The following is a 56053-nucleotide window of genomic DNA, read 5'->3' on the forward strand; positions in this document are numbered from 1 at the left end:
TCACGGGGATCTGAGCCTGCAACTGTGCGCGTCCGACACCGACATCGTGCTGCACGCGCTGCGCGACATCGCCCGGCACACCCGCGGTGCGATGCAACTGCGCTGGCGGGTCGACGGGTTCCAGAGCCCGCCGCGGCCGGCCGGTGCGCCGCGCAACCTGATGGGCTTCAAGGACGGCATCGTCAAGCCGGCGGCCGGCGACCAGGACAAGCTCGTGTGGGTCGGTCAGGGGAACGGCGAACCGGCCTGGACCGAGGGCGGCAGCTACCAGGTACTGCGCCAGATCCGGATGCTCGTCGAGTTCTGGGACCGGGTGTCGCTCGGCGAGCAGGAGAACATGTTCGGCCGCCGCCGGGACACCGGTGCGCCGCTGGACGGCAACAGCGAGACCGACGTACCGAACTACGCGGCTGACCCGACCGGCGGGGCGATCCCGCTGACCAGCCACATCCGCAAGGCGAACCCGCGGACCCCGGCGACGGCGGCCAGCCAGTTCCTGCGGCGGGGCTACAACTACGACAAGGGCACCGACGCCGTCGGTGACCTGGACCTGGGGCTGCTGTTCTGCGCTTATCAGCAGGACATCGCCCGGCAGTTCGAGGCTGTCCAGACCCGGCTGACCGACGAGCCGCTCGTCGACTACATCCGGCCGGTCGGTGGCGGCTATTTCTTCACGCTTCCCGGTGTACGGGACGGCAACGACCACTTCGGGCGGTCGTTGCTCGCATGAGGTATTCATCAGGAGGAGAAGGCATGCGCGCAAGACTCCCTGTCGCCGCCACGGCCGTTGCGGCCGCGACGGGCTTGTTGCTGGCCGCCTGTGGCGCGCCCGGCGGCACCCAGCAGGTGACCAACGCAGGCGCGGCGTTCACGGCGGCGGACGCCGCGTCGTACCACCCGGCGGGGACGACCACGCCGATCAAGCACGTGGTGGTGATCTTCGGCGAGAACATCTCGTTCGACCACTACTTCGGCACCTACCCGAAGGCGGCCAACACCGACGGTACGCCGTTCACGGCCGCCCGGCACACGCCCAAGGTCGATGGCCTGACCAACAAGCTGCTGACGAACAACCCGAACGCGTACAACCCGAAGCGGCTCGCGTCGTCGCAGGCGCTGACCTGCGACCAGAACCACGGCTACTCCGCGGAGCAGAAGGCCGTCAACGGCGGCAAGGCCGACAAGTTCGTCGAGTTCACCGAGACGTCCAAGTGCACCGGTCAGCCCGTCCTGTTCGGCGAGCCGGGCCTGGTGATGGACTACTACGACGGCAACACCGTCACCGCGATGTGGAACTACGCGCAGCACTACTCGATGAGCGACAACTCGTTCAACACCGTGTACGGCCCGTCCACCCCGGGCGCGCTGAACCTGATCTCCGGCCAGACCCACGGCGGCCAGGCGTACGACCCGAAGACGGGTCAGCCGACCACCGACGCGTACGCCGTACAGTCGCCGGACAAGAACGGCATCGGGACGATCACCAACGACCCCGACCCGTACTACGACGACTGCTCGAACAACAACGGCAAGGCCTCGAACAACCTGGCCGTGATGCACGGGCAGAACGTCGGTGACCTGCTGAACAAGCAGAACGTCACCTGGGGCTGGTTCCAGGGCGGCTTCAAGCCGACCGGTGCGGCGAACGGCAAGGCCGTCTGCGGCGCGTCGCACGCCAACATCGGCGGCAACACGGCGAACGACTACAGCCCGCACCACTCGCCGTTCCAGTACTACAAGTCGACGTCGAACCCGAAGCACCTGGCGCCGTCGTCGGTGGCCGCGATCGGTCACACCGACCAGGCCAACCACCAGTACGACACGTCGGACTTCGACGCGGCGCTGGCGGCGAACAACCTGCCGGCGGTCAGCTTCCTGAAGGCCGGCGAGTACCAGGACGGCCACGCCGGGTACTCCGACCCGCTGGACGAGCAGGCGTTCGTCGTCAAGGAGATCAACGCGCTGCAGAAGTCGCCGGAGTGGAAGTCCACCGCGATCGTCCTGGCCTACGACGACTCCGACGGCTGGTACGACCACGTCACGCCGCCGAGCGTCAACGGCTCGAACGACGCGGCGCTCGACCAGGCGGCGCTGTGCGGCAAGAAGCACGTCGCCGGCGGGTACGCCGACCGCTGCGGCTACGGTCCGCGGCTGCCGCTGCTGGTGGTCTCGCCGTACGCGAAGACCAACCACGTCGACCACTCGCTGACCGACCAGTCCTCGATCCTGAAGTTCATCGAGGACAACTGGCGGACCGGCCGGATCGGCGACCACTCGTTCGACCAGCGGGCCGGCAGCCTGAACAGCATGTTCAACTGGTGGTCGCGCCCGAACACCAAACAGCTGATCCTCGACCCGAAGACCGGGGCCGTCGTCAGCTGATCGTCCTACCGAATGCCCTGGTCGGCGAGGAAGTCGTCGATCAGGGCATTCACCTGTTCCGGGGACTCCAGCGCCGCCAGGTGGGCGGACTGCTCGAGTACGACGAAACGTGCGCCGGGGATGGAATCCGCCATCTCCTCGGTCTCGGCGACCGGGAACGTCTTGTCCTCGGCACCCGCGACGACCAGAACCGGCGTCCGGATCCGGCCGAAGAGCGCGCGCTGGTCGGGGCGGTTCGGGACCACGCTGGTGACCGCGTGCATTCCGGAGCGGACGTTCACCTTGCCGGTCAGTTCGTTGACCTTGGCAACGACCTCGGGTTTGTCGCGTTTCGCCGTCGGGCCGAGGAACGCGTCCCGGACCGGGCCTTTCAGCGGTCCGCGGATGCCGCCCAGTAGCTGCGCGGTCCTGGTGAGTACGCCGTACTCGAAGCGCTGCCGTCTTTTCGCCGGCGAGGCGGTGGCGTTCATCAGGACGGCGATGCCGGTCCGGTCCGGGTGCAGGGCGGCGAACGTGCCGCCGATCATCCCGCCCCAGCTGTTGCCGACCAGATGTAGTTTGTCGACCTTCAGATTGTCGGCAATCGACACTACGACGTCGGCGCACTGCGCGAAGTTGAACGGCTGCGTGAGCAGCTCGCTGCCGCCGTGCCCGGGCGGGTCGACCAGGACCACCTGGAAGCGGGCCGCGAAATGCGCGGCCTGGGCCGACCAGAGCGTGCCGTCCATGAGCAGGCTCGGCCAGAACAGCATCACCTGCCCCGACCCGTCGACGCGCAGACGGATCCGGCCCAGCACGGTCTCGACGTACCGATCCTGCATGCCTGAACGGTAACGGTCAGCGGGACGGAATCGCGGCTGCCAGGCGCGTCGTCAGCGCGCGGATCGCGTCGATCAGCTCCGGCGGGTCCTGGACCTCGAAGGGCAGACCGAGGATGCCGAGGTACAGCGCGATCTGGTCGAGCGAGTTCGCACCGGTCTCCACGAGCGTCGTCGAGTCGTCGATCGGGGTCACCGACGCGACGTTGGGCCCGTAGCGGTCGGCGACCTCCGCGGCGGAGGCGTGCACCAGGATCCGCGCGCGGTAGCGGTAGCCGCCGTACGCGACGCCGCGGTTCGTGGACGCCAGCTCGGGTACCTCGCGCGGCGTGAACCGCGGGCCGGTCGGGATCCGCGGCTCCAGCCGGTCGACGCGGAACGTGCGCCAGTCGTCGCGGTCGAGGTCCCACGCGACCAGGTACCACCGCCGCCCGGTGTGCACGAGCCGGTGCGGCTCGGTCGTCCGCGTGGTCGCCGTACCGTCGTGGTTGCGGTAGTCGAAGCGCAGCCGGTGATGGTCGCGGCAGGCGGCGGCGACGGCCAGCAGTACGTCGGGTTGGACGGACGGGCCGCCCGCGGGCGTGACGGTGACCTGCTGGAGCAGCTCGATGCGGTACCGCAGCCGGGACGGCAGGACCTGTTCGAGCTTGGTGAGTGCGCGTACCGACGCCTCCTCGGTGCCCGCGACGGTCCCGTTGGCCGCAGCGCGCAGGCCGACCGCGACGGCGACTGCTTCCTCGTCGTCGAGCAGCAGCGGCGGGAGCGCGGCACCGGCGCCCAGGCGGTAGCCGGCCACCCCCGGTACGGCGTCCACCGGGTAGCCGAGGTTGCGCAGCTTGTCGACGTCCCGCCGTACCGTCCGGACGCCGACCCCCAGCTCACCGGCCAGGGCGGTGCCGCTCCACTCCTTGGGTTGCTGCAGGAGGCTCAGCAGCCTGAGCAGTCGTGCGGACGTTTCGATCATTTCTTCAGTCTGGCAGGTAGCTAGGACCGAAGCTGTCCTAATCAGGTGTGAAACTGGAGCCATGATCAAGGAATTCAGCATCGACATCCCGCAGAGCACGCTCGACGACCTCGCCGCCAAGCTGGCGAGCACCCGCTTCCCCGCCGCGCTGCCGGGCGACGACTGGACCACCGGCGTCCCGGTGTCCTGGCTCTCGTCGCTCGCCGAGTACTGGCGCACCTCGTACGACTGGCGCGCGGCGGAGAAGGAGCTGAACGCGTACCCGCAGTTCACCACCGAGATCGACGGGCAGCGGATCCACTTCATCCACGTCCGCTCGGCGGAGCCGGACGCGCTGCCGCTGCTGCTCACGCACGGCTGGCCGGGGTCGATCGTCGAGTTCCTGGACCTGATCGGCCCGCTGACCGACCCGGTCGCTTTCGGTGGGCAGGCCGCGGACGCGTTCGACGTGGTGATCCCGGCGCTGCCCGGGTTCGGGTTCTCCGGGCCGACTTCGGACGACAACTGGACTTCTCTGCGGATCGGGCGGGCCTGGGCTTCGCTGATGAGCGAGCTCGGGTACGAGCGGTACGGCGTACAGGGTGGTGACCTCGGCGGGTCGGTGTCGCCCGAGGTGGGGCGGGTCGATCCTTCGCGGGTCGTCGGCGTGCACACGAACGGCGGGACGAACCTGCCGCCGTTGCAGATCTCCGACGAGGAGCTGCAGACGCTGACCCCGCTGGAGCAGGACAAGATGGCGCGGATCGCGCAGTTCATGAACGACGAGTTCGGCTACATCTCGATCCAGTCGACCCGGCCGCAGACGCTCGCGTACGGGCTGGTGGACTCGCCGGTGGCGCAACTGGCCTGGATCATGGACAAGTTCAAGGCCTGGACGTGGCCGGCGGACTCCTTGCCGGAGGCAATCATCAGCAAGGACCGGCTGCTGACCAACGTGATGATGTACTGGCTGACCGGGACCGGCGGGACCGCGGCGTACGTCGGGTATGCGCAGCCGCGCTCGTGGGCGCCGCGGCCGAGCTCCGGCGTACCGACTGCTGTGCTCGCGACCGCGCACGACGTGGCGATCCGCCGGTACTGCGAGGCCTCGAACAACATCACCCGCTGGACGGACCTCGACCACGGCGGCCACTTCGCAGCGCTCGAGGTGCCGGACGTGCTGGTTGCCGACGTACGGGAGTTCTTCCGCGACCTGCGGTGAACCCGGGCCTTGCAGCGGATTCTCAGCTGATTCATTGGTTGGGCCGATGGAGTTCTCAGTCTGGCGCGGTCTACTCGTAACAGAGGGAATTGGGCCGAGGAGGGCGACAGCAATGAACGAGAGCGCTGGACCGGGACCGTACAACGGTGGGCAGGGGCCGTACGGCGGGCAGGGCCACGGCAACCAGCAGTATCCGCAGGAGCCGCAGCCGGCGCCGCAGTACCAGCAGGGCGTGCAAGGCCCGCAGTACCAGCAGTCGCAGCAGTACCAGCAGGCTCAGCAGCACCAAGCGGGGCCGTACGGGCCGCCGTGGCCGAACGGGCCGCAGTACCCGTTCGGTCCGCAGCAGCAGCCGCCGAAGAAGCACCGGCGCCGGCTGCTCGGTGCGGGGGCACTCGGGCTGGCCGCGGTACTCGTGGCCGGCTCGGTTGCCTGGGGCATCGACCACCGGGCGGACGCGAACGACACGCAGCTGTCGCAGAAGGCGTTCGACGCCTCGTCCGTCGCGGCCGGCGTGTCGCCGGGGCTGGTCGACGTGAACACCGTGCTCGGGTACCAGAACGCGCGGGCGGCCGGCACCGGGATCGTGCTCACGTCCGACGGTGAGGTGATCACCAACCACCACGTGGTCCAGGGCGCGACGTCGATCACGGTCACCGACATCGGCAACGGGAAGACGTACACCGCGAGTGTCGTCGGGTACGACGAGGCGCACGACATCGCCGTACTGAAGCTGAAGGACGCGTCCGGGCTGCAGACCGCGAAGACCGGGAACTCCGACCAGGTGAAGCTCGGCGACCAGGTGGTCGGCGTCGGGAACGCGGGCGGCACCGGCGGTACGCCGAGCTACGCGGCCGGGAAGGTGACCGGGCTGAACCAGGCGATCACCGCGACCGACGCGAACGGGCAGGACCCGGAGAACCTCACGAACCTGATCGAGACCGACGCGAACATCCAGGCCGGCGACTCCGGCGGCCCGCTGGTGAACGCGAGCGGCCAGGTGGTCGGCGTCGACGTGGCCGGCAACGGCGGCAGCAACGGCGGACAGGGGAGTCCCGGGCAGAGCTCGGCGTCCACCGCGCAGGCCGCGACCGCGACGCTGGCGGCGTGGGGCGGCGGGAACGGGTACGGCAATGGCTACGGCAACGGGAACGGTGACGGCACCGGCTTCCCATTCGGAAACGGCAACGGCTCCGGAAACGGCTCCGGGAACGGGAACGGGTACGGCTCGGGGAGCGGAAACGGCTCGGGCAACGGGTCCGGGAACGGCTCGGGCAACGGGTCCGGGAACGGCAACGGGAACGGAAACGGGTCCGGCAGCGGGTCGGGGACGACCACCGAGGGGTACGCGATCCCGATCAACCAGGCGCTCGACATCGCCAAGCAGATCGAGAACGGCAAATCCTCGACGTCGGTGCACATCGGCGACTCGGCGATGCTCGGTGTCTCGGTCGTGACCAGCACCGGTACCAGCGGCGCGGTCGTCGGCGACGTACTGGCGAACGGCCACGCGGACGAGGCCGGCATCACCGCCGGCGACGTGATCACCTCGTTCGCCGGTCACACCGTGACGTCGCCCGACACCCTCTCCACCCTCCTCAACCAGCAGCACCCCGGCGACAAGGTAGAGGTCGGCTGGACCGACCAAACCGGCCAACCCCACAAGGCCACCATCCAGCTGATCAACGGCCCGGTCCGCTAACCGGAGCACCCCCCTCGCTCCCCGGCGGACCGCCCCGATCGGACCCGCGCGCTCCCCCTCCCCCTCGGAGCGCCGGGTCCGATCACTTTGTCCCCGCCGAATCGTGGATTCCGGTCGTCGAATCGCCCCAAATCGCGCCAAAATCCACGACTCGGCAACCGGACCACGAGCCATTCACCACGACTCGGCGATCACCCGAGGAAGGCGAGGAAGCTCGGGTGGACAGGCGACCACCCGAGCCCACGAGCGCGGGCGTTACCCGCACCACGAGCCCACCCAGCACGGGCGTAGGCGGTGCTGGCCCCGAGGGTTTGCCCGGGGTGGGTGGTGGTGCCGAAGGCCTGCCCGGGGTGGGTGTGGGTGTTGGTGGTGCTGGGGGTCTGCCGGGGGTGGGTGGTGGTGCCGAACGTCTGCCCGGGGTGGGTGTTGGTGGGGGCGATGGCCTGCCTGGGGTGGGTGGGCTGGGGTGGGGGAGTGTTGAGTGACTTGGTGAAGATGGGGGACCAGGTGGAGGCGGGGACGGGATTGTCGTCGACGATGTTTACCGGGCCTGAGGGCCAGGTCAGGGCGGCTGTGGCGGCTTCGGCGGCGTCGTCGACGTGTAGGAAGCTGGTGATGTCCGGGCCCGTGGGGAGCCGGCTGTTCGCCATCAGCCCGCCTTTCGCGTACCAGGTTCCAGGCCCATAGAGCATCCCGTACCGGAGCACGACCCACTCGGGTGCCTCCGCCGTGATCGCCTCCAGCGTGGCAACCGCCTCGACCGTCGTACGTCGAGCCTCGTCCGCGGAGTGCAGGTCGAGCGGCGTGGACTCGTCGGCCGGTGCGGAGCCGGGCTCGTACGCCCACGCGATGCTCTGCGAGATCACCCGCCGTACGCCGGCCGCCAGCGCGGCATCCACCAGGTTGCGAGTCCCCTCCCGGCGGATCCGGTCGTTCGCGGCGAAGTCCCGCGCCCCCAGATCCGTCAACTGATGCATCACCACCTCCGGCCGCGCCACCGCAACCAGTCTGTGCAACTGTTCGCGGTCGTACACATCGCCGACGACGCGCGTCACGCTGCCGCCCGCCGAGCCCCCGACGGGTCCGGCCTCCCCGGGTCTGGCGCCCCCGGGTCTGGCGCCCCCGGGTCTGGCGCCCCTGGGTCCGCTGTCGTCGGGTCCGGCGTCCCCGGGGCCGGCGCCAGCGTCCGCGGGGGCCGCGGCCCGGCGGCTGAGAGTGGTGAGTTGGTGGCCCTCGGCAACGAGTAGCGGGCCGAGTCGGCGGCCGATCACCCCGGACGCGCCGGCGACGAAGATCCTCATAGCCACCACCGTAGGTAAGCGGCGGCCCGGCCTCCTGGTCCAATTGGTGAGCGGTTGTTCGGTCCATTTCCGGTCCGGTGAACAAGCGTTTACGATGCCTGAGTAAACAGCCGTTCACCCCTGTGAGGATCCGCGTGCCTGCCCGTCCCCGCCTGATCCTGTCCGCGCTCGCGTTCTGTGGCGTGCTGGTCTCGGTCAGTCAGACCATCGTCGTTCCACTGCTCCCCGCACTACCCGCGATCACCCACAGCCCGGCGTCCGACGTCAGCTGGCTGATCACCGTCACGCTGCTGACCGGCGCGGTCTTCACCCCGCTGCTCGGGCGGGCGGGCGACATGTACGGCAAACGGCGCGTGCTGCTGATCGCGCTGTCCTCGATGATCATCGGCTCGCTGCTCTGCGCGACCAGTTCGAACCTGACCGTGCTGATCGTCGGCCGCGCGTTCCAGGGCGCCGCGGTCGCCGTCGTACCGCTGGGGATCAGCATCCTCCGCGACGAACTCCCGCCGCGCCGGGTGATCCCGGCGATCGCGATCATGAGCTCGACACTCGGTATCGGCGCCGCGTTCGGCATCCCGGCCGCGACGCTCGTGGTCGAGTACGCGAACTGGCACACGATGTTCTGGATCAACCTCGGTCTCGGCGTGCTCGACATCGTCCTGGTGCTCCTGATCGTCCCGGAGTCGGCCGTCCGGAGCAGCGGGCGCTTCGACGTCCTCGGGGCGCTCGGGCTGAGTGTGTTCCTGGTATGTCTGTTGCTGGCGGTGTCGAAGAGCAGTTCGTGGAGTACGTCGACCCTCGTCGGTCTGTACTCCGTTGCGGTGTTGCTGGTGCCGCTCTGGAGCTGGCACGAGTTGCGCGCCAACAGCCCGCTCGTCGATCTGCGGGTGTCCGTGCGCCCTGCCGTGCTGTTCACGAACCTCAGTGCGTTGCTGATCGGGTTCGCGTTCTATGCCAACTCGCTGTCGACCGCGCAGTTGGTGCAGGAGCCGACGTGGACCGGCTACGGGTTGGGCGAATCCATCGTGGTCAGTGGGCTGTGCCTGCTGCCCGGCGGTGTTGCGATGGTGTTGTTGTCGCCCGTTTCCGCTCGGATCTCGACGGTGAAGGGGCCTCGGTTCACTCTCGGGATCGCGTCCGTGATCATGGCGGCGGGGTACCTGGTGCGGCTGTTCACCAGCGGCAGTGTCGCGGGGATCGTGGTCGGCGCGACCGTGGTCAGCGCGGGGACGGCCGTGGCGTACTCGGCACTTCCGGCGCTGATCATGCATGCTGTGCCGGTGACCGAAACCGCCGCGGCGAACGGCCTGAACACGCTGATGCGCACGATCGGGCAGGCGATCTGCAGCACGATCGTAGCGACCGTGCTGGCAGGAGTCACGATCTCCCAGGCGGGAAAGCTCGCGCCCGCGCTGTCGGCGTACCTGATCGTGTTCGTGATCGCCGGGATCGCGGCCGCGGTCGCCGCCGGGCTGGTGCTGCTGATCCCGGTACGTCGCCCCGCGCCGGCGTACGAGGTGACGACGCCGTGACCGATCCGGGCCGGACCGCGATCCTCCGGGCCGCCCGGAGGGCCTTCGCGCGGGAGTCGTACGACGCGGTCACGCTGCGCGGGGTCGCCGCCGACGCGGGGGTCAGCGCCGCCCTGATCGTCAAGCACTACGGCAGCAAGGAAGCGCTCTTCGAGAAGGTCGCCGACTTCAGTGAGGCGGCCCAACTGCTGCTCGCCGCCCCGAACGAGCGGCTCGGTGCGCACGCCGTCCGGACCCTGGTCGAGTACCGCCGGGACAACGACGCGGACCTGCTGGTCCGGGTGGTGTTCGCGGCCGGCAAGGGCGACGAGCGGGCGCAGATCCGCGAGCACTTCCGCGACCAGGTCACCCGTGCCTTCGCGGCCCGGCTGACCGGGCCGGACGCCGCATTGCGGGCCGCTCTGATCACCGGACAGCTGCTCGGTCTCGGCGCCGCGATCGCGATCGACAGGACCGGGCCGATCGCCGGAGCCGACCCGGAAACGGTAGTCGCGTTGTACGCTCCGGCCATCCAGGCGCTCATCCACTGATTGAACAGTCGTCCTACAATGTGGACGACGGGCTTGGCGCGAGGTGTGACGCCACTAACATGGAGCATCCAGGCCGAGAGGCGCTGCAACGGACCCAGGTCCGCCACGCTCGACCTGGTGCACCGACTGCAAGGGCGCCTCCGGAGAGTTCTTCTGGAGGGGTTGGCAGATGAGTGAAGGCGCGTTGCGCGAGCTGCTGGATCGGCGGATCGTCGTGCTCGACGGTGCCTGGGGCACGATGCTGCAGAACGCGAAGCTGACGCCCGCGGACTACCAGCCCGACCGCTACGCGGACGACACTCACGACGTCACCGGCGACCCGGACCTCGTCAACCTGACCCGGCCGGACGTGATCCTCGACGTCCACCGGCAGTACCTGGCGGCCGGCGCGGACGTCACCACCACGAACACGTTCACCGCGTCCCGGATCGGCCAGGCCGACTACGGCCTGCAGGAGCACGTGCGCGAGATGAACCTCGCCGGTGCCCGGCTCGCCCGGCAGGCGGCCGACGAGTTCGCCACCCCGGACAGCCCGAAGTTCGTGGCCGGCTCGATCGGCCCGCTGAACGTCACGCTGTCGCTGAGCCCGCGCGTCGAGGATCCGGCGTACCGTGCGGTGACCTTCGAACAGGTCAAGGCCACCTACGCCGAGCAGATCGCCGCGCTCGCCGAGGGTGGCGTCGACCTGCTGCTGATCGAGACGATCTTCGACACCCTGAACGCGAAGGCGGCCGTCGCCGCGGCCCGGGAGGTCGCGCCGCAGTTGCCGCTGTGGATCTCGGTGACGATCGTCGACCTGAGCGGTCGCACGCTGTCCGGCCAGACCGTCGAGGCGTTCTGGAGTTCGGTCGAGCACGCGAACCCGCTGGTCGTCGGCGTGAACTGTTCGCTCGGCGCCGCCGAGATGCGCCCGCACGTCGCCGACCTCGCCCGGTTCGCCGGTACGTACGTCGCCTCGCACCCGAACGCCGGCCTCCCGAACGCCTTCGGTGGGTACGACGAGACGCCCGCGGAGACGGCCGCGATGCTGGAGGAGTTCGCGCAGTCCGGGCTGGTGAACATCGTCGGCGGCTGCTGCGGTACGACGCCCGCGCACATCGAGCAGATCGCGCAGGCGGTCCAGAACCTGAAGCCGCGCACCGTCGTACCGACCGATCACACCTCCCGGTTCTCGGGCCTCGAGCCGTTCAGGATCGCGCCGGACACCGGGTTCGTGATGATCGGCGAGCGGACCAACGTCACCGGGTCGGCGAGGTTCCGGCGGCTGATCGAGGGCGACGACCACCAGGCCGCGGTCGACGTGGCGCTCGAGCAGGTGCGCGGCGGCGCGAACCTGCTGGACGTCAACATGGACGCCGACCTGCTGGACAGCGAGCAGGCGATGACCACGTTCCTGAACCTGATCGCGACCGAGCCCGAGGTGGCCCGGATCCCGATCATGATCGACAGCTCCAAGTGGTCGGTGCTGGAGACCGGGCTGAAACACGTGCAGGGCAAGGGCGTGGTGAACTCGATCAGCCTGAAGGAAGGCGAGGAACAGTTCCTCGAGCACGCGCGGACGATCCGTGACTACGGCGCCGGTGCGGTGGTGATGGCGTTCGACGAGCAGGGGCAGGCGGACACCGTCGACCGCAAGGTGCAGATCTGTGGTCGTGCGTACGACCTGCTGACCGGGATCGGCTTCCCGGCCGAGGACATCATCTTCGACCCGAACGTCCTCGCCGTCGCCACCGGCATGTCCGAGCACAACGGGTACGCGAAGAACTTCATCGACGCTTTGCCGTTGATCAAGGACCGGTGCCCCGGCGTCCACATCAGCGGCGGGATCTCGAACCTGTCGTTCTCGTTCCGCGGCAACGACATCGTCCGCGAGGCGATGCACTCGGCGTTCCTGTACCACGCGGGCAAGGTCGGCCTGGACATGGGAATCGTGAACGCCGGGCAGCTCGCGGTGTACGAGGACATCCCGAAGGACCTGCTGGAGCTGGTCGAGGACGTGATCTTCGACCGTCGCGACGACGCCACCGACCGGCTGGTCGCGTTCGCCGAGAACGTGAAGGGCAAGGGCAAGCAGCGCGAGCTCGACCTGACCTGGCGCGAGGGCTCGGTCGAGGAGCGGCTCTCGCACGCGCTCGTGCACGGCATCGTCGACTACATCGAGGCCGACACCGAGGAGGCGCGGCAGAAGTTGCCGCGGCCGCTGGAGGTGATCGAGGGGCCGTTGATGGACGGTATGAAGGTGGTCGGCGACCTGTTCGGGGCCGGCAAGATGTTCCTGCCGCAGGTGGTGAAGAGCGCGCGGGTGATGAAGCGCTCGGTCGCGTACCTCGAGCCGTTCATGGAGGAGGAGAAGGAGCAGGCGCGCCGCGAAGGCCGTGCGGAGCAGGTCCGCGGGCAGGGCAAGGTGGTGCTCGCGACCGTGAAGGGCGACGTCCACGACATCGGCAAGAACATCGTCGGCGTGGTGCTCGGCTGCAACAACTACGAGGTCATCGACCTCGGCGTCATGGTGCCGGCGGCAAGGATCCTGGACACCGCGGTCGCCGAAGGTGCGGACGCGGTCGGTCTGTCCGGGTTGATCACGCCGTCGCTGGACGAGATGGTGTCGGTGGCGTCCGAGATGCAGCGCCGCGGGCTGAAGCTGCCGTTGCTGATCGGCGGTGCGACCACGTCCAAGCAGCACACCGCGGTCCGGATCGCCCCGGCGTACGAGAACACCACCGTGCACGTGCTGGACGCGTCCCGGGTGGTGGGTGTGGTGTCAGACCTGCTCGACGACGACCGTGCCGAACAGCTTGCCAAGAGCAACAGTATCGAGCAGGACCGGCTCCGCGAGCAGTACGCGAACAAACAGCGCGCACCGATGCTGACGCTGAACGAGGCGCGCGCGAACCGCGAGCCGGTGGAGTACGGCGAGCTGCCGGTGCCGGCGTTCACCGGGCTCAAGCGTGTTTCACCAAGCATCGAGACACTGCGCGAGATGGTCGACTGGCAGTTCCTGTTCCTGGCCTGGGAGCTGAAGGGGAAGTACCCCGCGATCCTCGAGCACCCGGTCGCGCGGGAGCTGTTCGACGACGCGAACATCTTGCTGGACGAGATCATCGCCGACGGGTCGTTCACCGCCGAGGGGGCGTACGGGTTCTGGCCGGCGCACAGTTCCGGGGACGACATCCTGCTGGACGGGACGGAGGTGTCGTTCCCGATGCTTCGGCAGCAGACCGAGAAGCCGGCCGGCCGGCACAACCGCTGCCTCGCCGACTACATCGCACCGTCGGGTGACCATCTCGGCGGATTCGGCGTCGCGATCCACGGCGCCCAGAAGCTGGCGAAGTCGTACGAGGAACGCAACGACGACTACCGGGCGATCATGGTGAAGGCGCTCGCCGACCGGTTGGCGGAGGCGTTCGCGGAGTGGATCCACCTGGAGGCGCGGCGGGCCTGGTTCGAGCCCGACGTACAGCCGGTGCTGGCGGACCTGCACGCGGAGCGGTTCCGCGGCATCCGGCCGGCCCTCGGGTACCCGGCGAGCCCGGACCACACCGAGAAGAAGGAGTTGTTCGACCTGCTCGAGGCGGAGGAGATCGGGCTCGGGCTGACCGAGTCGTACGCGATGACGCCGGCCGCAGCGGTCAGCGGGCTGATCTTCGCGCACCCGGCGGCGCGCTACTTCAGTGTCGGCCGCCTCGGTCGTGACCAGATCGAAGACTACGCAGTACGGCGCGGACTCCCGACGGACGAGGTTGAGCGCTGGCTTCGTCCGAACCTGGCGTACGACCCGGAGTAGGCGATCGGAGGGCCGGGTCCTTGGCCAGCTCGGCCGCACGGTCGTCGAAGGGTCCGGTCCGCCCGTCGGTGGTCGTACGGACGGCCGCTGCCAGCTTCCGCGTCGCGACGGTCGCCGGCGATTCCGGCGTACCGCTTCCGGGGTTGCGGGCGTCGACCGCGGACTTGAACTGCGTACGGAGCCGGTGGCCGAGGTGCATCCGTTCGTCGCGGGACAGCTTGTCGCCGCCGGGCAGCTTGGCGACCAGTGTGGCCCAGCGATCATCGGGCTTCATCCTGATCAGGTCGTCACAGGTATCGACGAAGTCGCCGGACGACGGCTCCTGGCCGTTCTGGCCGGCGATCTCCGTCAGCACGTCGCGGGTGGCATCGGCCGCCGGACCGCGGCCGGCGTAGTCGAAGTGCGGCGCCGGGACGTCGTCGGCGGACATCAGGCCTGCGGAATCGCTGTTCTGCCAGACGTACTGCAGTCGTTCCTGCGTCCAGACATCGGCCAGGCCTCCGTTGAGGTCGGCGTCCGCCTGGCCGACCGGGTGCATGTCGGCCAGCGGAGTCAGCAGTCCGGTCGCCTGGGACGTCACGTATCCGGTCGCCTCGACCAGGGTGTCCCAGCGTTCCTGCCGTTGCTCCGCGGTCCCTTGCTCCGCGGCCTGCTGCACCGCGTCGACGTGCTCGCGGAGCATGAACAGGTAGTACTGCAAGCCGTTGATCCCGGACTCGGACGTCGTCACGCTCGGCATCCGGTCCGTCTCGATGACCATGATCGAGCCGTCCCAGCGGGTGTTGGCGCGGTCGGGCCCGGCGATGTCGACGATCGACTCCGCCCACCTGCTCGCTGACGAACTGTCGGGAAGCAGCTCGGCCATGGTTCTCCTGCCCGATCTCACGGCGTAACGGCACCGGGCGGTACCACGCCAAGCCTAGGAGCGGGAGAGGGCCATTAGGCTGACGGCATGACTGTCAGGCCTGCGGTCCACGCTGACGCCTCCCTAGTGACGGGGCAGGACGCCGTACAGCAAGGTCCGCAGTCCGGCCGAGAGTGACGGCTCGAAGGCCATCCGGATCGCTTCCAGTGACGGATCGGCCTCGTAGGCGGCGAGGATGGCAGGGACGGGGTGGGAGTGACTCCAGATCGCACCGGCGAGCAGGCTGCCGGTGGCGATGAACTGGCCCGCCCCGTCCGTGCCCAGCTCCGGCATGACCGCGGCCACCGCTGCGATCATCCGCTCGTAACTGGCTGCCGCGGTGCGCTTGAACGCCAGCGCCGTCTCGGTGGTGATGTTCCGCTCCAGCACCGCCGCCTGCGCACTGATCAGGTCGCAGAGCACCGGCCGCTTCGTCAGCGTGCCGACGACGGCGGTGATCAGCTGCTCGGCGCGCTCGACCACCGGCAGCTCGGGTGACACGCCCCCGAGCGCCGCGGCCAGTTCCTCCACCCAGGCGGTGAGCTCGTTGCTCGTCAGCTCGAGCAGGACGGCCTCGCGGGAGTCGAAGTAGTTCAGCACGTTCGACTTCGCCAGGCCGACGCGCCGGCTCAGCTCGTTCAGGCTGAGGTCCGCGACCGGCATCTCGGTCAGCATCGCGGTCGCGGTGGCGAGGATCGCCCGCCGCCGCTCGGCCCGCTGCTCGGCGCTCCGGGCGCGCTGGAAGTTCATGTCGCACATTCTACAGACCGACGGTCTGTTGTTATCGGACCGCTGGTCTGATAGCGTCGAAGCCATAACAGACCATCAGTCTCTTATGGAGCGTGCAACATGTACGACGTCCCCGACCAGACCGGCAAACTCGCTGTCGTGACCGGCGCCAACAGCGGTACCGGCAAGGAAGCCGCCAAGCGCCTCGCCGCCGCCGGAGCCCGGGTGGTGATGGCGGTCCGCACCCCGGCCAAGGGCGAGGCGGCACGCGCCGAGATCCTCGCCGAGCACCCCGGCGCCCAGCTCGAGATCCGCCGGATCGACCTCGCCGACCTCGCGTCGGTGCAGGAGTTCGCCGAGCAGCTCGCCGCCGACGAGCAGCACCTGGACCTGCTGGTGAACAACGCCGGCGTGATGACCCCGCCGGCCCGGATCGGCACCAAGGACGGCTTCGAGCTGCAGTTCGGGTCGAACTACCTCGGCCCGTTCGCGCTCACGGTCCGGCTGCTGCCGCTGATCCTGGCCGCTCCGGCGCCGCGGATCGCCACCATGTCGAGCGGCGCGGCGTACCTGGGGAAGATCGACTTCGCCGACCTCCAGTGGCAGGCCCGGCGGTACCGCCGGACCGCATCGTACGCGCAGTCCAAGCTCGCCGACCTGATGCTCAGCAACCACCTCGCGAAGCTGTCGGCCGAGCGCGGATGGGGCCTGGTCAGCGTCGCGGCACATCCCGGCTACACCCGCACCAACCTGCAGACCGCCGGTGCCGCCCTCGGCCGCGAGCGCCCGTCGGCGCTGAACCGGCTGATGATGAGCTACAACCCGCTGCCCAAGCAGGACGTGCAGACCGGCACCGAGCCGCTGCTCTTCGCGGCCGCCGACCCCGCGGCCAAGTCGGGGGAGTACTACGGCCCCGACGGCCTCTTCGGACTGGTCGGCAAGACCACGCTGGTCCGCAACCCGAAGACCGCCACCGACCCGGCCACCAACGCCCGCCTGTGGCAGGTCTCCGAGACCCTGACGGGAGTCGCGTTGCCCTCTATGCTGCGGAAGTGAGCGAGTGGTCCAGTGGGGGAATCTACGAGTCGTACGTCGGCCGGTGGAGCCGTCTCGTCGCAGCCGAGTTCATCGGCTGGCTGAAGCAGCCGCCGGGGCAGCGCTGGCTGGACGTCGGCTGCGGTACCGGCGCGCTGACCAGCACGATCCTCGGTACGGCGGATCCGGCGGCGGTGCTCGGCGTCGACCCGTCGGAGGGGTTCGTCGAGTACGCGCGGCAGACCGTCGACGATCCGCGGGTCGCGTTCGAGGTGCGGTCCGCGGCTGAGCTGCCGGACGGCCCGTACGACGTGGTGGTCGCCGGGCTGGTGCTGAACTTCGTACCGAAACGGGTCGAGGCGCTGCGCCGGATGCGCGACATCGGTACGACGGTCGCGGTCTACGTCTGGGACTACGCGGGCGGGATGCAGCTGATGCGGTACTTCTTCGACGCGATGGTCGAGGTCCGTCCGCAGGACCGTGAGGCCGACGAGGGGCGCCGGTTCGGGTTCTGTACGGCGGAGGGGCTCGAGCGGCTGTTCGGGGAGGCCGGGTTCGCGGAGGTGCGGACCCGGGAGATCGTCGTACCGACGGTGTTCGAGTCGTTCGACGACTACTGGCAGCCGTTCCTCGGCGGGCAGGGCGTCGCGCCGGCGTACCTCCGGGGTCTGGACGTCGCGGACCAGGAGGCGTTGCGGGACGCCGTACGGGAGCGGTTGCCGATCGGTGCGGACGGGTCGATCAGGCTGACGGCGCGGGCGTGGGCGGCCGTGGGTTGAGGTAGCCGGCATGTCAAAACCCGGCGCTCCGCTCCGTCTTGTTGGTGAGAGGAGAGCGCCGATGAAGTTCCTACTGATCCTGCAGGGTGCCGGTGACCCGCGGCTGCCGCGCGACGAGTTCGAGCGGGCCGCCGGCGACGCCGGAGAGCTGGTGTCCGGCGAACTGCTCGCAGATCCACAGCTGTCCGTCCAATTGCCGGCCGGCAAACCCTCCCGCATCGACGGGTACTACGTGGTCGACGTCGAGGACCGCGACCGCGCCGTCGAACTCGCCCGCCTGCTACCGGACGCGCGAGCCCGCGACCGCTCCGTCGAGATCCGCGCGCTGATGCATCCGGCAGCTGCTGATCTGTAGGCCCTGTCTGGTGGTCCAGCGCCTACTGCGGGGCGCTGGACCACCAGACAGGACCTAGACCCAATACCGTTCAGTTAAGATCACAGTGGTGTAGTTTGGGGGCATGCCACGTGGTGGATGGAAGAAGCCGGAGACCGGGCGGCGTCTGTCGGATCTGGTCTCTGTCGGTGTGCTGACGCGGGTGTTCCCGCCGGCGCTGGTCGATGAGGTGATCGCCGAGGTCGGCCGGACCGAGCAGCGGCATCGTTCGCTGCCTGCGCGGGTGATGGCCTATTTCTCGATCGGGATGGCGCTGTATTCCGAGGGTTCCTACGAGGACGTGCTCGCGCAGTTGACCGATGGGCTGTCGTGGGTATCGGGCTGGACCGAGACCTTTAGCCCGCCGAGCAAGTCCGCGATCTTCCAGGCCCGGGCGCGGTTGGGTGCTGAGCCGTTGGCGGCGCTTTTCGAGCGGGTCGCCAGACCGGTCGGGACGGACACGACGCCGGGGGTGTGGCTGGCCGGGCGGCGTCTGGTCGCGATCGACGGGATGTGTCTGGACGTCGCTGACACGCGCGCCAATCACGAGCACTTCGGCCGTCCGGGGGTCGACAAGGGCGAGCGGGCGGCGTTCCCTCAGGCCCGGGTGGTCGCGTTGGCCGAGTGCGGCACCCACGCGGTCTTCGCAGCCGAGATCGGCACCTACCCCGAGTCCGAGGCCGCTTTGGCCGAACGGCTCCTGGACAGGCTGGTGCCGGGGATGGTGCTGACCGCCGACCGCGGCTTCTTCTCCTACGCCTTGTGGCGCAAGGCGATCGCGGCCGGCGCCGACCTGTTGTGGCGGATCCGCACCGACAAGGCCGGACCCAAGCCGATCCACGTTGAGGATCTTCCCGACGGCTCCTGGCTGGCCCACCTGCGTCAGTCGCACACTGCCGCGGCGCGGCGCGAGGAGCCGATGCTGGTCCGGGTCATCGATTACACCATCGATGACGGCCGGGACAACCCCACCGCCTACAGGCTCTTCACCACCATGCTCGACCCCGACGAGGTGAGTGCGACCGATCTCGCCGCGGCGTATGCCCAGCGGTGGGAGATCGAGCTGACCTTCGATGAACTGAAGACCCATCAGCGCGGACCACGCACCGTGCTGCGCAGCAAGTCGCCCGACCTGGTCCTCCAAGAGATCTGGGGCCACCTGTGCTGTCACTACGCGATCCGCTCCCTGATGGCCGAGGCCGCAACCCATGCCGGGCACGATCCGGACCGGGTCAGTTTCGTTGCCGCGCTCAGGATCACCCGCCAGACCCTCGCCCACCCGGGCGCATTTTCCCCCTGACCAGCACGGCCGCGACAGCCCCGGCTGGCCGGACTTCCTGCGCCGCCTAATCCGCCGGCTCAACCCCACCCGACGACGACGCTCCGCGCCCCGCGTCATCAAACGCAAATACGTCAAATGGCACGTCAAACGCGCCCACCACATCAACTGGCCGCAACCACAACAACCACCGAACTACGCCGTGATGCCACACTAACTGAACGGTATTGGACCTAGACCACGTCGAACCACAAGCTGGTCGCCAGCGGGGTTTCGGTGACGCTCCTGCGTTCCAGGCGGACGGTGCGACCACCCGGGTGTTCGAACAGCCGGGTGCCGTCGCCGAGCATCACGGGAGCGTAGAGCACGAGGACCTCGTCCAGTTCGCCCGCTTCGATGCACTGCTTGGCGATGCTCGCGCCCATAACGTTGACGTACTTGTCCCCGGCCGCGTCCTTGGCCGCGGCGAGCGCCTTCGCGAAGTCGTCGACGTACGTCACGCCGGGCCGCGCGTCGGCCGGCGGGCGGTGGGTGACGACGTACTCCGGTCCGCTGAAGCCGCCACCGAACGCCTCACCCTCGTTCGGCTCGCCCTTGTACGGGTCGTCGCCGTCGTGCGTCCGGCGGCCGACCAGGATCGCGCCGATCCGCGGCACCAGCTCGTCGACCTCCGGGTTCGGGCCGAGGTACGGGCGCATCCACCGCATGTCGCCGCCCGGGCCGGTGATGAAGCCGTCCACCGACAGCGTCACGGAGTACAGCACCTTCGCCATGGTCGTTCCTCTCGTTCGGGATGTGCTGTTGAGACGAGCGACGACCGGAAAACTCATCGCAATCCGCTGCACACCGGTCCATCATGAGGACTTGATGACATCTCAGGCGCTCTGGACCGAAGTCGCGTGTGACGAGTCGGGGTTCTCCGGAACCAACCTGCTCGATCCCGCCTCGCCCGTCATCACCCACGCCAGCGTCGACCTCGACGTCTCCGCGGCCGCCGACGTGATCGCCGTACTGCGGACCAGTCTGCGGCGGAGTTCGGAGTACAAGTCCAACCAGCTGCTGCGCCCGGAGCAGCGGCCCGCGCTCGAGTGGTTGCTGACCGCGTTGCGCGGGCATGCGCATGTGCATGCGATCGACAAGACCGCGTACGTCGCCGCGCGCGTGTTCGAGCTGTTCACCGAGGAGCCGACGTACGGCGCGGGCACCAGCCTCGGATCGGACCACTCCGAGGCCGCCGCGGTGCTGCGGCACCGGACGGGGTTCCTCGCGGCGTTCGTCGAACTGACCCGGACGAAGCGGGTGCGGCTGATGGACCACGCGGCGGTCGACCGGTTCTTCGCGACCATGCCGGCCGACGTACCTGCGTTGCGGGCGGTGACCCGGGCCCGGGTCGAGACGGTCATGCAGCGGCTGATCGACGACGACCCGGAGCTCCCGCCGCCGCTGGAGCCGCTGGTCCCGGCGCTCGCCGAGACGGTCCTGTACTGGAGCGCCGGCGGTCGATCGGTTGCCGTGGTGCACGACGAGCAGAGCGCGTTGACACCGGGGCGGGTGGCGCGGGTGGGCGCGTTCCTCGAGTCCTGCGTGCAGCCGGCGCCATTGCGGTCGTTCGTCCAGGTCGACTCGCGGGACGATCCGCGGGTGCAGGTCGCCGACTTCCTGGCCGGCATCGCGCGTCGCCGGAGGCCCGACCTGGTGGAGCTGCTGGAGCCCTACACGGCTTCGTGGGCGCGGATCGGCAGCGACGGCCGGCGGGCCGATTGAGCACGGCGGGGTGAGTGTGACCGGGTGTGAGCTGGAATACATCCAGGCAAAATGTCGAGGGCCTGTCCGCGCCTCCGACGTCCGGGGTGTATCCGCACAACACAGGAGGTTCTGAGATGAAGTACGTGGTTCTGATCCACTCCAACCCGCAGCCGTGGGGACACCCGACGATCGACTTCACCGCGGTCGGCCGCGCGATCCCGGCCGACGAGCGGGCCGCGATGGGCAAGGAGTTCGACGAGCTGCTCACCGAGCTGTCCGCGTCCGGCGAGCTGGTCAGCGGGCTGGCGCTGGACGCGCCGTCGACGTCGCGGACCTACCGCTGGGAGGGCAAGAAGCCGGTCAGCACCGACGGCCCGTACGCCGAGTCGAAGGAGCAGCTCGCCGGGTTCTTCGTCCTGAACTGCGACAGTCGCGCTCGCGCGGAGGAGCTGGCCGCGAAGTTCGCGGGCCCGGGCGACGTGGTCGAGCTGCGTCCGGAGATGGAGTTCTGACCGCTCTTGCGGACAGTTCTGCGCGGATGTGACGTACGACGGATTTTTCGAGTGACGTACGCCGTACCGCCGGCGCGGCCGGTCCCAGTAATCTTGGGGACTTACCGAGAGTCAGGAGTGCGCCGTGACGACTGTCTTGCTGATGGGGCCGCCCGGAGCGGGTAAGGGCACGCACGCGGGCCATCTGGCCGGACATCTCGGCGTACCGGTGATCTCCACCGGCGACCTGTTCCGTCGCAACATCGCGGACGGGACGGACCTCGGCCGCACCGCGCAGCGCTACCTCGACGCCGGGGAGTACGTGCCCGACGAGGTCACCAACGACATGGTCCGCGACCGGCTCGCGGCGCCCGACGCCCGTCCGGGGTTCGTCCTGGACGGGTATCCGCGCACCCTCGACCAGGCCGGCGTCCTGGACGGCATCCTCAGCGGGCAAGGCCGTTCACTGGACGCGGCGGTCGTCCTCACGGTCCCGATCGACGCCCTCGTCGGCCGGCTCCTCAAGCGCGCCGAGATCGAGCACCGCTCGGACGACACCGAAGAGGTGATCCGCCGCCGCTTCGAGGTCTACCACGAGCAGACGGCGCCGCTGCTCGAGTTCTACTCCGCCCGCGGCCTCGACCACGAGGTCGACGCCTCCCCGGACATCGACACGGTCCGCATCCACGTCCGGCAGGTCGCCGTACAGCTCAAGCAGGCTGCATAACCGCTGCCCGTCAGTTGCGCCAGACGGGTGCGACCGACTTGCGGTAGCGGCGGCCGAAGAGGCCGAGGATGACGGTGAGGACCGGCTTCGGGATCGTCCTGGTGATCGCGCTGGATTCGGTTGCGGTCGCGCCGTCGAGGGCCCAGGCGAAGAACGTGCCGCCCTGCGTCGGGCTGACCTTCGCGAACTCGCGGCCCATCGCCTTCAGCTCCGGCGTCCCCTCCCTCTCCAGGTAGACCGGCTCGATCTCCTTCTCCTCGTGGTCGAAGTGCTCGACCGTGACCCGTTGCAGCTCCTGCATCGCGGTATGTGCAGCCGTCGCATCCGCTGCGGTTGCAGAGTTGCTCAGGGCGCCCATCGCCGTACGGGCCGCCGTCAAAGCGGTCGCCATCGTGTCGTGCTCGGCGTCGAGTTGCGCCAGTACCTCCTGGCTCACGCCGACCTTCTGCAGCGCGGGCCAGGCGATCTCGTGCTCGCTCTGGTGGTGCTGGGTGAGCTGGTCGTCGAAGTTCTGCCATGCCGTCGCCAGTTGCGCGGCCCGCCGCCGGTTCCCGGCTGGGAACCGTTCGAGTGCGTTCAGGAAGCGATCGAGATCCCGCCGGACGGCAGCGTGGATCGCCCGGTTCATGCTCATGTCCGCCATGTTCAGGAGTATCCGTCCGGAAACGCCCGCTGCCCAGCGTTCACGGAACAACCTGTGGCTGCCGAGAGTTGTCCCTGGATATGCATGGTGAGTACAAGGTCCCGGGCGGGAAGCTGGTCGTAGCGGATCTGGATGTGCTGGAGGACCGCGTGCGGTCGGCGCAGATCTCCGGGGACTTCTTCCTCGAGCCGGACGACGCGCTGGAGCGGATCAACGGGGCGCTCGCGGGGCTGCAGATCGACACGGCCGCCGCGCAGATCGCGGCGCGGGTGCGCGGTGCACTCGGCGACGGCGTCGAGATGCTCGGGTTCTCACCCGAGGCCGTCGCGGTCGCCGTACGGCGTGCCCTGACCGGGGCGACCGGCTGGCGTGACCACGAGTGGCAGTTCGTGCACGACGTACCGCGGGAGCCGGCGCTGCAGATGGCGCTCGACGAGGTACTGACCGAGCAGGTCGGTTCGGGGGAGCGGCCGCCGACGCTGCGGGTCTGGGAGTGGGCGTCGAACGCGGTCATCATCGGCAGCTTCCAGTCCGTGCGCAACGAGGTCGACCTGGACGGCGCGGACCGGCACGACGTCACCGTGGTACGCCGGATCAGCGGCGGCGGCGCGATGTTCGTCGAGCCCGGGAACACCATCACGTACTCGCTGTACGTGCCGGAATCGCTGGTCTCCGGCCTGTCGTTCGTCGAGTCGTACGCGTTCCTCGACGACTGGGTCATTGGTGCGCTCAACGATCTCGGAATCGCCGCGACGTACCAGCCGATCAACGACATCACCTCGCCGGCCGGGAAGATCGCGGGCGCCGCGCAGAAACGGTTCGCCGGCGGCGCGGTGCTGCACCACGTGACGATGGCGTACGACATGGACGCCTCGAAGATGCTCGACGTACTGCGGATCGGCCGCGAGAAGCTGTCCGACAAGGGCACGACGAGCGCGAACAAGCGCGTCGACCCGCTCCGCAGCCAGACCGGACTCGAGCGGGCGGAGGTGATCTCGCGGATGGTTGGGACGTTCCGGAACCGCTACGGGCTGACGGACGGCGCGATCTCCGGCGACACCGTCGCGCTCGCCGAGGAGCGGGTGGCGGCGAAGTTCGGCACCGAGGAGTGGCTTACCCGCGTGCCGTGATCGGTACGGCGTTACCGCTCACGCGCACGCGCCGGTCGTCCGGGCGGAGCGCGACCGTGATCAGGCTCGGCCGCCCGAGGTCGTCGCCCTGGTGCAGCGTGATCGTCGGCTGATCGCGGCCGAGTTCGCGCAGGTACGCGCCGAACGCGGCCGCCGCGGCACCGGTCGCCGGGTCCTCGACCACACCACCGACCGGGAACGGGTCGCGGACGTGGAAGACGGTCGGCGACTCCTGCCAGACGAGCTGCAGCGTGGTCAGGTCGCGGTCGAGCATGTACGCGGTGAGGCCGTCGAAGTCGTAGTCGAGATCGGCCAGGCGCCGGCGGGTCGCCGTACTCAGCACGAGATGGCGGGCACCGGCGTACGCGATCCGCGGCGGCAAGTCAGGGTTCAGGTCGTCGGGGGACCAGTTGAGCAGGGCGAGCGCGCCGGGGACGTCGTCGGCGTCCTCGACGGACGGCTCGACGCTGGTAAGGGTGGCGCGCAGGTCCGCGTCGACGCTGACCGGGACGAGTCCCGCCTGCGTCGAGAAGACGATCTCGCCCGGGCCATCGCGTTCCGCGAGGGCGACGGCGGTCGCGACGGTCGCATGCCCGCAGAACGGGACCTCGGCCTTGGGGGAGAAGTAACGCACCGGCTGTACGTCGGCCGCCGGCCCGGTGAGGAACGCGGTCTCGGAGTACCCGACATCGGCCGCGATCGACTGCATGGCGGCGTCGTCGAGCTCATGCGCGTCGAGCACCACTCCGGCGGGGTTGCCACCAGCCGGGTCAGAGGTGAAGGCCGCATACCGCAGCACCGTCGTCATAGGGACATCCAATCACCGAGTCCAGTCCAGCTGCGCCTCCGGAATCCCCACACACCTCCGGATGCGCGAGCAGTCGCGCCGGCACACGTCTCCGGCAATCGGCGTACGGTCCTGCGCATGGAGATCGGGTACGTCATCTTGTACGTCGAGGACCTGGCGGCGTCTGTTGGGTTCTACCGCGACGTAGTGGGGTTCGCGTACAAGTTCACGGATGCCGGGTACGCGGAGTTCGACACGGGCGGAGTGCGGTTCGGCCTGTACGAGCGGCGGCGGGCGGAGTGGTTGACCGGGCGCGGGGTGACGCCGGGGGCGGGTGCGGAGGTCGTGGTGATGGTGGAGGACGTGGATGAGTGCTTCGCGCGGTTGCGGGGCGCGGGGGCGGAGGTTCTGAGCGGGCCAGCGGACCGTCCGTGGGGTCACCGGACGGTCCACGTTGCCGATCCTGACGGGTTCGTCGTGGAGTTCGCGGAGGAGATTCCGCGGGCTCGTCAGCGGCGGTAGTGCTGCTGCCAGCGGCCGCGGGAGATGCCGCTGAGCATCACGATCCAGAAGACGCCCCAGAGCAGCCACGGTGCGGTGAGCGCCACCGAGCTGATCACGAGGCCGATCATCAGGAACGGGGCGATCATCAGGAACGCCGGCGGTGGGCCTGGGCGGCGGCGGAGGTTCGGCGGGCCGGCCTTGACGGGTTGCAGCTCTCCGGTCCTCGGCAGTTCGTCGAAGAGCGGCCCGAACTCGTCGGCGTACCGCGCCTTGGTCGCCTGCTCGCTCCGCTCCTCGAACTCGGCCTGCGTCAACCGCCCGGCCACGAAGTGCTCACTCAGCATCGCAACCGCCTGGTCCCGCTCGGCATCCCCGATCCGCACCCGCTTCCGCGGTACGTCGTTCGCCCGCGAATCCCGCCCATCCCGCGGTACGTCGTTCGCCCGCGGATCAGGTCCGTCCCACAAGCCGTCGTTCGCCCGCGGATCAGGTCTGTCCCACAAACCGTCGTTCGCGGAGCTGTTCGACTGCTGGTTGTTCAACGTGTTGTTGCGTGGGTCGCCGTCCGTGGGCTCGCTCCACGCGGTGGCTCGCCAGTCGCCGGCCCAGCCGCGGGCGTGCCAGTCGCCGCCCCAGTTGTGCTCGCGGGAGCGGCCGCTCGGGTCGTCGAACCAGCCGTTCCAGCCCTCGCTCGGCCCGTAGCCCTGCCAGTCGCGCCGGCGGCGGCCGGCGGGACCGCCTCGGCGTCGGCGATCCCGGTCGGCGGAGCTCATGACGGGTCCTGCTCGCTGTCGCCGTCGGAGTCCGCGAGGATCCCGTACAGCTTCCGCCGCAACTCCAGGACCGCCTCCCGGGCCTTCGCCTGCTGCTCCGGCGTACCGCTCGCCAGCACCTGCCACATCGCCGTCGCGACCTGCCCGAACAGCGGCTTGAACCCGTTCTCGTCGTCACCGGACGGCGCGCTCATCGCCTCCCACGGCGCGGAGACCTCGTCCTGGTGCTCGGCGACGTACGTGCGTCCCTCATCGGTCAGCCGGAACGTCCGCCGCCCGACCTCCGCGTCCGCCGTCACCAGGCCCTCGTCCTCGAGCTGCTGCAGCGTCGGGTAGATCGAGCCGGGGCTCGGCTTCCACCCGCCGCCGCTGCGCTCGGCGATCTCCTGGATGATGCCGTAGCCGTTCATCGGCTGCTCGGCGAGCACGGCGAGGATGGCCGCGCGGACGTCACCGCGCCGCGCCTTCGGACCGCGCCAGCGTGGCGGCGGCGGACCCCACGGCGGCGCGAACATCTGCCCGCCGCCGAACATCCCCCACTGCGGCCCGAACCCCTGCTGGGTCCCGCCGTGTCCCCGGTGCCCGCGGCGACCGGTCATCGCCGCGCGCAACTCGTCCTTGATGTCGTCGAAGGCGGCACAGTTCCGCCCGACCTGCCGCTCGAACTGCCGTACGAAGTCCTGCCACGGGAATCCCGCGGCGTACGCCGATCCGGTCATCTCGACCACCCGTCCCTCACGAATGTGATTGCGATAGTTCGACGATATATCGCGAACCATCGCAACCCAAGGGAGTCAGCGGGTGAAGGTGAGGTCCTTCACCGTCGCGGAGAGCACCACGGCGTTGTCCTGGATGCTGACCTGGGTGAGCTGCGCGTTGTACGGGAGCTGCGGGAGCTGGATCCCGTTGGCCAGCTGGTTCTTCAGCCCGTTCGCGATCGCGGACGGGATCGAGCTGGACAGCTGTCCGAGCGTGAGCGAGATCTTGCCGTTCTGGATCTGCGGCTCGACCGGTACGTCGATGTTGATCCCGTTGGACGCCAGCTTCGCGTGCAGCTTGCCGCCCTCCGCGACCATCGACAGCCCGGCGAGCTCGGGGGTGGTCTTCACGGCCAGCCGGCCGAGCTCCCGCGGCGACAGCCTCACCTGCATGTCGGTGGTGCCGACGGTGACCGTGCCGCTCTGGCCGAACAGCAGTGACCGCGGTACGTGCACGTTCTTCATGTCGACGGTCAGCTTCTCACCCGGGACCTTCGCGAACGCCGGCTTCCCCATGGTCAGCGTGACCTTGGAGAAGTCCTGCTTGATCAGCTGCGGAAGGAACCCGAACCCGCCGATCTTCACAGAGGTGTCGGCGGAGCGCACCTGGTACTTCGCCGCCTCCTTCTGGGCCATCGACGCGAGCTGGTTCTGCGCGACGACCGCCGCGATCCGGTCGACCGCGACCAGCACCACGGCCAGTACCACCAGCGTCACGACGAGCCGGCGCAAACCCCGGCCCTGCCTGCTAGGACTCATTACTGCCCTTCCTGATCATTTCCCGGAGCGCGTCGTCGGTCGGCGCCGCTTCGATGCCGAAGGCAACCGTAGCCGCGGTCGAGTCGACCACGAACGGCCGCTGCCACTGGTACTGCATCTCCACCATCTCCCGCGCGGCCGGATCGACCAATCCGGCTAGCCGGAGTACCGCCGCGGGCATCGCGGCGACCCGCGCCGGCGGCGCACCCGCCAGTACGGCGGCGCGGGCGGCGAGCTGGCGTACCGACAGCGGCTCCGGTGTCGGTACGTGCCAGGCGCGGCCCCACGCGTTCTCGTCGTCCGCGACGGCGATCAGCGTCCGCGCGACGTCGCCGACGTACGTCCAGCTGTGCGGCGCGTCGGGGTCGCCCGGCAGCATCCCGCGCTTCCCGGCGACCACCTTCGGCAGCACGGTCACGCTGAACGGCGACACCGCGCCGGCGCCCAGGTAGTCGGACCCGCGGACTTCGGCCGTCCGGATCCGCCCCGCCTCGTGCGCGGTCAGCGCCTCGTTCCACAGCTGCGCCCGGACCCGCCCCTTCACGGTGCTCGGCCGCAGCGGGAGGTCCTCGGTCATCGGTACGTCGACCGGCCCGTACCCGTACAGGTTCCCGGTGGTGACAAGCACCGCCCCGGACGCCTCAGCCGCCGCGATCAGGGCAGCACCCAGCGGGGGCCACTCCGTCGTCCACTTGTTGTACGCCGGTCCCGCGCAGGAGTAGATCGCCGTGGCGCCGTCGACGTACTGCGTCAGGCCGCCCTTGGCATCCGCGGCGACCAGTTCGGCCGCGTCCGGTCCGGCGCCGGACCGGGTGAGCACCCGAACCCGCTCACCGCGCGCCAGCAGTAGCCGTGCGACGACACTCCCGACCGCGCCGGCACCCACAACGACGTGCACGCGCTTCCCTTCCGTCCGGTCAGCTCACACAGTACCGATCGGACGGTGGCACACCGCTGAGAGGCCGCTCAGCAACCCGGTCTCACTCGGCAAGCGCGGCCGGATCGCTCGCCACCCACGTGTCGGGAGAGGCGATATGGTCCGCGGCCAGGTACTCCGTGATCTCCCCTCTGCCGCCCTCGTACTGGACCAGGCCGGTCCAGCCGCCCGAGCCGTGCGCTCGCGCGATCAACCATCCCGGACGCCAGCCTGCACCGGTCAGCACGAACACGTGGCCAGGGACAGCGAGGCCCTGCAACGCGCGTTCCTCGTAGGTGACCTCCCCCGGCCCGGTCATGACAGCAACCGTCGCCGGAGCCGGAGCTCGTCGCGAATGTCGGGGGGCACAGGCAGCCGGTAGTGCTCCAGCGCTGTTGCGTAGGCCACCAGCGAGGCGGCCAGCTGGCCGCAGTTCCTACGGAAAGCATCGTCCCGGGACGGCGCTCCGCGGCCCTGCCGAACGGCCTCGCGCGCGGACGCGACCCTCGCGAGCAGTTGCAGAAGGTCCTGATCCGCTACGGAGCGATGCTGGATGCCGTGTGCGACGGAGAGTGGTCGGAGAGCCATCGGGCATCGCCTCATCGGCTGCCGGTTCCCGACAAACCGCCTGGCGTGCCATCGTTCCGGAGTCTTACCACCCTACTCCTCGGAGTACGACGAACCGCTCAGAGCTGGAGCTCCGTCTGGAAGCGGGCCCGCTCCCGAGGCAGGACCTCGAGTGACGTGACTTCCACCAGCAGATCGCCGTACACGGAGTTCGTGCCGCTGATGTGCAGGACCGTGCCTGTTCGGAGATCGCGGGCGATCCGCAGATTCCTGAACCGAGGGTGCGGCAGGTGGAACCACTCGACCGCCCTCTCGTACAGCTGCTCCGCTCCCGCTCCGCGGTCGGGCGTTCGATCCGAGCCGAGCCACAACGTCGCCGTCCGCAGCGTGCGGAGCGCCGCCACCTCCGTTGCCGGCTCCCACACCGCTATGTCCTCGACGTCACGATCGTGCAGTGCCAGTGATTCCGTGAGCTGACCGCCGTGTACCCAAGCGACCTCTCTGGGCGTCGCGAGCCACACCAGCATCCCGGCGTCGTCACGCACGCAGATCTCGGTGCCGGTCATCCAGGCCCGCATCAGCCGTGGAGCATGACGCACAGCGCCCGCCGTTCGAATCGTCAGCTCCAGCATGGAGTCGGGACCGGACGACGTAGCCGGCTCGCTCACTGCCGGAAATCTTCGGCCGAGGCCCGTCGTGGCGCCGCCTGATCTGCGTGGATGTTCAACGGACATCACCCTCAGGGTGGCCGGCCGCCGACGCCTCCAGGCGGGACGTCAGCAATCTCCGGATCCCACCACTGTACGCCCGCTTCCCCGGCAGCGGCCCCCGCTCAGGTGACGGCCGGCGGCCAGCGATACGCGATCCATTCCTGCCAACTGACGAAGCCACTCGGCGGGTCGCCGATCGGATCACTTCCGTCGAGCTCGCCCGGCAGCGGGACCTCGAATCTGGCAGCCCAACTCGCGAGTTCCTCGTCGGAGATCGGCCAGGTGTCCTGCGGGCTGGCCGCCAAACGCCTGTCCAGACGTAGCCGCTGCTCGTCCGGTGGCACGTCGAAGTACCGGATCTCGACCCCCGCTCCGACGTCCACCGCCGCCTGCCGCAACGCGGACCGCTCGTCCCGGCTCCAGAGCCCGAAGTCGATGACGACGTTCGTACCGAGCTCCAGAGCCCGCAGCCCGATCCCGATCAACCGCCCCTCGACGACATCGGACGCCGCCTCCGGATTACCGTCGCCGTACAGCGCCTTCATCCACTCATCCTTGGTCAACCGAAGCGCCCCCTCCCCGGCCTCGACCTCCCGAGCCCAGGTCGTCTTCCCAGTCCCCGGCAACCCGACAGTCAGATACAACGTTGGCTTGTTCATCACAGGGGATTCTGGCCGACTTCTACTGGCCGCGCTGCGGTTTTGTCTGGTGTTGCCGGCCTGCTTGGAGGTGGTCGAGGTGGATCGGCTACCGACGCCCCGGTCTCAAGAACCTGCAGCTCACGCAGCGTGCTCTCGTACACGGAGCAGGACCCGGACCGGTCGTCCTGGGTCGTTCTCAGCGATCGGCCGGGCCGCGTTCCTGGCGGATCTCGTCGAGCATCTGCTGGGTGAACGGGTCGTCCTTGGCCCACTCGTCGAGGCTGAACGGCTTGCTGCCTGGCGTAGGCGCCGAGGCGTAGCTGCGGACCGTCGGATCGTCGAGCACACCCGGCGGCGGCTCGTCGTCACCACGCAAGGTGCGGTACTGCTGCGTCGACATCACCACCAGCACAGGTTCGGCGCCGCTGCCCACCAGCACCGGAGGCCCGAACGTACCGCGGCGAATCGCCTCCACCATCTCCGGCAACTGCCGGACGAGCACCTCGGGAGCGACGACGTCCCGGTACTTGCCGAAGGTCTCGTCGCCGCTGAGGTCGTCGTACTGGTCGTAGCTCGCGATGACGGCCTCGGGCACGCCGCCGTCCCCGAACGCGAAGGCATGCGTCTCCCCGTGCGTCATCCGCTGAACCACCCCGGCGATGTCAGCAGCGACGTCAGCAACCGACCGCAGATCAGGGTACGACGAAGCGCACATGCCCACCATGGTAGGCGTCCACCCAGGGCAGACCTGGTCCTCGCTGAGCTTGTGCACCTGACCGAACGTCTTACGAACACCCAATTCCGAACCGACCTGGACAGATTGTGGACAAAAGGCGTCCTCAAGTTTGGCTATCCGGCGAGGATCGGAAACGTCGAGCATCGCCAGGCGGTCGCGGAGGACGTCAAGCTACGGTCCATCCGTTGCTCCGGTCATCCTCGAACCCAGTGATCTGGCCCACGGCGACACCGCGCAGGCCGTTGAGTAGGCCTGATCTCATCAGCTGGGTCAGCTGACGGTCGACCATGCCAAGGCCATGGTTCTCCTCGAACAGCAGGATGCCGCCGTCCAAGCTGAGCAGGTCTGCGCCGATGCCGCAGCGAATGGTGTCAAGGTTGCCGCCCATCAGGAATCCTGCAGCAGCTTCGCCTTCGGTCAGGGCGGCGCTCAGCTCCTTCGGATCCTGGCGGACGACGATCTCGTAGGTAGTCGTTAGGGGGACGCGGCGACGGGTCCGCTCCGAGGCACGGGGCTGTCATCATTCGGCGAGATGGTCGCCCTTGCACCGCCGTGGGCTTGTGGAAGCCCAAGATCGCCCAGGAACGCGCGGCCAACCTGGTCACCTACTGGGCGAGAGACCGTCATCGAGCAATGAAGGCGATGCCCCCGAGAGTTCTTACCCGGAGACCCAGGCAAGCCCGACCAGGCGGCGCCTTGTCGACATCTTGGCCACTGCCTGCCTCGCCATCGCCCTTACCATTCCGGCCGTACTCCTGGCCTGGCCCGACACCCCTGAGTGGCTGTGGCCAGTCGCCGGCCTCATCATGGTCATCGCTATCGTGCCGTTCGGCATCACTCGACAGCCAGGAGATGCGCCACGGCGCGATCACTGAGGCCCCACAGACCCCGGACAACCGTGAACAGCAATCAACTCCTGACCACCGAGCTGGCTCGCCGCTGAGGATCAGGAATTATGCGGCTGTCGGCGGGGATCGAACGGACTCACGGGGCGCCGGGCTGGGTGTGGACGGTCGCGAGCGTCGGCGCCCTGATCCTGTGGTCAATCGGTCTCGGAGCACGCCGCCTCGGCCGCGTCGGTGACTGGTACTGCACGGTCAGGGGCCCTCCTGATGCTGTTCATCGTCGCCGACAGCCTTCATTGGGACCTAGTCATGGTGGCCGGATTCGCGGCGGCGCTTGTCCTTGGCGCGTACGGCACAGTCATGAGGTTTCGACGCCCGAAGCAGGAGCGGCGACCGAGCTGGATCCTCCCGTTGGGCTCGTGCCCTCCGCGTGCCCTAACGAGAACACATGGCAACGGGCTCAGCGATACGCCGTCCGGCCAGGCGGGAGCGGCACAACCGCCATTGCAGGGCAGTACTGCTGGCTCAATCTGACCTCAACCACCCCGTCGCGCAACACGTGCAGGCTCCTACGGATCAGCGGTGCCGACGGTTGTAACGCTCCCGAGCCACCGCACGCGCTTGGCGCAACCGACCCAAGACGGTCTCGTCGATGCTGTCCAAGTCCCCGACAGGGTTTGGCGGTCGAGGCGACCGGACCGAACAGATCGGGCTGGTCACGCAACACCGCCAGATCCGAGATCGCCTCGCCACCATCGGACAGCATCACCGCGAGGTCGACTAGCACCCGGACGCGGATCATGCCTCGAACCGCGCGCTGACGAAGCCCGCTCAATGCCTCCCTGAAGGCATGGAACAAACCGGTGACCTCGGCCAGATCGGCGAGCAGCCGCGACCTGGCATGCGAGGCGACACCCCGCCCATGAGCCGTCACCCTGACCACGGGACGCGTCGTTGTATCTTCACCTGCGAACTGCCTTCCCTCTCGGGTCATTCTGAGCTCGAGGCAAGTCCAGAATCCCTTTGCAGGTAAGGCACTTCTCTACAGCCAGGCCGCGTGTCGACCACCGCGATCACATCGTTACTGCAAAGCGAGGTTTAGTGGCGCGGGTCCCGCCGGGTGCTCCTCGGCCGGACTCCCGGCCGGTCGGTCGACCGGCCGGCCGGGAATGCCGTTACCCGGATGCCCATTCGCACAGCTCGGTCCCATTGGCGCGAAGGGCGAACACGGTGGCATCAGCAGCTTGTGCCAACGCCGTAACGCCTTCCCAAGCTTTCCCATCAGCAGTCCCATTTCCTCCAGCGGCAGGTGCCTCGCGACTGTTCAACTGAAGGGTCGCAACCTCGGTTCCCACGGCACGTTCCAGAGTGTGCCTGGATGGGCTGTACGCGACCTCGGCTTCACCGTTCTGTGCCAACAAGGCATCCGCGGAGGGATCCGGTACGAGCACCGTCGACAGGGGTTCGCCAGTGTCGGCCTTTACCAAACCGTTCTGAGTCAGCGCGGCGATGGTCCCGCCAAGATCGAAGAGACCGTTCAATGGGATAACGTTCGTGTGCTTTGTTGTGCTCGACGCAATTGCTAGGACGTCTGTTGCCGACTCGTCGGATAACCAACCTGGCGCCACGATCAGCGTGCTACCCGTTCGAGCGATTTTCTTGGTGCCCTCGTACCCAGCCGGCAGGTCAAAGGCTCTCGACGTTGTGCCGTCGCTGGACACCCGTTGGAGATAGGGAACGTTGAGGCGGCCGATCAGCACCCCGTCGCCGTCCGCAATGAGGGTTGAAATCCATGTGCCAGCCAGGGGCTGGGTCGTGTCAACTGCACCAGGGAGCTGACCTTCGGCGTCCGCAGGGATCGACGTTGTGGTTATCGTCTCTCGGATTGGATCCCAGCGCGCGACAGCGTACGGAAGATTGACCCATACAGCGCCATCGCTGGTGATAACGGTGGTCGTGACAGGACCGTTGTATCCGGAGTCCGGCAACGGATACTGAACGTCTTGGCCAGTCGCGAGATCATAGCGATGGAGGCTCGATTTGCCTCCGATTTCCATGACCGGGAACCATAACGCGTCCTTCACCTTGTCGAAGGCGAGGGAGTAGGGCGGAGCGTTCAAACGTTCCAGTACCACGCAGTCCGTCGCCTTCGCGGCCGAATGACTCGTTGCGACCTGGTTGCCGCAGGCCGAGCAGAGTACTCCGATCGCGACGAGAACAGCTATTCGTATTCTCCATGTTCGCAATATGCTCACCTCAACTGTCGGCCGAGTAGTATTGCGCGAAACTGCTAGATTGAGGCCGTTCTCGTCGATCACCGCTTTGAACGGATCCAGCTTCGAGCGCCGAGGTGCGTACGGTTGCCGCGGCGGTTGCCACGCCGAACTCAGCGCCTGCCGAACGGTGCGCCAGCCCACTCCGTACTTGCGCTCCAAAGCCCTGTTCGACAGACCCGCCCGCGAAACACGGCTCCGGGGGGGGGGGGGGGGGCATACAACTCGACCTTCGACAGACGTGGCGGCATCGGCTGCGCCCCCTCACTGGGCACAACGATCCTCCCACCACAACCCCGTCAGTGACGTCAAAATTCGCTGACAACTTCCGGCCCAAGCAGCAGGTGCCGTCACAATTCACGGAGATCCGACGTCACAGAACACTCTCAGAGCCATAGACCCCGATCGTGGCCGACCCGCAGTCAGAGGACTCGACAACACCCAGATAACAGCAGTCAATACCCGTTGCTCTGTGCGATGCCTCCATTTGGCTGCCTTGCCGGCCACCGGGAAGGCTGGACGTGACGTCGGCGCTTGAGCGCCGGCGTCACCATCTTTGTCGATTGGGTCGTGTCAGCTGACGTAGAGGCCGTCTCCGGCTGTGGATTGCCTGCCTGGGTCGGTGGCGATGGGGGTGATGGTGATGTCGTAGTCCTCGTTCGGGCCGTCTGTGATGCCGTCGTGGTGCGTGCGGCGGCCTCGGGCAAGGATGCGGATCAGGTGCAGGCCCGGCGCGGTGGGTGTGTAGATCAGCGGTGCCGATCCGCCCCCCATCAATGGCACGAGATGTATGTCGCCTTCGATCGGAATCGCGGCCTGTTCCCCGACGTCCCACCCTTCCGCGGCGGCGGTAAGGTCGGGCAGCGGTTCGCGCACGATGTGGACGGTGACATTGACCGGGGCATCGGTGCCGCCGGTGAGGATGATGAGCGCGCCTGGTACCTGGGGATCGAGCGCCAGCAGTGGGCCTACGGGGCCGCTGGAGTCGACGACGGGGTTGTCGCCACCGAACGGGGCCAGGAGGAACTGATGGTAGGAGACCCCGATTTGGTAAGTCTGTGGCGTGGTCATCAAGCGAACGCTACCTGGAACGGGTCGCCGCCGAGGATCCGCTGCTGTAGGTAGAACCCGCTGAGGTCACCGCCCGCCGACTGGTTCTGCGTTTCGTTGATGAAGCAGCGGCTGAAGCCGCTCGGCCCCGTGCGCGGCGGGTCTGGACGGACCTGTACTAATCGGGTCGTCGGCCGGTGGGGTCCTGCCTGCAGAGTGGCTGGCTCAGACCGCCATGTACTCGTCTCGGACGACTCCTAATGAGAAGGTCGTCAGCTCAGCTCGACATGTGGCCAGCTGGCTGCGCTGTCCTCGTCGTCGGCGCGGACCCGAGGTTGGCGGCGGTGAGCCCCAGAGGAGGCTCGGCGTAAACTCCGGGGTCGACGTGGTGGGGTCAAACCGGAGCGAAAGGTGCCGATGGACGTGGGTGAAGCGGATGCCGATATTCCGGTCGTGTCGCTCTCGGATGGCGTGGTCACTCTCCGACCTTGGTCGAGAGCTGAGGCCGGGTTCATGGCGGAAGCATTCGCCGATCCAGCGATCCGACGTTACAACGGGCCCCACGACCGACTCGGACGACCGGCTCCGCCGCTCTCGATCAAGGATGCTGAAGCGATCATCGACGAGTTCGCGTCGAGCTGGCGGGCGTTCGTCGCGGCGGAGCCACCATCTGGTGTTGCATTCGCGATCACGGACGCAGCCTCTGGTGGCCTGGTCGGCTGCTGCGGCGTCGATGACTGGTCGCAGGCAGACGTAGCGCAGTTCGGCTACTGGATCGGGCCGGGCGCGCGAGGGCGCGGGTACGCGACTCGGGCGGTGGTTCTGCTCACACGGTGGTTGTTCGAGCTCGGCGCAGCTCGCGCCTTCCTGACGGTCGAGGCGGACAATGAAGCGTCGGCTGCGGTGGCCCGCCGAGCGGGGTTCGTGCACGAGGGAACGATGCGCGCACACAGCGTGTGGCAGGGTGAGCGGATCGACGTGATGTGGTTTGCGGCGCTGCCGCTCGAATGGGCGATGCGCGAGCCGGACGAACCAGCGTGATGTGCAACGCGATCGGAGCCGGCTTGTCGAGTCTTTCGGCGACGGCAACGAGTCGGGGATGTACGCCATGGCGAAGGCAACACCTGACCCCAACGACCTGCACCCGCGAGCGACGATGAGCACCTGGTCGACGACCACCGGAGCGCAGACGAGCGGGTGGCGATCAGCGTGCCTGCCTCTACGGATCAGAAGGCGCCGGCGGCGCCTGGTCGGCCTGACCAGGGCGTGTTGCTAGAGGCGCTTGTAGAGAGCGGATGCGATGCTGTCGTTCTTCCTCGTAACGAGGATGCTGTCGTTCTTCCTCGTAACGAGAAGGTGTCTGTTCGACCCGGCAGGTACCGCGCTGGCTCAGTGACTGACCCGCAGCACGGCGAGTAGAGCACCACCGTAGCCGCAAGCGCCGCACAAGCCGCGGCCCTGATCTCAATCCAGCTTATGTCTCGGCATCGTCAAGCCGAGATCTGCGACGCCCCCGGGCTAGAGGACTACGAGAAGCAAGCCTTTCCTACAGACCAGCGCTTCGTGGTCCACGGCCACACGTTCCGAGCACGCCGGGATGCAGAGCCGGCCGGCCCACTCGGCAGCCTTCCCGGTTACTGGACGTGGATCGTGGGACTCGCTCTCTTTGGCATCGCAGCTATCGCCGTGTTTGCTCATGGTGTGGCTAGATCCCGGCTTGTTCTCAAGCTGAGGCTGACTTGACGGCATGACAGCCGGCTGTCCGCTCCCGCCAGGTGATCCAGCGGTCGAACCAGATGGCGGCGCAGCTTCCTGCCTAAGCTAAGCTTCCTTCAGCCTGGGCCCCCGTAGCTCAGGGGATAGAGCAGTGGTTTCCTAAACCATGTGCCGCAGGTTCGAATCCTGCCGGGGGCACCGTCTGGGCGCTGGCCCGCCGCTTTCACTTCGTTGCGTCTGCGGTGCCGATGACTCTCGCTCGTCGGTACTGCTTGGCCTCCACTATTCCGCGCCCTTTCAGCGTCGCGATCGCGCGGCTCACCGTGCCGACGGAGACGCTGTGGAGTGCCGCCAGGTCACGCGACAGCGGAAGTTCAGAACCAAGCGGGTACTTGCCGGACGCGATGTCCGTCTGGAGTGCTGTAGCCAGTGCTTCGTACGCGTGCACGGGTCGCACGTGGTTGTCGTAGCTCGGCCGGGGAAGTGTCTGGGCCAAAGCCTCGGCGGCCGACTCGTGCGTATGGTCCGTCCAGGCGACGTAGAACTTCAGGGTTGTCGCGCTCGAGTGGCCGATCCAGCCTTGGACCTTCTTGATGTCCACGCCACCCGACAGCAACTCGGTCGCCGTGTGATGCCGGATCGAATGGAGGCGAGTGCTTCTGAGACCGCGGCGCTTCGCGGCCCCGCGCATACCGCTGCGTCGCTGTGTTGGGCTTGAACGCAGTCGAGAAGTCCGGCGCTGTCGAGAAGATGAAGGCGTCCGGGCGGAGTTCTGTGCCAAGTAGCTTGCACTGCTCGGCACAGCTATCGCGGTGACTCGCCAGAAGCTCCAGGGACAGCTCGTCGAGCGGTACATAGTGGTGCTGCTTGTTCTTCGTCGGGGTCTCGACGACCTCACCTTTCACCTGGTCGCCCGCACGGACGACATGCAGCCGTCGTCGGGTCGTACTCAAGTCGGTCCACCGCAGGACACACATCTCTCCTCGCCGGCTTCCGCTGATCATCGTCAGCCACACGAACAAGCCCCAGTGAAGCTCCTTGAAGGCCTCGTTCATGAGCGGCGCCAGCTCTTCCGGCGTGGGCGGGTCAGGCTCGGGCCGGTCGAACGGGCGGCGGATCGGCCATCGCGGAACGTTCGCGCCGACGTACCCCCACTTCAGGCCCAGCTTGAACGCCGCGGTCAGGATGAAGTGGATCGCCCGTACTGAGCTGTTCTTGAGGGGCTCGCAGGCGTGATCCTTCGCGCGATGGTCCGTGCCGAGGATGTTGTTGTAGCGACAGGTCTGGAGCAGTGCGTAGTAGCCCTCCAGGAACTCGATCGACGCCTTGGGGTCGGTTGTGAACCTTCTCGCCTTGACGCCGGCGAACCGAGGGACCAGGTAGTCACGTATCAACTGGTCGCGACGCTGCCGAGTGCGCCGAGCATGCTCCGCGCTGACGGCACACCACTTCTCGATCAGCTCGAGAACTGTCAGGTTCGTTCGTGCATGCTTCTGCTCGTCTACCAGGCTGAGCAGCTTGTCAACTCGACCTCGGCTTGGTCCCAGTCGTCGACCGGATCGGATTTCAGCAGGTTCCGCTTGCCGGTCAGGGGGTTGGTGCCCGCGGAGACGACGGCTCGGAACGTGCCGTTCTGCGCTCCTCGATGTGCCCACGCCGCCTCGCACGCTTCGCCATGGCCTGCGGTTATCAGGTCGCTGTTCCCGAAACCGTTCCCAGAGACGCAGAACCTGAGCTTCTTCTCTGGCGTTTACTCAGGTCACGGCCGATTTGCTGTCAATCTCAGCCTTGCGACGCACGGTTTAGGAAACCGACGCTCTATCCCCTGAGCTACGGGGGCGCACGCGGGGACAGCTTGGCGGAGGTGGGGTGGTCAGCCGGTCAGGGCGGTGACGCCCAGGTGGCCGGCTATCGAGTTGTAGCGTTCGGCGTAGAGGGTGGTGCAGCGGGAGGCGGCGCAGCCGGCGCCGGCGAAGGCGAGGCCGCGGATGGTGGCTGAGCTGCTGCCGCGGCGGGTGTAGACCGGGCCGCCGGAGTCGCCGCCGATGATTGCGACCAGCCCGCCGCGGGTCGCGCGGATGACGTACGTCGTGCAGCCGTCGGTGTCGCAGTAGCTGGCCGACGTGGAGCGGACCGTGAGGTTGCACACCGACGTACTGAAGCTCCCGGACTGGCAGACGACCGTGCCGACGCCGGGGTCGCCGCCGCCGGTGACCGTACGGGTGTTGGCGGTGTCGCCGGGCCCGTCGGTCCAGATTTTCGCGCCGTACGAGCTGCCGGTGACCAGCGACTGGTCGTAGTCCGGGTAGTTCGTGCGGACCGAGGTCGTGCCGTAGTAGTTCGTGCCCGACTTCCACACCGTCCCCGGTGCGCCGCAGTGCCCGGCGGTGACCGAGCCGCGCTGGCCGTTCGACCGCCGTACGACGGAGAACCCGGCGGAGCAGTTCTTCAGCGCGGACGTGATCCGCGCGCCGCCCCAATGCCCGCCTTTCGGGGTGTCGCTGAGCCGCGACGTACGCGCGAGCGACCCCGCCACCAGCTGTACGCCGGACAGCCCGCGGAGGCCTTCGAGCGAGGCGGGGGAGGTGGTCGCCTGGTCGTACTCGACGACCACGTTCTCGCTGGACGGGTCCAGGTCGGCGGAGAACGTCGTACGGGCGGCATCCGCGGACCACGCGCGTTTGCCGACCGTCCGCCAGGTGTCGGCGATCGCCTGGGCCGAGCGGCAGCTGTGCTCCACCTTCACCATCTGCTTGCCGGCGGTCGGCAGGTTCCGGGCCATCGCGGACTGGTACTTCTTGGTGTCCGCGTTCGCCGAGTCCACGAGGACCTCGTACCCGGTGGCGGCGGAGCCGACGACGCCGATGACGCCCTGGCTGAGCCCGTACGGCAGGCCGGACCTCGGGCGGCCGGTGGCGTCGAGCGGCTCCAGCGAGCGGATCGCGGCCGAGATGCCGTCGCCGAGCGACTCGCCGAGCGGGCGGGCGTCGGACGCGGACGTCGGCTGCGCGAGCCGGGTCGCCTCCGTCGAACTCGCGCTCGGCTGTGCATGTGAGCACGCCGCAGCGCCCGTCACCGTGCCCGAGGAGGGGGCAGTGAGGGCGACTGCGCAGAGTGAGACTGAGCCGAGTGTGACCAGCGGGATGGTAACGGAGAGTCGCACGAAGCTCCCAAGATCGGTGGACCAACCACTAGATGGTCCGGTCAGAAACTCCTTTCCGTCAAGAGGTGGTCACCGTCCGCGAGCAGATTCGACTACCGTGCGCGAGCGTAACTCGCAAGTTGAGCGCCGTCGGCGCCGAAGAACTGCAGCGTGTCGCCGCTGATCGCGACCCGTTTGGCAGCCGTCAGTACGCCGGTGTGCGGCACGTTCTCGCAGCCGATCATGTGCTGCGGCCCGGCCGTCGCACTGAACGCCCCACGTTGACCGATGCTGTACGTCCCCTGCAGGCTGTTGCAGCCGTCGGAACCCGTCCAGGTGCCGTCTGCCTTGAAGACCAGCACCGGGTCGTCGGGCCGGGCCTGCTTCAGCGCCGTGAAGCCGGCCAGCTGCTGCACGCGCCAGGTGCCGGACACGGTCTGCGCGGTCACCGGCTGCGCGGACGGCGTCGTCGCGACGGACTGGGATCCGCCGGCGACCGGTGGCTGGGCAGGCTTGTTCTGCGAACCGGCCAGCCCGAAGACGGCCACGGCGACCGTACCCACCGCGACAGCGGCCGCGCCGGTGCCGATCCAGGTGCGGCGCTGTGCGCGCCGGGCGCCGGTGCTGGCGCGCTCGGTCAGGTCCGCGGTCGGCGGGACCGAGGCCGCGGCGCGTTCGAAGGTACCCCGGAGGTCGTCCTCGAGATCGGTGTTGCTCACTTCAGCCCCTCATTGACGCGGTGGGATGTTCTGGCTTTCCGTAGCGAGGCGAGTGCTCGGCTCGTGGTCGCGCGTACGGAGGACGGCTTGATGCCGAGCAGGTCGGCGATCGTCTGGTCGTCGAGGTCCTGGTAGTAACGCAGGACCAGCACGACCCGTTCACGCGCGGACAGCGTCGCCAGCGCCTGCCACAGGTCGTCGGAGACCGCGATGCCGGTGGCGTGGTCGGGCACCGTGTGCTGCGGGTCCAGGTCCGCCGTCGGGGCCTCGCTGAACGAGCGCCGCCGGGTCATCGACAGGTACTCGTTCACCAGGATCCGCCGGACGTAGTGGTGCGGGTCGTCCGCGTCGCGCACCTTCCGCCACTTGCGGAACGCCTGCATCAACGCGATCTGTGCCAGGTCCTCCGCCCGTTGGTAGTCGCCGGAGACGGTGAACCCGAGCCGCACCAGTTCCTGTCCGCGGGCGGACACGTACTCCTCGAACTCCACTCGCCACTCCCTGGCTGGGCGTACAACTCCTCACACCTATTAGACGCATCGAGTCGGCCGGCTGCTGCACCCGTTGCCGCACAGTTCGATCTCTAGGTGGTGTCTGGTGATTCCCCACCTAGTGCAGCAGGAACGTACGGACCGCCTGCCGGCCGCGGGGATCGCGCTGCACGCTGTGACCGCTGCCCGGGATGACGACCAGCTGTGCCGACCGGGCGTGGGACTGCTCCCATCTGGACCAGTCCAGTGGGCAGAACAAGTCGTTGCTCCCGTGCAGGATCAGTGTGCGCGGCAACAGCTCCTGCACCGCTGGGTACGTCGACACGCGGGCGTCCGGCCAGCGCAGGCAGCCCTGGATCATCAGCTGCTCGCGGGCGGTCGCCACGTCGTACGGGTACAGCCGCTTCGGGTCCAGGCGCCGTACCACGTCGTCGAGTGTCGCCTGGCGGTTGGGCTTGCCGGACCACGGGAAGCGGAGGTCGGAGCACAGCGTGGCCATGTGGAGTCCCGCGGAGAGCTGGTCGTAGGACAGGCCCTTGCTGGTCGTCCGTTGGAACAGCTCCTTCAGGGTGGAGTCGTCGCCGTTGCGTGCCGCGTGCAGGGCGGCTGGGATCCCCTCGAGACTCGGGTTGACGGAGTTGAGGCTCGACACGGACAGCAGCTCCATCAGGTCGGTGCCACTCACACCGTGCTGCACCAACCACGCCAGGTCCGCCACCGGGTCCGTAGTACAGGCTTGACATGCCGACCGCAGTACCGCGCTCGTCGCAGCCATCAGGTCGATGCCCATCGGGTCGAAACCCTTGTGCGGTACGACGGAGTCCAGCACGAGGGCCCGTACGCGGTCCGGGTACTTCAGGCCGTACTGCTCCGCGGTGAAGCTCCCGTACGACGTACCGTCGAGCGTCAGCCTGTCCACCTCGAGGAACTGGCGCAGCTGCTCGATGTCGTCGACGGTGTCAGGCGTGCCGTAGTACCCGACGTCGGAGCCGATCTGCTTGGCGCACTGGTCGACGGCCTCGGCGGGTGGCGTGAGGAAGTCGGAACCGCCCACAGTCTCTTGTAGCGCAGGGCAATTGAGACCGCCGGCTCCGGTACCGCGCTGGTCGAACATGACGAGCCGGTACTCACGCAGTACGTCCGGATCCACGTTGCGCCGCAGGGCCGCGAGCAGCGGTACGCCGGGCTGGCCCGGGCCGCCCGTGAGCAGCAGGAGTACGCCGCGGGGAGCGTCGACGTTGTCGGCCGCGATCACCGGGAGGTCGAGCGACGGCCCGTCGGGACGCTGGCGGTCGAGCGGGACGTGCAACGTCGTACACGTGAATCCCGCGGTGCAGGAGGTGTCCGCCGGCCGCTGGCTCGAACAGGCTGTGCATGTCAGTACCAGCGAACAGAGCAGCCGGATCGTACGCATGCACCCTCCCCTCACGCTCCGCCGTACATCTGGGAGGGTGCATGCACCGCGACCGGCACCGCAACCTGCCTCGCGGGTCGACCTCGAAAGGGACCCGCAAGACAGGCGCGGCTCGACCCCACCCGGACGGCTTCGGGGTGCGCGTCCGTGACGGGGTCAGCGAAGACCGAGCGACTTGATCAGCTCGGCAGTCACCTGGCGAGGCGCCGGCAGTACGCCGGGCTTGCCCTGCCCTTCCAGTGAGGTCGCCACCAGGCGGCGGCAGCCGAAGGCCTCGGCGGTGAACGACAGAACGCCGCGGTCGTTGTCGGTGAACCGCAGGACGTAGGTCGGCCCGAGTTCCTTGGTGCAGATGCTCGGCTTCTTCGCGACGGGTTTCGCCGCGTTCACCAGCGTGAACAGTTCGGTTGCCTGCTTGCCGGTGCGCTTCGTGGTGACGGTCGCGTAGTTCTGCCCGGTGGCCTGGGCGTCGTACTGGCAGATCGTCACGCTCACCGGGACGAACTTCGAGGTGCCGACGCCCTGGCCCCAGACCGCCTTGTCGGTGGCGGTGCGGACGGCGGTGATGGTGTTCGGGCAGTCGGTGCTCGGCTTACCGCTGGGCGTGCTGCTCGGCGTGTTGCTGGGGGTGGGCGACGGGGTGTCCGTGGGCTGGGCGGCGGGCGGGGACGAGGCGTTCTCGGTGCCGCAGGCGGCGGCGATTCCGAGCACAGCCACGACGAGCGTCGCACCGATCAGGCCCCGTGTCCGTTGTGCACTCACGACTCGGTCCTTCCGGGTTGGCAAGGGCAACATGATGGTGGACCGGAGTCTCACCCGGCGTGCCGGAACATCACGGCGGGGCGTCTATCCGGTCACGCCGCCCGATCGATCCGCAACCGAGGCACAGCTGTAACCTCCGCGCACTGGCTGCCCGACCGCCCGTACCAGCTGCCTGTGTCCCCGTGCGCCCTTAGGATGCTGTGTCGTGGGCAGGAAGAAGGCGAACGCAGAGGCCGCCGCGCAGCGGGAGTGGGAGCTCGGGATCGACTGGGCGCGCTGGCTGCTGGACGGCAACGTCCCGCAACGGCTCCAGGTGTACGGCGTCGTCCTGGAGCCGAACGAGTTCGCCTACCTGCAGACCACCGCGCAGTACTCCCGGATGTACGGCGGGAACGGGCGCTACACCACCAGTGGCGGGTTCTTCATCGGCAAGCCGGGGATGGTGCTCGGCATGATGGCCGCCAACGCCGCGGTGAACGCGAGCCGGAAGGCCGCCGCCAAGCGGGACATGCAGGCGTCCTGGCGGGACGTTCAGGAGCTTCCGGTGCTGGCCACCAATCTGCGGCTGATGTGCCACCTGCCGGCCAAGGGCTGGATGAGCTTCTACTACAGCGCGGTCCAGGAGTTCTACCCCGATACGGACAACTGGATGATCACCTTCGGCTTCCAGAACGCCGTACCGCTGCGGATCGCCGGCCTGACCACGCCCACGCTGGCTGTGCTGGCGGCGTGGTGCGTGCACGGGAACGGCCGCTGGCACGGCGAGCCGGGGATCGCATCGCTGGTCCAGGCCGCGCTCAGCCCGCGCGGACCTGTCACCACCGGCGAGGTCTCGTACGACTCCACCGCCGAACTCCAGGACGACCGTCCAGCCGACACCGGCAACGCCGACACCAGCAACACCGACACCAGCAACACCAGCAACACCGGCAACGCCGACAACGGCAACCCGGCCGGCGACACCGGGAACTACTCGACCGGAAATGCGTACGAGGACCTGATCCGCTCGAAACTCAGTCCCGAAGACCGCCGCTGACTCGGTAATCTGGACCCATGACGAGCCCGTACGAAGACGACGAGCCGCTGCTGCCAGAGCAGACCCGCGACGACGACCCGCGCAGCTGGGGCGACAACGACCTCGGCAGTGACGACGACGATCGCATCCTGAACGAGGTTCCGCCGCACCACGGATGACCACCTCGGTGCTCCTCGTCCACGGCGGCCTCTGGGACGCCATGGACGCCGATGCCTTCTGGGGTACGCCGGGCGTCACCGCCGCCGTGATCGCAGCACTCGATCCGGACGGGTCGGGGCGCGTGGAAGTGCTCGCGCCTGACCGGCCGCAGCGGGCCACCGGATGGGACCTGGAGGTCGCCGCGCTCGGTGAATACCTGGCGAAACGTTCCGGTCCGGTCAGAATCGTTGGGGCCTCCAATGGATGTACGGTCGCCGTCCTGCTGGCGACGAGGTTTCCGGACGTTGTCGACCGGCTGATGCTGGCCTGGCCGGCCACCGGCGACGACCCCGCCGGGAACGAGCGTGCCCGGGCCGGGATGATGAACCGCGGTTGTCCGGCCGATGTCGCGGACGGACTGCTCAGGGGTGGAATTCTGCGTGGGGTCCAGGACCGGGAGCTGGCGTCGCTGACCCAGACCCGGGTGGCGGTGTTGCCGTCGGTGCCGGAGAATCCGTCACATCAGCGGAAGACGGTCGACGCGTTGCTGCGCTCGATCCGGGGGAGTCATGAGCTGGCCGGGTGTCCCGAACCGCCGGTCCCCGGATTCCCGCCGTTCCTGGATCAGCTGGCGCGAACGATCGTCGAGTTCGTCAACTGAGGGGAAGAGCGTGGAGCTTCGGGGGTTCGACGACGAGTACGGGTCCAGGTCGCGGGCTGGGCCGTGAACGAGAAGGAAGTCGCATTGCTGTCCGGGCGGGTGGCCTACCCGTTCCCGGAGGAACTGCGGGCGAGCTGGCAAACGGCCGACGCGGACATCTACTCCTATCTGCTGTTCGACGACGGGCGTCCGGTCGGGTACGGCGAGGTGTGGCTGGACGACGAGGAGGACGAGGTCGAGCTCGCCCGGATCATCGTGGACCCGGCGGTCCGCGGCCGTGGCTTCGGCGGTGAACTCGTTCGGGCACTGCTCGGGCCGGCGCTGGACGCCGGGTACTCGGAGGTGTTCCTGCGGGTCCGTCCGGAGAACGCTCCGGCGATCCGCGCCTACCACCGCAGCGGCTTCGTCGATGTCCCCGCCGCGCTGATGGAGGAGTGGAACGACGGCCAGCCGGTCCCGTACCGCTGGATGCGGTACGCCGGTCAGCAGGTGGGTGCCGGCGAGCTCAGGGGCTGAGGATGGTGCACCCACCTGCGGGCGGCAGGTCTTACTGACGGGCGCGCAGAAGGTCCCGGATCTCGGTCAGCAGCGCCTGGTCGGCGGTCAGCGGCTCCGGCTCCTGACCGCGGCTGCGACGCTCCGCCAGCTTGTTCAGCGGCATCACGATGAAGAAGTAGACCGCCGCGGCGACGAACAGGAAGTTCAACGCGGCCTGCACGATGTTGCCGATGTGGAACTCGGCACCGTTGATCTTGAAGAAGAACAGCGCGCTGGCGTCCGCCTTGCCGAAGATGGCCGCGATCAACGGGTTGATGAAGTTGGCGACGACAGCCGTGACGATCGAGCCGAACGCCGCGCCGATGACGACGGCGACCGCGAGGTCGACGACGTTCCCACGCATGATGAATTCCTTGAAGCCCTTGAGCATGTGGTGCCTCCACGAAGCGGGTGGTTGTACCCGGACAAGGTAGGACCGCAAGGTCGTCCGCGCGAGGGACCGCGCCGCACGGCAACGCATCGTGCTGCCGCAAGTTCACACCGTGATCATCCCGTGTCCGGCGCCAGCGCCACGGTGATTCGGGAATTCGTACTGGCCTGGGCCAGTCGGGTTGCGACGTCGGGTGCGGTCGCGACCACGATCAGCGCCCCCGACGTACTCGATCGGGGCGCCGGCAGTGCGACCACGGGAACGGAGGCGGCGAGCAGCCGGGCGGCGTCTGCGTTCGTGCTGCCGGCGGCGTAGAGGTTCAGGTGGTCGCCGACGCGTAGCAACGTGGTGATGTCGGCATCGTCGATGTGGAACGGGTAGGCGACCGACCCGGACGGCACGGCAGGTGGCGCCAGGAAGCGGGCGTCGGTGAGCGGCTCGCCGGCTCTGACAGGACCGGTGAGCACACGGGTGGTCAGCTCACTGCCGGGTCTGAGCGCCCCGGCGGGCACGGCGCCCGGAGGCAGCTCGACGGTTCGTAGGTCGGCACGTGCGGGTGCGGCGCCGCCGGTGAGGTCGCGCGCGGCGGCCAGCACCTTGACCCTCGGCGGTGGCGCGGGGGAGAGGGCGAGGAGCCCGAAGTACACAGCGGCTGCAGCGGTGGCGCCGGCCAGTAGCCGACGGTGCCACCGGGCGGCGCGGAGCAGGTCACGAAACAGCGAGGAGATATTCATGCCGGAGAAGGTACGAGTTTCGCCGGCACCCGCCGTTCAGTTATCCACAGGCAGTGCTCGAGCGGGGTCAGGCCGCGCTGGTCCCCGAGGAAGACGAGCCGCTCGATGACGAGCCCGACGACGAGGATCCCGACGTACCGGAGGAGGAGCTGGAGGAGCTCGACGAGCCGGTGGACGACGAGTCGGACGACTTCGAGCCCGAAGCGGACGAGTCGGCCTTGGCCGGCACCGAGCCCGTGCCGGAGGACCGGCTGTCGTTGCGGTAGAACCCGGAGCCCTTGAACACCACGCCCACGGCGTTGAAGACCTTGCGCAGGTTCCCCTGGCAGTTCGGGCACACGGTCAGTGCGTCGTCCGTGAAGCTCTGGCGCGCCTCGAGCGATTCGCCACAGTCAGTGCACTGGTACTGGTACGTCGGCACGGTCGGTTCCCTTCAAGCCGCTGGCACTCCTACTACCCGACTGCTAATAATGCGCCAGGCGGCCGAAGTATTCCAAACCCGCCATTACTTACCTCAACTCTGCGTCCATGTCCAGCGAACGCAGAGCAACGCAAAGTTGTGAGGCACCCCATTTGGGGTGGACGCCCGGATTCTCTACGGTTGGTCCGTGCGTCGCCTGCTTCGAGTCGTCATCATCAGCGGAATCGCCCTCACCACGGTCCTCCTGGTGATCGCGGGTACCGCCGTCTACGTTGTCCGCCACTCGTTCCCGACGTACGACGGAACGATCGACCTGGAGGGACTCGACGGTGACGTGAACGTGGTCCGGGACGCCAACGGCATCCCGCAGATCTACGCCGACACCCCGGCGGACCTGTTCTCCGCGCAGGGCTACGTCGCCGCGCAGGACCGGTTCTTCGAGATGGACTTCCGCCGGCACGTCACGGCGGGCCGGCTGAGCGAGCTGTTCGGCAAGACGGCGCTCGAGACCGACAAGTTCGTCCGGACCCTCGGCTGGCGGCGGACCGCGGAGAAGGAGCTGCCGCTGCTCAGCCCGAGCACCCGGCAGTACCTCGACGACTACGCCCGCGGCGTCAACGCGTACCTCTCCACGCACAGCGGCTCCGGACTCAGCCTGGAGTACGGCGTCCTCTCGCTGCAGCCCGGCGGTCCGAAGAACTACAGGCCGGAGCCGTGGACGGCGGCCGACTCGCTCTCCTGGCTGAAGGCGATGGCCTGGGACCTGGGCGGCAACCTGGACGAGGAGATCACCCGCACCAAGCTGCTCGCGGCGTTCCCGGCGCGCAACATCGAGAGCCTCTACCCGCAGTACCCCTACGACCGGAACCAGCCGATCATGTCGGCCGGCTCGGTCGGCAAGAACGGAAAGTTCAGCGCTTCCCCGGTCAGCACCGAGGTCCGGCGGAGCATGCTCACCCAGGACCTGCTCAAGTCGCTGGACTCGGTGCAGAGCGTCGCCAAGGGCCTGCCCGAGCTCCTCGGTCAGGGTGACGGCGTCGGCTCCAACTCCTGGGTGGTGTCCGGCGACCACACCACCACCGGCAAGCCGCTGCTGGCGAACGACCCGCACCTGGGCGCCACCATGCCGGGTATCTGGACTCAGGTCGGCCTGCACTGCAACAAAGTCGGCAAAGCCTGCCCGTTCGACGTCTCCGGCTTCAGCTTCTCCGGCCTGCCCGGTGTGGTGATCGGCCACAACAACGCGATCTCCTGGGGCTTCACCAACCTCGACCCTGACGTCCAGGACCTGTACCTGGAGCGCGTCAACGGCAACAACGTCCTCTACAACAACAAGTGGCGCCCGATGGCCACCCGCGAGGAGACGTTCAAGGTGGCCGGCGAGGACAAGCCGGTGAAGATCACCGTCCGCGAGACCCGGCACGGCCCGTTGATCTCGGACGCCGGCGCGGACGAGCACAAGGTCGGCGAGCTGGCCGCCTCCCAGGCGAAGTACCCGAAGGCGTACGGCGTCGCCCTGCAGTGGACCGCGCTGAACCCGGGCAAGACGGCCGACGCGCTGTTCGCGATCAACACCGCCCAGAACTGGACCCAGTTCCGGGCCGCCGCTTCACAGTTCCAGGTGCCCTCGCAGAACCTGGTGTACGCCGACACCGACGGCCACATCGGCTACCAGGCGCCCGGGCTGGTGCCGATCCGCTCGGTCGGCCGCGGTGACTGGCCGGTGCCGGGCTGGGACCCGAAGTACTACTGGAAGGGCTACATTCCCTTCGACGCGCTGCCGACCGAGCTCGATCCACCGAGCGGGATCATCGTCACCGCCAACCAGGCCGTGGTACCGAGCACGTACTCGTACTACCTGACCAACTCCTGGGACTACGGGTACCGAAGTCAGCAGATCCTGGACCGGATCAAGGCCGCCGGGAAGCTGGACGTGAACGCGATGGCGTCGATCCAGCTGGACACCAAGAACAAGGCCGCCGAGATGCTGGTGCCGTACCTGCTGCGGATCAGCATCAACGACACTTTCGACCGGCAGGGCCAGGACACCCTGCGGAACTGGGACTTCACCCAGCCGCCGGACTCCGCGGCCGCGGCGTACTTCAACGTCGTCTGGCGCAACCTGCTCGCGCTGACCTTCCACGACCAGCTCCCCGAAGGCACCTGGCCGGACGGCGGCTCCCGCTGGTTCGAGGTGATCCACACGCTGCTCGGCCAGCCGAACAGCGGCTGGTGGGACGACATCCGGACCCCGCAGCGGGAAACCCGGGACGACATCCTCCGTGAGGCGCTGGTGAACGCCCGCACCGAGATCACCCAGAAGATGGCGCGTGAGCCCGCCAACTGGCAGTGGGGCCGGCTGCACAAGCTCACGCTCACCAACCAGTCCCTGGGGAGCGCGGGCAGCCCTGGTTTCGTGCGGCGGATCTTCAACCGTGGCCCGTACGAGCTCGGCGGCGGTACGTCGATCGTCGACGCCACGTCCTGGGACGCCTCCGTGGGGTACGACGTGACGTCGACGCCGTCGATGCGGATGGTCGTCGACCTGTCGGACTTCGACAAGTCCCGCTGGATCAACCTGACCGGTATCTCCGGGCACGCGTTCTCGTCCAACTACACCGACCAGACCGACCTGTGGGTCAAGGGCGAGACCCTGCCGTGGGCCTACACGAAGGGCGCGGTCGAGGCCACCCGCCAGCATTCCCTGACCTTCACGAAGCCGGACCGTTAGCGACTACCAGGCGGGCGCACTGGCCTCGGCGAACAGCTCCTCCGGCCAGGTCCAGAGCGCCCGCTGGGTCAGCAGGATCGAGATGGTCCCGTCAGCGGTCGTCGACCACAGGGTGCCCAGCCCACCGGCCCAGCCGTACCGCCCGTCGTCGCCAACGGACACCCCGTAGCCCCAGCCGGTGTCCGGGCCGAGGAAGTCGAGGGACCCAGCTCGCTGTACCGGTGTGAGCTGGTCGGTGGTCATCTCGGCTACCGCCTCCCGCGACAGCAGGTCGCCGCTCTCCAGCATCCGGGTGAACGCGTGGAAGTCGTCCACCGTCGAGATCAGCCCACCCGCAGCGTCCGGGAACGACGGCGGCGTCAGCCACTGGCTCTCGGCCGCCGTGTCGAGCACGTCGTCCCCGACGTACGCCGTGGTGAGCCGAGCAGGATCCGCCGCGGTGAACCCGGTGTCACGCATTCCCAGCGGCTCGAACAGCCGCTCGCGCAGGAACTCCTCCAGCGGCTGACCCGAGACCCGTGAGATGAGTACGCCGAGCAGATGCGAGCCCGTGGCGTACAGCCAATGCTCACCCGGCTGGTACTGCAGCGGTAGCGTCCCGAGCCGCCGCATCCACTCGTCCGGCTCCAGGTCCGTCCGCGGGATAGGTGGCCCGAACGTCCGTACGCCGAGCTCCTCCTCAGCCTGCCGCAGCCCCGGGTTGCCGGACTCACCCAGACCGAGCCGGAACGTCAGCAGGTCCCGCACCGTGATCGCCCGCTCAGCCGGCACCGTGTCGTCGACCGGCCCGTCCGGTTCTCGCAGTACGACGGGATTCGCGAGCTCGGGCAGTACGTCGGCGGCAGGCGCGTCCAGCGACAGTTGGAGGTCGTCGACGAGGAGCATGGTCGCCGCTGCGGTGATCGGCTTCGTGAACGACGACACCCGGAACAGGCTGTCCCGCTCGAGGTCCGGCCCGTCGTACGCCGTCCGGCCGTGGACTTGGAGGTGTGTCTCGTCGCCACGGCTCACCAGGCTGATCAGACCGGGTACGACGCCGTTGTCGACGTAGGTGTTCAGCATCAGCCCAGTCCAGCAGCGAACGGCCTGTCGCGCCACTGTCTCAGTCATCCCCTGATGTGCGCAGGGGGATCAACCGGTTAGGTGTGAGCGCTGCGTCCACCGGGCGATCGTGGGAGTCGGACGGGAGCGTGTCGACGACCTCTGTGTCGTACACGGCGGCCCACACCGGCGTACCGGGACGTACGCGGGCGAGGGCCCGGTCGTACGAGCCGCCGCCTCGTCCCAGCCGTACGCCGTCGTAAGCGACCGCCACGGCCGGGCAGATGACCAGGTCGGCGGTGGCGATGGCGCCGGAGCCCAGGTCGACCGGCGGCTCCGACAGGCCGAGCCGCCCGGGCACCAGGTCCGCCGCGCCAGGGGCAACGCCCCAGCCCAGGTCGTTGTCGGCGTACAGGATCGGCAGCAGCACCTCGCGTTGTGTCGCGAGCAGCCAGTCGATCAGCGCACCGGTCTGCGGCTCAGGCCCCATGGACACGTACAGCGCGATCCGGTACACGGCCGGCAGCACCTGTTGGACGCTCGCCAGCAGTCCCTCCGCGTGGTGCCGTGCACCCCGCGCCTCCAGGAACTGCTGCCGCGCCACAGCCTTCGTCAAGAACACCTTCTGATCGTATGAGCGTGACGCGGGCAACACTGGGATTACCGGCTGTCCCCTAGGGTTGGTGCATGGGTGAGGTGGGTCTCAGACAAGCGCAGGAGAAAATGCGCGCGGCCGGTGCGGCCGACGTTGCAATACGCGTCTTCACGCACTATTACCGGCTGCTCGAGTCCGGGCACCAGGGCAAGATCCCCGAGGACGACATCGAGCCGGTCGGTGACCTGCCGCACCTGGACCATCTGGACACCGACCCGGACGCGCGCCGCGCAGCGCTCGCCGAGACGGTGGTGATCAAGCTCAACGGCGGCCTCGGTACGTCGATGGGCGTCACCGGCCCGAAGTCCGCGCTGCCGGTGAAGGACGGGCTGAGCTTCCTGGACATCATCGCCCGGCAGATCCTCGGGACCCGGCGTGCGTACGACGTACCGCTGCCGCTGGTGCTGATGAACTCGTTCCGCACCAAGACCGAGTCGCTGCGGATCCTCGGCGAGTACGACGGGCTGGCGATCGACGGCCTGCCGCTCGACTTCCTGCAGAACATGGAGCCGAAGCTGCTCGCCGACGACCTGACGCCGGCCGAGTGGGAGCCGGACCCGGAGCTCGCCTGGTGCCCGCCCGGCCACGGCGACCTGTTCACCGCGCTGGTTGCCTCCGGCACCCTCGACGCGCTCCGCGAGCACGGCTTCCGGCATGCGTTCATCTCGAACGCCGACAACCTGGGCGCCACCCCGGACCCGCGGATCGCGGCCTGGATGGCGGAACATTCCGTACCGTTCGGTATGGAGGTCTGCCGACGGACCAGGTCCGACCGCAAGGGCGGGCACGTCGCGGTCCGCAAGTCCGACGGGCGCCTGATCCTGCGGGACAGCGCGCAGGTCGCCGACGAGGACACGCAGTACTTCCAGGACATCAGCCGGCACAAGATGTTCAACACCAACAACCTGTGGATCGACCTGGACCGGCTGGCCGACCTGATGGCCGGGCACGACGGCATCCTCGGGCTGCCGATCATGGTGAACCGGAAGACCGTCGACCCGGCCGACCCGTCGTCGCCGAAGGTGATCCAGCTGGAGACCGGGATGGGTACCGCGATCGAGACCTTCGAGGGGTCCCAGGCGGTGATCGTGGACCGCAGCCGGTTCAAGCCGGTGAAGACCACGAACGACCTGCTCGTCCTGCGCTCGGACGTCTACGAGCTGGACGAGGCCGGTGAGCTGACCACGAAGCACGAGGGTGACGAGCCGTACGTCGACCTGGACCCGGAGTACTTCCGGATCCTCGCCGACTTCGAGGCACGGTTCCCGGCGGGGCCGCCGTCGCTGGTCGCCGCCGACCGGCTGGCGGTCCGCGGTGACGTTGCCTTCGGCAAGGACGTGACGGTGGTCGGGGACGTCGAGGTGACCGCGCCGGCCGGCGAGCGCCGGGTGATCCCGGACGGAACCGAGCTGCGTTGACCGACGACCTCCTGGTCCGTCCGCTGGAGCCGTCCGACACCGCCGGGGCCGCCGCCGTCTGGTGGCGGTCACGGCACGCCGACGGGTCCCAGCTGCCGCCGGCGATCCACACCGCGGAGCAGGTCGCCGGCTGGTTCGCCGACGTACTGCTGCCGGACGGGGGCACCTGGGTGGCGCTCGACGAGGACCGGATCGTCGCGGTCCTCACCCTCGACGGCGACGACCTCGACCAGCTGTACGTCGCCCCGGAGGCGGCCGGGCGGCGGATCGGCTCGGTCCTGGTCGACCTGGCGAAGGACCTCCGCCCCGGCGGGCTGGCGCTGTGGACGTTCCAGACCAACCTGCGCGCCCAGTCCTTCTACCGGCAGCACGGCTTCCACGAGGTACGCCGTACCGACGGCTCGGCCAACGAGGAACACGCGCCGGACGTCCGCATGGTCTGGGGCAAACATCCGGAATCGGACCTCACCTAGAACCACACCGGACTTCTTCACGCACCCTCCCGGACGATCGCAGGAAACGGCGGTTTGGTGGATTAGGGTCGAGCACGTGAGACGAAGTGTGGATGAGCATCTGGAGGCCGTACTCGGACGGGTGACGGCCCTGCCGGCGTTCGATCAGCCGTTGATGGACGCGGTCGGGCTGATGCTCTGCGAGGACATCGTCTCGGGGGTGAGCCTGCCGGGGTTCGACAACTCGGCCATGGACGGGTACGCCGTGCAGGCCGCGGACCTGGCCGGTGCCTCGGACGAGAACCCGATCAGCCTGCCGGTGGTCGGGGAGTTCCGGGCCGGGCGCAGCGAGCCGATCGTGGTCACCCCTGGGACCTGTGTGCGGATCATGACCGGTGCACCGATGCCGCGCGGCGCGGACAGCGTCGTGCCGGTCGAGTGGACCGACGGCGGGACCGTCACGGTCCGGATCACCCAGCAGCCGCCGGTCGGCGGTTCGGTGCGGTATGCGGGCGAGGACGTGACGGCCGGGGTGCAGGTGCTCGACCGGGACACGGTCCTCGGCCCACGGCAGATCGCGGTGCTGGCGGCGGTCGGCCGGGCCCGGGTGAAGGCGCGGCCGCGGCCGCGGGTGGTGGTGATCTCGACCGGAGCCGAGCTGCGCGAGCCGGGCAGCCGGCTGGGCGACGGGCAGATCTACGACTCGAACAGCTACACCCTGGCGGCGTGCGCCCGGGACGCCGGCGCGGTGGCGTACCGGGTCGGCATCGTCGACGACGACCCGAAACGGATCATGGACACGCTCTCCGACCAGCTGGTGCGGGCCGACCTGGTGATCACCACCGGCGGCGTCAGCATGGGGGCGTACGACATCGTCAAGGAGGAGCTCTCCAAGCTCGGCACCGTGGACTTCCCGCAGGTCGCGATGCAGCCCGGGAAGCCGCAGGGGTTCGGGGTGATCGGCGACGACGAGGTGCCGATCTTCACGCTGCCCGGCAACCCGGTCTCGGCGTACATCTCGTTCGAGGTTTTCGTCCGGCCCGCGCTGCGCAAGATGATGGGGCAGATGCCGTACCGGCGGACGCTGGTCCCCGGGGTCACGCTCGACGGGTTCAGCTCACCGGCGGGGCGGCGGCAGTTCGTCCGTGCCGCGGCCACCTCAGGCGACGAGGGCTGGATGGCCAGTACAGTCGGCGGGCACGGCTCCCACCTGCTGGGCGGGCTGAGCCGGGCGAACGCACTGATCGTGGTGCCGGAGGACGTGACGTCGGTCCGGTCCGGCGATCAAGTGGAGCTGATGCTGCTAGGGGGTGAGACCGGATGACGCACGACCCGGGTGCGACCGGTACGCCGGGGCCTGGCGGGCTGACCCATGTCGACGAGACCGGGGCGGCGCGGATGGTGGACGTGTCCGCGAAGGACGCCGGCGCCCGCCGGGCCGTTGCCAGCGGCAAGGTTTTCGTCTCCGCCGAGGTGGTGACGGCGCTGCGCGGTGACGGCGTGCCGAAGGGCGACGCGCTCGGCGTCGCCCGGATCGCCGGGATCATGGGCGCGAAGCGCACCCCGGACCTGGTGCCGCTCTGCCATCCGATCGCGATCACCGGCGCCAAGGTCGACCTGGAGGTCGCGGACGACGCAGTACTGATCCGCGCCCAGGTGAAGACCACCGACAGGACCGGCGTCGAGATGGAGGCGCTGACGGCGGTCGCGGTCGCCGGGCTCGCGATCATCGACATGGTGAAGGCGCTGGACCCGGCCGCCGTGCTGTCCGACGTACGGGTGGAGCTGAAAGAAGGCGGCAAGACCGGGCACTGGGAGCGGTCGTGAGAGCCCTCGTCGTCAGCATCTCGAACCGCGCCGCGGCCGGGGTGTACACCGACACGACCGGTCCGCTGATCGCAGCACGCCTGGCTGACTGGGGTTTCGACGTGTCAGGCCCAGACGTCGTCCCGGACGGTGCGCCCGTCGGTAAGGCATTGCGGGCCGCTGTCGAGGCGTCGTACGACGTGGTGCTGACGACAGGCGGTACGGGGATCTCGCCGACCGACGAGACACCCGAGCAGACGGCGGCCGTGCTGACGAAGGTCGTGCCGGGGATCGCGGAAGCCATCAGGGCCTACGGCATCGCGAACGGCGTACCGACGGCAGCACTGTCCCGCGGCCTTGCCGGAATCGCCGGTACTACGGTCATCGTCAACCTGCCCGGTTCACGGGGCGGCGTGAAG

57 protein-coding genes, 1 tRNA gene, 1 pseudogene and 1 riboswitch (2 of these 60 running past the window's edge) are annotated in these 56053 nt (G+C 68.5%); of the genes and pseudogenes, 28 read left to right on the forward strand and 31 right to left on the reverse strand.

Annotation, left to right across the window (positions count from 1 at the left end):
• Window positions 1–730, forward strand: the 3' portion of a protein-coding gene (gene efeB / locus JOF29_RS05325; RefSeq protein WP_209693111.1) for an iron uptake transporter deferrochelatase/peroxidase subunit. The gene continues 497 nt to the left of window position 1, outside the view; only the last 730 of its 1227 coding nucleotides appear in the window; its start codon lies off the left edge, out of view; it ends in the stop codon at window positions 728–730.
• Window positions 731–753: 23 nt separating this feature from the next.
• The gene (locus JOF29_RS05330; RefSeq protein WP_209693112.1) at window positions 754–2382 is read left to right on the forward strand and encodes a phospholipase C; all 1629 of its coding nucleotides are present in this window, start codon (window positions 754–756) and stop codon (window positions 2380–2382) included.
• Between the two features lie 5 nt (window positions 2383–2387).
• Here the strand turns inward: JOF29_RS05330 and JOF29_RS05335 are convergent, their stop codons facing one another.
• Together JOF29_RS05335 and JOF29_RS05340 are read right to left on the reverse strand one after the other, a co-directional pair.
• The gene (locus JOF29_RS05335; RefSeq protein WP_209693113.1) at window positions 2388–3203 is read right to left on the reverse strand and encodes an alpha/beta fold hydrolase; all 816 of its coding nucleotides are present in this window, start codon (window positions 3201–3203) and stop codon (window positions 2388–2390) included.
• A 16-nt stretch (window positions 3204–3219) separates the two neighbouring features.
• Window positions 3220–4164 (reverse strand): helix-turn-helix transcriptional regulator, encoded by a 945-nt coding sequence (locus tag JOF29_RS05340; RefSeq protein WP_209693114.1) that lies wholly within the window; start codon window positions 4162–4164, stop codon window positions 3220–3222.
• A gap of 61 nt (window positions 4165–4225) precedes the next feature.
• On the opposite strand from JOF29_RS05340, the gene JOF29_RS05345 reads away from it, so the two are divergent.
• Together JOF29_RS05345 and JOF29_RS05350 are read left to right on the forward strand one after the other, a co-directional pair.
• A complete protein-coding gene (locus tag JOF29_RS05345) occupies window positions 4226–5365 on the forward strand; it encodes an epoxide hydrolase family protein (protein WP_209693115.1) in 1140 nt (379 codons plus the stop codon).
• Window positions 5366–5477: 112 nt separating this feature from the next.
• The gene (locus JOF29_RS05350) at window positions 5478–7067 is read left to right on the forward strand and encodes a S1C family serine protease (RefSeq protein ID WP_209693116.1); all 1590 of its coding nucleotides are present in this window, start codon (window positions 5478–5480) and stop codon (window positions 7065–7067) included.
• A gap of 191 nt (window positions 7068–7258) precedes the next feature.
• On the opposite strand, the gene JOF29_RS05355 is transcribed toward JOF29_RS05350, so the two are convergent.
• Window positions 7259–8368, reverse strand: a complete 1110-nt coding sequence (locus JOF29_RS05355) for an NAD-dependent epimerase/dehydratase family protein (protein ID WP_209693117.1) — start codon at window positions 8366–8368, stop codon at window positions 7259–7261.
• A 134-nt stretch (window positions 8369–8502) separates the two neighbouring features.
• Here JOF29_RS05355 and JOF29_RS05360 point away from each other — a divergent pair, with 134 nt between their 5' ends.
• The 3 genes from JOF29_RS05360 (at window position 8503) to metH (ending at window position 14214) form a co-directional block, all read left to right on the forward strand.
• Window positions 8503–9900, forward strand: coding sequence for an MFS transporter (locus JOF29_RS05360; RefSeq protein WP_209693118.1), 1398 nt, complete (start codon window positions 8503–8505; stop codon window positions 9898–9900).
• Window positions 9897–10430, forward strand: coding sequence for a TetR/AcrR family transcriptional regulator (locus JOF29_RS45165; protein ID WP_209693119.1), 534 nt, complete (start codon window positions 9897–9899; stop codon window positions 10428–10430). The genes JOF29_RS05360 and JOF29_RS45165 overlap by 4 nt, the downstream gene beginning before the upstream one ends.
• A gap of 69 nt (window positions 10431–10499) precedes the next feature.
• Window positions 10500–10577: riboswitch (S-adenosyl-L-homocysteine riboswitch) on the forward strand.
• A gap of 22 nt (window positions 10578–10599) precedes the next feature.
• Window positions 10600–14214 (forward strand): methionine synthase, encoded by a 3615-nt coding sequence (gene metH / locus JOF29_RS05370; protein WP_209693120.1) that lies wholly within the window; start codon window positions 10600–10602, stop codon window positions 14212–14214.
• Here the strand turns inward: metH and JOF29_RS05375 are convergent.
• Entirely contained in the window at window positions 14099–15079 is a 981-nt protein-coding gene (locus tag JOF29_RS05375; RefSeq protein WP_209693121.1) for a hypothetical protein, read from the reverse strand. The two genes, metH and JOF29_RS05375, sit on opposite strands and share 116 nt — an antisense overlap.
• Window positions 15080–15202: 123 nt before the next feature.
• On the reverse strand, window positions 15203–15868 hold the full coding sequence (locus JOF29_RS05380; protein WP_209693122.1) for a TetR/AcrR family transcriptional regulator: 666 nt from the start codon (window positions 15866–15868) through the stop codon (window positions 15203–15205).
• A 99-nt stretch (window positions 15869–15967) separates the two neighbouring features.
• Here JOF29_RS05380 and JOF29_RS05385 point away from each other — a divergent pair, with 99 nt between their 5' ends.
• From JOF29_RS05385 to JOF29_RS05400, 4 genes are all read left to right on the forward strand, one after another.
• Entirely contained in the window at window positions 15968–16903 is a 936-nt protein-coding gene (locus JOF29_RS05385) for an SDR family oxidoreductase (protein WP_209693123.1), read from the forward strand.
• Window positions 16900–17661, forward strand: a complete 762-nt coding sequence (locus JOF29_RS05390) for a class I SAM-dependent methyltransferase (RefSeq protein ID WP_209693124.1) — start codon at window positions 16900–16902, stop codon at window positions 17659–17661. The genes JOF29_RS05385 and JOF29_RS05390 overlap by 4 nt, the downstream gene beginning before the upstream one ends.
• A gap of 61 nt (window positions 17662–17722) precedes the next feature.
• The gene (locus JOF29_RS05395) at window positions 17723–18016 is read left to right on the forward strand and encodes a YciI family protein (RefSeq protein WP_209693125.1); all 294 of its coding nucleotides are present in this window, start codon (window positions 17723–17725) and stop codon (window positions 18014–18016) included.
• A 103-nt stretch (window positions 18017–18119) separates the two neighbouring features.
• Entirely contained in the window at window positions 18120–19334 is a 1215-nt protein-coding gene (locus JOF29_RS05400; RefSeq protein WP_209693126.1) for an IS4 family transposase, read from the forward strand.
• Between the two features lie 212 nt (window positions 19335–19546).
• On the opposite strand, the gene JOF29_RS05405 is transcribed toward JOF29_RS05400, so the two are convergent.
• Window positions 19547–20086 carry a dihydrofolate reductase family protein gene (locus JOF29_RS05405; protein WP_209693127.1) on the reverse strand — a complete coding sequence of 180 codons (540 nt, stop codon included), beginning with the start codon at window positions 20084–20086 and terminating at the stop codon, window positions 19547–19549.
• A gap of 94 nt (window positions 20087–20180) precedes the next feature.
• On the opposite strand from JOF29_RS05405, the gene JOF29_RS05410 reads away from it, so the two are divergent.
• The 3 genes from JOF29_RS05410 (at window position 20181) to JOF29_RS05420 (ending at window position 22277) form a co-directional block, all read left to right on the forward strand.
• Complete coding sequence (locus JOF29_RS05410) at window positions 20181–21077, forward strand: DUF3800 domain-containing protein (protein ID WP_209693128.1); 897 nt, start codon at window positions 20181–20183, stop codon at window positions 21075–21077.
• 116 nt (window positions 21078–21193) lie between these two features.
• A complete protein-coding gene (locus JOF29_RS05415; RefSeq protein WP_209693129.1) occupies window positions 21194–21571 on the forward strand; it encodes a YciI family protein in 378 nt (125 codons plus the stop codon).
• Between the two features lie 124 nt (window positions 21572–21695).
• Window positions 21696–22277: an adenylate kinase gene (locus JOF29_RS05420; protein ID WP_307863159.1), complete on the forward strand. Its 582-nt coding sequence runs from the start codon at window positions 21696–21698 to the stop codon at window positions 22275–22277.
• Between the two features lie 10 nt (window positions 22278–22287).
• On the opposite strand, the gene JOF29_RS05425 is transcribed toward JOF29_RS05420, so the two are convergent.
• On the reverse strand, window positions 22288–22911 hold the full coding sequence (locus JOF29_RS05425; protein WP_209693130.1) for a hemerythrin domain-containing protein: 624 nt from the start codon (window positions 22909–22911) through the stop codon (window positions 22288–22290).
• A gap of 89 nt (window positions 22912–23000) precedes the next feature.
• Here JOF29_RS05425 and lplAB point away from each other — a divergent pair, with 89 nt between their 5' ends.
• Window positions 23001–24050 (forward strand): lipoate-protein ligase LplAB, encoded by a 1050-nt coding sequence (gene lplAB / locus JOF29_RS05430; protein ID WP_209693131.1) that lies wholly within the window; start codon window positions 23001–23003, stop codon window positions 24048–24050.
• Here lplAB and JOF29_RS05435 read toward each other — a convergent pair.
• Complete coding sequence (locus tag JOF29_RS05435; protein ID WP_209693132.1) at window positions 24034–24858, reverse strand: PhzF family phenazine biosynthesis protein; 825 nt, start codon at window positions 24856–24858, stop codon at window positions 24034–24036. The genes lplAB and JOF29_RS05435 overlap by 17 nt on opposite strands.
• A 117-nt stretch (window positions 24859–24975) precedes the next feature.
• On the opposite strand from JOF29_RS05435, the gene JOF29_RS05440 reads away from it, so the two are divergent.
• On the forward strand, window positions 24976–25359 hold the full coding sequence (locus JOF29_RS05440; RefSeq protein ID WP_209693133.1) for a VOC family protein: 384 nt from the start codon (window positions 24976–24978) through the stop codon (window positions 25357–25359).
• On the opposite strand, the gene JOF29_RS05445 is transcribed toward JOF29_RS05440, so the two are convergent.
• The 12 genes and pseudogenes from JOF29_RS05445 to JOF29_RS05500 all read right to left on the reverse strand — a co-directional run bounded on the left by JOF29_RS05445 (window position 25347) and on the right by JOF29_RS05500 (window position 35390).
• Window positions 25347–26114 (reverse strand): DUF1707 SHOCT-like domain-containing protein, encoded by a 768-nt coding sequence (locus JOF29_RS05445; RefSeq protein ID WP_209693134.1) that lies wholly within the window; start codon window positions 26112–26114, stop codon window positions 25347–25349. The two genes, JOF29_RS05440 and JOF29_RS05445, sit on opposite strands and share 13 nt — an antisense overlap.
• On the reverse strand, window positions 26111–26833 hold the full coding sequence (locus JOF29_RS05450) for a PadR family transcriptional regulator (RefSeq protein WP_209693135.1): 723 nt from the start codon (window positions 26831–26833) through the stop codon (window positions 26111–26113). The genes JOF29_RS05445 and JOF29_RS05450 overlap by 4 nt, the downstream gene beginning before the upstream one ends.
• Window positions 26834–26908: 75 nt before the next feature.
• The gene (locus tag JOF29_RS05455; protein WP_209693136.1) at window positions 26909–27631 is read right to left on the reverse strand and encodes an LmeA family phospholipid-binding protein; all 723 of its coding nucleotides are present in this window, start codon (window positions 27629–27631) and stop codon (window positions 26909–26911) included.
• Window positions 27621–28529 carry an NAD-dependent epimerase/dehydratase family protein gene (locus tag JOF29_RS05460; RefSeq protein WP_209693137.1) on the reverse strand — a complete coding sequence of 303 codons (909 nt, stop codon included), beginning with the start codon at window positions 28527–28529 and terminating at the stop codon, window positions 27621–27623. The genes JOF29_RS05455 and JOF29_RS05460 overlap by 11 nt, the downstream gene beginning before the upstream one ends.
• A gap of 82 nt (window positions 28530–28611) precedes the next feature.
• Window positions 28612–28866, reverse strand: coding sequence for a hypothetical protein (locus JOF29_RS05465; protein WP_209693138.1), 255 nt, complete (start codon window positions 28864–28866; stop codon window positions 28612–28614).
• 367 nt (window positions 28867–29233) lie between these two features.
• Window positions 29234–29782, reverse strand: a complete 549-nt coding sequence (locus JOF29_RS05470) for a hypothetical protein (protein WP_209693139.1) — start codon at window positions 29780–29782, stop codon at window positions 29234–29236.
• A gap of 164 nt (window positions 29783–29946) precedes the next feature.
• Window positions 29947–30483: a P-loop nucleotide/nucleoside kinase family protein gene (locus JOF29_RS05475; protein ID WP_209693140.1), complete on the reverse strand. Its 537-nt coding sequence runs from the start codon at window positions 30481–30483 to the stop codon at window positions 29947–29949.
• A gap of 178 nt (window positions 30484–30661) precedes the next feature.
• On the reverse strand, window positions 30662–31180 hold the full coding sequence (locus JOF29_RS05480; RefSeq protein ID WP_209693141.1) for a hypothetical protein: 519 nt from the start codon (window positions 31178–31180) through the stop codon (window positions 30662–30664).
• A 187-nt stretch (window positions 31181–31367) separates the two neighbouring features.
• Complete coding sequence (locus tag JOF29_RS05485; protein ID WP_209693142.1) at window positions 31368–31589, reverse strand: hypothetical protein; 222 nt, start codon at window positions 31587–31589, stop codon at window positions 31368–31370.
• 1057 nt (window positions 31590–32646) lie between these two features.
• Window positions 32647–33040 (reverse strand): annotated as a pseudogene (locus tag JOF29_RS05490) (IS1380 family transposase); the annotation flags it as partial.
• Between the two features lie 181 nt (window positions 33041–33221).
• Complete coding sequence (locus JOF29_RS05495) at window positions 33222–34364, reverse strand: hypothetical protein (RefSeq protein ID WP_209693144.1); 1143 nt, start codon at window positions 34362–34364, stop codon at window positions 33222–33224.
• A gap of 528 nt (window positions 34365–34892) precedes the next feature.
• Window positions 34893–35390, reverse strand: a complete 498-nt coding sequence (locus JOF29_RS05500) for a hypothetical protein (RefSeq protein ID WP_209693145.1) — start codon at window positions 35388–35390, stop codon at window positions 34893–34895.
• Window positions 35391–35786: 396 nt separating this feature from the next.
• On the opposite strand from JOF29_RS05500, the gene JOF29_RS05505 reads away from it, so the two are divergent.
• Together JOF29_RS05505 and JOF29_RS05510 are read left to right on the forward strand one after the other, a co-directional pair.
• A complete protein-coding gene (locus tag JOF29_RS05505; RefSeq protein WP_245357942.1) occupies window positions 35787–36410 on the forward strand; it encodes a GNAT family N-acetyltransferase in 624 nt (207 codons plus the stop codon).
• 800 nt (window positions 36411–37210) lie between these two features.
• Window positions 37211–37283 (forward strand) — tRNA-Arg (locus tag JOF29_RS05510).
• Window positions 37284–37308: 25 nt separating this feature from the next.
• Here the strand turns inward: JOF29_RS05510 and JOF29_RS05515 are convergent.
• The 6 genes from JOF29_RS05515 to JOF29_RS05540 form a co-directional block, all read right to left on the reverse strand.
• Window positions 37309–37941, reverse strand: a complete 633-nt coding sequence (locus JOF29_RS05515) for a GntR family transcriptional regulator (protein WP_281067211.1) — start codon at window positions 37939–37941, stop codon at window positions 37309–37311.
• Window positions 37942–38958: 1017 nt separating this feature from the next.
• The gene (locus tag JOF29_RS05520; protein ID WP_307863160.1) at window positions 38959–40161 is read right to left on the reverse strand and encodes a chymotrypsin family serine protease; all 1203 of its coding nucleotides are present in this window, start codon (window positions 40159–40161) and stop codon (window positions 38959–38961) included.
• 179 nt (window positions 40162–40340) lie between these two features.
• Complete coding sequence (locus JOF29_RS42730; RefSeq protein ID WP_209693148.1) at window positions 40341–40946, reverse strand: META domain-containing protein; 606 nt, start codon at window positions 40944–40946, stop codon at window positions 40341–40343.
• A complete protein-coding gene (locus JOF29_RS05530) occupies window positions 40943–41437 on the reverse strand; it encodes a SigE family RNA polymerase sigma factor (RefSeq protein ID WP_209693149.1) in 495 nt (164 codons plus the stop codon). Before JOF29_RS05530 ends, JOF29_RS42730 begins: the two co-directional genes overlap by 4 nt.
• 118 nt (window positions 41438–41555) lie before the next feature.
• A complete protein-coding gene (locus JOF29_RS05535) occupies window positions 41556–42851 on the reverse strand; it encodes an alpha/beta hydrolase (RefSeq protein ID WP_209693150.1) in 1296 nt (431 codons plus the stop codon).
• A gap of 156 nt (window positions 42852–43007) precedes the next feature.
• Window positions 43008–43613 (reverse strand): hypothetical protein, encoded by a 606-nt coding sequence (locus tag JOF29_RS05540; protein ID WP_307863161.1) that lies wholly within the window; start codon window positions 43611–43613, stop codon window positions 43008–43010.
• Window positions 43614–43818: 205 nt separating this feature from the next.
• Between JOF29_RS05540 and JOF29_RS05545 the strand changes: the two genes are divergently transcribed.
• From JOF29_RS05545 to JOF29_RS05560, 4 genes are all read left to right on the forward strand, one after another.
• Window positions 43819–44649: a hypothetical protein gene (locus JOF29_RS05545; protein ID WP_209693151.1), complete on the forward strand. Its 831-nt coding sequence runs from the start codon at window positions 43819–43821 to the stop codon at window positions 44647–44649.
• A gap of 17 nt (window positions 44650–44666) precedes the next feature.
• The gene (locus JOF29_RS05550; RefSeq protein WP_209693152.1) at window positions 44667–44807 is read left to right on the forward strand and encodes a hypothetical protein; all 141 of its coding nucleotides are present in this window, start codon (window positions 44667–44669) and stop codon (window positions 44805–44807) included.
• On the forward strand, window positions 44804–45448 hold the full coding sequence (locus JOF29_RS05555) for an alpha/beta fold hydrolase (protein WP_209693153.1): 645 nt from the start codon (window positions 44804–44806) through the stop codon (window positions 45446–45448). Before JOF29_RS05550 ends, JOF29_RS05555 begins: the two co-directional genes overlap by 4 nt.
• A gap of 63 nt (window positions 45449–45511) precedes the next feature.
• On the forward strand, window positions 45512–45964 hold the full coding sequence (locus JOF29_RS05560) for a GNAT family N-acetyltransferase (protein ID WP_307863162.1): 453 nt from the start codon (window positions 45512–45514) through the stop codon (window positions 45962–45964).
• Between the two features lie 31 nt (window positions 45965–45995).
• Here the strand turns inward: JOF29_RS05560 and mscL are convergent, their stop codons facing one another.
• The 3 genes from mscL to JOF29_RS05575 form a co-directional block, all read right to left on the reverse strand.
• A complete protein-coding gene (mscL, locus tag JOF29_RS05565) occupies window positions 45996–46376 on the reverse strand; it encodes a large conductance mechanosensitive channel protein MscL (RefSeq protein ID WP_209693154.1) in 381 nt (126 codons plus the stop codon).
• 116 nt (window positions 46377–46492) lie between these two features.
• On the reverse strand, window positions 46493–47110 hold the full coding sequence (locus JOF29_RS05570; RefSeq protein ID WP_245357456.1) for an SAF domain-containing protein: 618 nt from the start codon (window positions 47108–47110) through the stop codon (window positions 46493–46495).
• 67 nt (window positions 47111–47177) lie between these two features.
• Window positions 47178–47531 (reverse strand): FmdB family zinc ribbon protein, encoded by a 354-nt coding sequence (locus JOF29_RS05575; protein ID WP_209693155.1) that lies wholly within the window; start codon window positions 47529–47531, stop codon window positions 47178–47180.
• A gap of 187 nt (window positions 47532–47718) precedes the next feature.
• Here JOF29_RS05575 and JOF29_RS05580 point away from each other — a divergent pair, with 187 nt between their 5' ends.
• Window positions 47719–50262 (forward strand): penicillin acylase family protein, encoded by a 2544-nt coding sequence (locus tag JOF29_RS05580; protein WP_209693156.1) that lies wholly within the window; start codon window positions 47719–47721, stop codon window positions 50260–50262.
• 3 nt (window positions 50263–50265) lie between these two features.
• Here JOF29_RS05580 and JOF29_RS05585 read toward each other — a convergent pair whose 3' ends face one another.
• On the reverse strand, window positions 50266–51372 hold the full coding sequence (locus tag JOF29_RS05585) for a serine hydrolase domain-containing protein (protein WP_245357457.1): 1107 nt from the start codon (window positions 51370–51372) through the stop codon (window positions 50266–50268).
• Window positions 51365–51925 carry a 5-formyltetrahydrofolate cyclo-ligase gene (locus tag JOF29_RS05590; protein ID WP_209693157.1) on the reverse strand — a complete coding sequence of 187 codons (561 nt, stop codon included), beginning with the start codon at window positions 51923–51925 and terminating at the stop codon, window positions 51365–51367. The genes JOF29_RS05585 and JOF29_RS05590 overlap by 8 nt, the downstream gene beginning before the upstream one ends.
• A 65-nt stretch (window positions 51926–51990) precedes the next feature.
• Here JOF29_RS05590 and JOF29_RS05595 point away from each other — a divergent pair, with 65 nt between their 5' ends.
• The 5 genes from JOF29_RS05595 to JOF29_RS05615 form a co-directional block, all read left to right on the forward strand.
• Window positions 51991–53376: a UTP--glucose-1-phosphate uridylyltransferase gene (locus JOF29_RS05595; RefSeq protein ID WP_209693158.1), complete on the forward strand. Its 1386-nt coding sequence runs from the start codon at window positions 51991–51993 to the stop codon at window positions 53374–53376.
• A complete protein-coding gene (locus tag JOF29_RS05600; RefSeq protein WP_209693159.1) occupies window positions 53373–53849 on the forward strand; it encodes a GNAT family N-acetyltransferase in 477 nt (158 codons plus the stop codon). The genes JOF29_RS05595 and JOF29_RS05600 overlap by 4 nt, the downstream gene beginning before the upstream one ends.
• Window positions 53850–53925: 76 nt before the next feature.
• The gene (glp, locus tag JOF29_RS05605) at window positions 53926–55152 is read left to right on the forward strand and encodes a molybdotransferase-like divisome protein Glp (protein ID WP_209693160.1); all 1227 of its coding nucleotides are present in this window, start codon (window positions 53926–53928) and stop codon (window positions 55150–55152) included.
• Window positions 55149–55655, forward strand: coding sequence for a cyclic pyranopterin monophosphate synthase MoaC (gene moaC, locus JOF29_RS05610; protein WP_209693161.1), 507 nt, complete (start codon window positions 55149–55151; stop codon window positions 55653–55655). Before glp ends, moaC begins: the two co-directional genes overlap by 4 nt.
• Window positions 55652–56053: the 5' portion of a MogA/MoaB family molybdenum cofactor biosynthesis protein gene (locus JOF29_RS05615; protein ID WP_209693162.1), read on the forward strand. It continues 87 nt past the right edge of the window; only the first 402 of its 489 coding nucleotides appear in the window; its start codon is at window positions 55652–55654; the stop codon falls past the right edge of the window. Before moaC ends, JOF29_RS05615 begins: the two co-directional genes overlap by 4 nt.

The sequence above is a fragment of the Kribbella aluminosa genome, from assembly GCF_017876295.1.
In the GTDB taxonomy this organism is placed as follows: Bacteria; Actinomycetota; Actinomycetes; order Propionibacteriales; family Kribbellaceae; genus Kribbella; species Kribbella aluminosa.

What these genes read in the sequence shown, in the direction of transcription:
- JOF29_RS05395 (WP_209693125.1), top strand. Translation starts at nt 17,723, where the DNA reads ATGAAGTTCCTACTGATCCTGCAGGGTGCCGGTGACCCGCGGCTGCCG.
- JOF29_RS05350 (WP_209693116.1), top strand. Translation starts at nt 5,478, where the DNA reads ATGAACGAGAGCGCTGGACCGGGACCGTACAACGGTGGGCAGGGGCCG.
- JOF29_RS05535 (WP_209693150.1), bottom strand. Translation starts at nt 42,851, where the DNA reads ATGCGTACGATCCGGCTGCTCTGTTCGCTGGTACTGACATGCACAGCC.
- JOF29_RS05345 (WP_209693115.1), top strand. Translation starts at nt 4,226, where the DNA reads ATGATCAAGGAATTCAGCATCGACATCCCGCAGAGCACGCTCGACGAC.
- lplAB (WP_209693131.1), top strand. Translation starts at nt 23,001, where the DNA reads ATGCATGGTGAGTACAAGGTCCCGGGCGGGAAGCTGGTCGTAGCGGAT.
- moaC (WP_209693161.1), top strand. Translation starts at nt 55,149, where the DNA reads ATGACGCACGACCCGGGTGCGACCGGTACGCCGGGGCCTGGCGGGCTG.
- JOF29_RS05555 (WP_209693153.1), top strand. Translation starts at nt 44,804, where the DNA reads ATGACCACCTCGGTGCTCCTCGTCCACGGCGGCCTCTGGGACGCCATG.
- JOF29_RS05475 (WP_209693140.1), bottom strand. Translation starts at nt 30,483, where the DNA reads ATGAACAAGCCAACGTTGTATCTGACTGTCGGGTTGCCGGGGACTGGG.
- JOF29_RS05515 (WP_281067211.1), bottom strand. Translation starts at nt 37,941, where the DNA reads ATGTACCGCTCGACGAGCTGTCCCTGGAGCTTCTGGCGAGTCACCGCG.
- JOF29_RS05380 (WP_209693122.1), bottom strand. Translation starts at nt 15,868, where the DNA reads ATGAACTTCCAGCGCGCCCGGAGCGCCGAGCAGCGGGCCGAGCGGCGG.
- JOF29_RS05385 (WP_209693123.1), top strand. Translation starts at nt 15,968, where the DNA reads ATGTACGACGTCCCCGACCAGACCGGCAAACTCGCTGTCGTGACCGGC.
- mscL (WP_209693154.1), bottom strand. Translation starts at nt 46,376, where the DNA reads ATGCTCAAGGGCTTCAAGGAATTCATCATGCGTGGGAACGTCGTCGAC.
- JOF29_RS05550 (WP_209693152.1), top strand. Translation starts at nt 44,667, where the DNA reads ATGACGAGCCCGTACGAAGACGACGAGCCGCTGCTGCCAGAGCAGACC.
- JOF29_RS05425 (WP_209693130.1), bottom strand. Translation starts at nt 22,911, where the DNA reads ATGAGCATGAACCGGGCGATCCACGCTGCCGTCCGGCGGGATCTCGAT.
- JOF29_RS05375 (WP_209693121.1), bottom strand. Translation starts at nt 15,079, where the DNA reads ATGGCCGAGCTGCTTCCCGACAGTTCGTCAGCGAGCAGGTGGGCGGAG.
- JOF29_RS05410 (WP_209693128.1), top strand. Translation starts at nt 20,181, where the DNA reads ATGACATCTCAGGCGCTCTGGACCGAAGTCGCGTGTGACGAGTCGGGG.
- JOF29_RS05415 (WP_209693129.1), top strand. Translation starts at nt 21,194, where the DNA reads ATGAAGTACGTGGTTCTGATCCACTCCAACCCGCAGCCGTGGGGACAC.
- JOF29_RS05450 (WP_209693135.1), bottom strand. Translation starts at nt 26,833, where the DNA reads ATGACCGGATCGGCGTACGCCGCGGGATTCCCGTGGCAGGACTTCGTA.
- JOF29_RS05595 (WP_209693158.1), top strand. Translation starts at nt 51,991, where the DNA reads ATGGGTGAGGTGGGTCTCAGACAAGCGCAGGAGAAAATGCGCGCGGCC.
- JOF29_RS05400 (WP_209693126.1), top strand. Translation starts at nt 18,120, where the DNA reads ATGCCACGTGGTGGATGGAAGAAGCCGGAGACCGGGCGGCGTCTGTCG.
- JOF29_RS05585 (WP_245357457.1), bottom strand. Translation starts at nt 51,372, where the DNA reads ATGACTGAGACAGTGGCGCGACAGGCCGTTCGCTGCTGGACTGGGCTG.
- JOF29_RS05500 (WP_209693145.1), bottom strand. Translation starts at nt 35,390, where the DNA reads ATGACCACGCCACAGACTTACCAAATCGGGGTCTCCTACCATCAGTTC.
- metH (WP_209693120.1), top strand. Translation starts at nt 10,600, where the DNA reads ATGAGTGAAGGCGCGTTGCGCGAGCTGCTGGATCGGCGGATCGTCGTG.
- JOF29_RS05465 (WP_209693138.1), bottom strand. Translation starts at nt 28,866, where the DNA reads ATGACCGGGCCGGGGGAGGTCACCTACGAGGAACGCGCGTTGCAGGGC.
- JOF29_RS05570 (WP_245357456.1), bottom strand. Translation starts at nt 47,110, where the DNA reads ATGAATATCTCCTCGCTGTTTCGTGACCTGCTCCGCGCCGCCCGGTGG.
- JOF29_RS05355 (WP_209693117.1), bottom strand. Translation starts at nt 8,368, where the DNA reads ATGAGGATCTTCGTCGCCGGCGCGTCCGGGGTGATCGGCCGCCGACTC.
- JOF29_RS05440 (WP_209693133.1), top strand. Translation starts at nt 24,976, where the DNA reads ATGGAGATCGGGTACGTCATCTTGTACGTCGAGGACCTGGCGGCGTCT.
- JOF29_RS05445 (WP_209693134.1), bottom strand. Translation starts at nt 26,114, where the DNA reads ATGAGCTCCGCCGACCGGGATCGCCGACGCCGAGGCGGTCCCGCCGGC.
- JOF29_RS05505 (WP_245357942.1), top strand. Translation starts at nt 35,787, where the DNA reads ATGGACGTGGGTGAAGCGGATGCCGATATTCCGGTCGTGTCGCTCTCG.
- JOF29_RS05340 (WP_209693114.1), bottom strand. Translation starts at nt 4,164, where the DNA reads ATGATCGAAACGTCCGCACGACTGCTCAGGCTGCTGAGCCTCCTGCAG.
- JOF29_RS05480 (WP_209693141.1), bottom strand. Translation starts at nt 31,180, where the DNA reads ATGTGCGCTTCGTCGTACCCTGATCTGCGGTCGGTTGCTGACGTCGCT.
- JOF29_RS05485 (WP_209693142.1), bottom strand. Translation starts at nt 31,589, where the DNA reads ATGGGCGGCAACCTTGACACCATTCGCTGCGGCATCGGCGCAGACCTG.
- JOF29_RS05330 (WP_209693112.1), top strand. Translation starts at nt 754, where the DNA reads ATGCGCGCAAGACTCCCTGTCGCCGCCACGGCCGTTGCGGCCGCGACG.
- JOF29_RS05455 (WP_209693136.1), bottom strand. Translation starts at nt 27,631, where the DNA reads ATGAGTCCTAGCAGGCAGGGCCGGGGTTTGCGCCGGCTCGTCGTGACG.
- JOF29_RS05435 (WP_209693132.1), bottom strand. Translation starts at nt 24,858, where the DNA reads ATGACGACGGTGCTGCGGTATGCGGCCTTCACCTCTGACCCGGCTGGT.
- JOF29_RS05335 (WP_209693113.1), bottom strand. Translation starts at nt 3,203, where the DNA reads ATGCAGGATCGGTACGTCGAGACCGTGCTGGGCCGGATCCGTCTGCGC.
- JOF29_RS05405 (WP_209693127.1), bottom strand. Translation starts at nt 20,086, where the DNA reads ATGGCGAAGGTGCTGTACTCCGTGACGCTGTCGGTGGACGGCTTCATC.